Source organism: Marinovum sp. PR37, from assembly GCF_028807375.1.
GTDB lineage: Bacteria > Pseudomonadota > Alphaproteobacteria > Rhodobacterales > Rhodobacteraceae > Marinovum > Marinovum algicola.
Window position 1 is genome coordinate 54934 of the sequence record NZ_JARAML010000001.1, and the last position, 55630, is coordinate 110563.

The 55630-nt window shown below is 65.2% G+C and carries 52 protein-coding genes (2 of these 52 running past the window's edge); 21 read left to right on the top strand and 31 right to left on the bottom strand.

The genetic code is table 11. From position 1 onward, the window contains the following. The 6 genes from PVW49_RS00305 to PVW49_RS00330 form a co-directional block, all read right to left on the bottom strand. Window positions 1-284 carry the 5' portion of a D-2-hydroxyacid dehydrogenase family protein gene (locus PVW49_RS00305; RefSeq protein ID WP_274589625.1) on the bottom strand. The gene continues 688 nt to the left of window position 1, outside the view, so only the first 284 of its 972 coding nucleotides appear in the window; its start codon is at window positions 282-284; its stop codon lies beyond the left edge, outside the window. Next, on the bottom strand, window positions 281-505 hold the full coding sequence (locus tag PVW49_RS00310) for a hypothetical protein (protein WP_074836664.1): 225 nt from the start codon (window positions 503-505) through the stop codon (window positions 281-283). Before PVW49_RS00310 ends, PVW49_RS00305 begins: the two co-directional genes overlap by 4 nt. 64 nt (window positions 506-569) lie before the next feature. Further along, complete coding sequence (locus PVW49_RS00315; RefSeq protein ID WP_158499032.1) at window positions 570-731, bottom strand: hypothetical protein; 162 nt, start codon at window positions 729-731, stop codon at window positions 570-572. 58 nt (window positions 732-789) lie between these two features. Further along, the gene (locus tag PVW49_RS00320; protein ID WP_274589626.1) at window positions 790-1878 is read right to left on the bottom strand and encodes a 4-oxalomesaconate tautomerase; all 1089 of its coding nucleotides are present in this window, start codon (window positions 1876-1878) and stop codon (window positions 790-792) included. Between the two features lie 11 nt (window positions 1879-1889). Next, a complete protein-coding gene (locus PVW49_RS00325; RefSeq protein WP_274589627.1) occupies window positions 1890-3920 on the bottom strand; it encodes a tripartite tricarboxylate transporter permease in 2031 nt (676 codons plus the stop codon). Window positions 3921-4004: 84 nt separating this feature from the next. Continuing rightward, window positions 4005-5084 carry a tricarboxylate transporter gene (locus PVW49_RS00330; protein WP_274589628.1) on the bottom strand — a complete coding sequence of 360 codons (1080 nt, stop codon included), beginning with the start codon at window positions 5082-5084 and terminating at the stop codon, window positions 4005-4007. A 150-nt stretch (window positions 5085-5234) separates the two neighbouring features. Here PVW49_RS00330 and PVW49_RS00335 point away from each other — a divergent pair, with 150 nt between their 5' ends. Then, complete coding sequence (locus PVW49_RS00335) at window positions 5235-5906, top strand: response regulator transcription factor (protein WP_048532064.1); 672 nt, start codon at window positions 5235-5237, stop codon at window positions 5904-5906. Then, complete coding sequence (locus PVW49_RS00340) at window positions 5903-7294, top strand: sensor histidine kinase (protein ID WP_274589629.1); 1392 nt, start codon at window positions 5903-5905, stop codon at window positions 7292-7294. Before PVW49_RS00335 ends, PVW49_RS00340 begins: the two co-directional genes overlap by 4 nt. Window positions 7295-7346: 52 nt before the next feature. Here the strand turns inward: PVW49_RS00340 and PVW49_RS00345 are convergent, their stop codons facing one another. The 3 genes from PVW49_RS00345 to PVW49_RS00355 all read right to left on the bottom strand — a co-directional run bounded on the left by PVW49_RS00345 (window position 7347) and on the right by PVW49_RS00355 (window position 11799). Continuing rightward, window positions 7347-8240, bottom strand: a complete 894-nt coding sequence (locus PVW49_RS00345; protein WP_074836668.1) for a fructose bisphosphate aldolase — start codon at window positions 8238-8240, stop codon at window positions 7347-7349. Between the two features lie 491 nt (window positions 8241-8731). Continuing rightward, the gene (locus PVW49_RS00350; RefSeq protein ID WP_274589630.1) at window positions 8732-10333 is read right to left on the bottom strand and encodes a hypothetical protein; all 1602 of its coding nucleotides are present in this window, start codon (window positions 10331-10333) and stop codon (window positions 8732-8734) included. Between the two features lie 290 nt (window positions 10334-10623). Further along, on the bottom strand, window positions 10624-11799 hold the full coding sequence (locus PVW49_RS00355) for a phosphoglycerate kinase (RefSeq protein ID WP_274589631.1): 1176 nt from the start codon (window positions 11797-11799) through the stop codon (window positions 10624-10626). A 131-nt stretch (window positions 11800-11930) separates the two neighbouring features. Between PVW49_RS00355 and PVW49_RS00360 the strand changes: the two genes are divergently transcribed. The 3 genes from PVW49_RS00360 (at window position 11931) to PVW49_RS00370 (ending at window position 14218) form a co-directional block, all read left to right on the top strand. Then, window positions 11931-12437 carry a peptidylprolyl isomerase gene (locus PVW49_RS00360; protein ID WP_274589632.1) on the top strand — a complete coding sequence of 169 codons (507 nt, stop codon included), beginning with the start codon at window positions 11931-11933 and terminating at the stop codon, window positions 12435-12437. Next, entirely contained in the window at window positions 12430-13011 is a 582-nt protein-coding gene (locus PVW49_RS00365; protein ID WP_048532058.1) for a peptidylprolyl isomerase, read from the top strand. Before PVW49_RS00360 ends, PVW49_RS00365 begins: the two co-directional genes overlap by 8 nt. A gap of 235 nt (window positions 13012-13246) precedes the next feature. Continuing rightward, window positions 13247-14218 (top strand): DUF3179 domain-containing protein, encoded by a 972-nt coding sequence (locus PVW49_RS00370; protein ID WP_048532057.1) that lies wholly within the window; start codon window positions 13247-13249, stop codon window positions 14216-14218. 58 nt (window positions 14219-14276) lie between these two features. On the opposite strand, the gene PVW49_RS00375 is transcribed toward PVW49_RS00370, so the two are convergent. Further along, window positions 14277-15230 (bottom strand): radical SAM protein, encoded by a 954-nt coding sequence (locus tag PVW49_RS00375; protein WP_074836672.1) that lies wholly within the window; start codon window positions 15228-15230, stop codon window positions 14277-14279. 223 nt (window positions 15231-15453) lie between these two features. Between PVW49_RS00375 and zwf the strand changes: the two genes are divergently transcribed. From zwf to pgi, 3 genes are read left to right on the top strand one after another with little or no spacing between them, the layout of a single operon-like run. Then, window positions 15454-16908, top strand: a complete 1455-nt coding sequence (gene zwf, locus PVW49_RS00380; RefSeq protein WP_048532055.1) for a glucose-6-phosphate dehydrogenase — start codon at window positions 15454-15456, stop codon at window positions 16906-16908. Between the two features lie 38 nt (window positions 16909-16946). Continuing rightward, window positions 16947-17618 (top strand): 6-phosphogluconolactonase, encoded by a 672-nt coding sequence (pgl, locus tag PVW49_RS00385; protein ID WP_048532054.1) that lies wholly within the window; start codon window positions 16947-16949, stop codon window positions 17616-17618. A gap of 35 nt (window positions 17619-17653) precedes the next feature. Next, window positions 17654-19255: a glucose-6-phosphate isomerase gene (gene pgi, locus PVW49_RS00390; protein WP_074836805.1), complete on the top strand. Its 1602-nt coding sequence runs from the start codon at window positions 17654-17656 to the stop codon at window positions 19253-19255. A 320-nt stretch (window positions 19256-19575) separates the two neighbouring features. Here the strand turns inward: pgi and PVW49_RS00395 are convergent, their stop codons facing one another. Then, window positions 19576-19989 carry a hypothetical protein gene (locus PVW49_RS00395; RefSeq protein WP_074836673.1) on the bottom strand — a complete coding sequence of 138 codons (414 nt, stop codon included), beginning with the start codon at window positions 19987-19989 and terminating at the stop codon, window positions 19576-19578. A 490-nt stretch (window positions 19990-20479) separates the two neighbouring features. Here PVW49_RS00395 and PVW49_RS00400 point away from each other — a divergent pair, with 490 nt between their 5' ends. Next, window positions 20480-20752, top strand: coding sequence for a glycine zipper 2TM domain-containing protein (locus PVW49_RS00400; RefSeq protein ID WP_048532051.1), 273 nt, complete (start codon window positions 20480-20482; stop codon window positions 20750-20752). Here PVW49_RS00400 and PVW49_RS00405 read toward each other — a convergent pair. From PVW49_RS00405 to PVW49_RS00420, 4 genes are all read right to left on the bottom strand, one after another. Beyond that, the gene (locus tag PVW49_RS00405) at window positions 20749-21174 is read right to left on the bottom strand and encodes a GNAT family N-acetyltransferase (RefSeq protein ID WP_083416035.1); all 426 of its coding nucleotides are present in this window, start codon (window positions 21172-21174) and stop codon (window positions 20749-20751) included. The two genes, PVW49_RS00400 and PVW49_RS00405, sit on opposite strands and share 4 nt — an antisense overlap. 151 nt (window positions 21175-21325) lie before the next feature. Then, complete coding sequence (gene eno / locus PVW49_RS00410) at window positions 21326-22603, bottom strand: phosphopyruvate hydratase (protein WP_074836675.1); 1278 nt, start codon at window positions 22601-22603, stop codon at window positions 21326-21328. A gap of 172 nt (window positions 22604-22775) precedes the next feature. Next, window positions 22776-23657 (bottom strand): DMT family transporter, encoded by an 882-nt coding sequence (locus PVW49_RS00415; RefSeq protein ID WP_274565029.1) that lies wholly within the window; start codon window positions 23655-23657, stop codon window positions 22776-22778. A gap of 65 nt (window positions 23658-23722) precedes the next feature. Next, window positions 23723-24133 carry a Fur family transcriptional regulator gene (locus PVW49_RS00420; protein ID WP_048532048.1) on the bottom strand — a complete coding sequence of 137 codons (411 nt, stop codon included), beginning with the start codon at window positions 24131-24133 and terminating at the stop codon, window positions 23723-23725. Between the two features lie 187 nt (window positions 24134-24320). Here PVW49_RS00420 and PVW49_RS00425 point away from each other — a divergent pair, with 187 nt between their 5' ends. The 4 genes from PVW49_RS00425 to PVW49_RS00440 all read left to right on the top strand — a co-directional run bounded on the left by PVW49_RS00425 (window position 24321) and on the right by PVW49_RS00440 (window position 29876). After that, complete coding sequence (locus PVW49_RS00425) at window positions 24321-26723, top strand: GcvT family protein (protein ID WP_274589633.1); 2403 nt, start codon at window positions 24321-24323, stop codon at window positions 26721-26723. Further along, a complete protein-coding gene (locus PVW49_RS00430) occupies window positions 26723-28261 on the top strand; it encodes a trimethylamine methyltransferase family protein (RefSeq protein WP_274589634.1) in 1539 nt (512 codons plus the stop codon). The genes PVW49_RS00425 and PVW49_RS00430 overlap by 1 nt, the downstream gene beginning before the upstream one ends. A 9-nt stretch (window positions 28262-28270) precedes the next feature. After that, entirely contained in the window at window positions 28271-28930 is a 660-nt protein-coding gene (locus PVW49_RS00435) for a TetR/AcrR family transcriptional regulator (protein WP_274589635.1), read from the top strand. Window positions 28931-29000: 70 nt separating this feature from the next. Beyond that, window positions 29001-29876: a DMT family transporter gene (locus tag PVW49_RS00440; RefSeq protein WP_274589636.1), complete on the top strand. Its 876-nt coding sequence runs from the start codon at window positions 29001-29003 to the stop codon at window positions 29874-29876. A 3-nt stretch (window positions 29877-29879) separates the two neighbouring features. Here PVW49_RS00440 and PVW49_RS00445 read toward each other — a convergent pair whose 3' ends face one another. The 3 genes from PVW49_RS00445 to PVW49_RS00455 all read right to left on the bottom strand — a co-directional run bounded on the left by PVW49_RS00445 (window position 29880) and on the right by PVW49_RS00455 (window position 33945). Further along, the gene (locus tag PVW49_RS00445) at window positions 29880-32120 is read right to left on the bottom strand and encodes a xanthine dehydrogenase family protein molybdopterin-binding subunit (protein WP_274589637.1); all 2241 of its coding nucleotides are present in this window, start codon (window positions 32118-32120) and stop codon (window positions 29880-29882) included. Window position 32121: 1 nt separating this feature from the next. Continuing rightward, window positions 32122-32583 (bottom strand): (2Fe-2S)-binding protein, encoded by a 462-nt coding sequence (locus PVW49_RS00450; protein ID WP_074836681.1) that lies wholly within the window; start codon window positions 32581-32583, stop codon window positions 32122-32124. A gap of 171 nt (window positions 32584-32754) precedes the next feature. Further along, the gene (locus PVW49_RS00455; RefSeq protein ID WP_074836682.1) at window positions 32755-33945 is read right to left on the bottom strand and encodes a lytic murein transglycosylase; all 1191 of its coding nucleotides are present in this window, start codon (window positions 33943-33945) and stop codon (window positions 32755-32757) included. Between the two features lie 228 nt (window positions 33946-34173). On the opposite strand from PVW49_RS00455, the gene PVW49_RS00460 reads away from it, so the two are divergent. Continuing rightward, window positions 34174-34554 carry a response regulator transcription factor gene (locus PVW49_RS00460; protein ID WP_048532040.1) on the top strand — a complete coding sequence of 127 codons (381 nt, stop codon included), beginning with the start codon at window positions 34174-34176 and terminating at the stop codon, window positions 34552-34554. On the opposite strand, the gene PVW49_RS00465 is transcribed toward PVW49_RS00460, so the two are convergent. Both PVW49_RS00465 and PVW49_RS00470 read right to left on the bottom strand, forming a co-directional pair. Further along, on the bottom strand, window positions 34518-35513 hold the full coding sequence (locus PVW49_RS00465; protein ID WP_274589638.1) for a glutathione S-transferase family protein: 996 nt from the start codon (window positions 35511-35513) through the stop codon (window positions 34518-34520). The genes PVW49_RS00460 and PVW49_RS00465 overlap by 37 nt on opposite strands. 138 nt (window positions 35514-35651) lie before the next feature. Further along, window positions 35652-36830 carry a MalY/PatB family protein gene (locus PVW49_RS00470; RefSeq protein WP_274589639.1) on the bottom strand — a complete coding sequence of 393 codons (1179 nt, stop codon included), beginning with the start codon at window positions 36828-36830 and terminating at the stop codon, window positions 35652-35654. A 98-nt stretch (window positions 36831-36928) separates the two neighbouring features. Here PVW49_RS00470 and queA point away from each other — a divergent pair, with 98 nt between their 5' ends. The 4 genes from queA to lpdA all read left to right on the top strand — a co-directional run bounded on the left by queA (window position 36929) and on the right by lpdA (window position 41465). Beyond that, the gene (queA, locus tag PVW49_RS00475; protein WP_274565010.1) at window positions 36929-37984 is read left to right on the top strand and encodes a tRNA preQ1(34) S-adenosylmethionine ribosyltransferase-isomerase QueA; all 1056 of its coding nucleotides are present in this window, start codon (window positions 36929-36931) and stop codon (window positions 37982-37984) included. 97 nt (window positions 37985-38081) lie between these two features. Next, window positions 38082-39338 carry an MFS transporter gene (locus PVW49_RS00480; protein ID WP_074836686.1) on the top strand — a complete coding sequence of 419 codons (1257 nt, stop codon included), beginning with the start codon at window positions 38082-38084 and terminating at the stop codon, window positions 39336-39338. A gap of 90 nt (window positions 39339-39428) precedes the next feature. Beyond that, complete coding sequence (locus tag PVW49_RS00485) at window positions 39429-40004, top strand: DUF924 family protein (protein WP_274589640.1); 576 nt, start codon at window positions 39429-39431, stop codon at window positions 40002-40004. A gap of 66 nt (window positions 40005-40070) precedes the next feature. Beyond that, window positions 40071-41465: a dihydrolipoyl dehydrogenase gene (lpdA, locus tag PVW49_RS00490; protein ID WP_274589641.1), complete on the top strand. Its 1395-nt coding sequence runs from the start codon at window positions 40071-40073 to the stop codon at window positions 41463-41465. Between the two features lie 168 nt (window positions 41466-41633). Here the strand turns inward: lpdA and gltA are convergent, their stop codons facing one another. Beyond that, entirely contained in the window at window positions 41634-42929 is a 1296-nt protein-coding gene (gene gltA / locus PVW49_RS00495) for a citrate synthase (protein ID WP_048533809.1), read from the bottom strand. 81 nt (window positions 42930-43010) lie between these two features. Continuing rightward, window positions 43011-44426, bottom strand: a complete 1416-nt coding sequence (gene gltX / locus PVW49_RS00500) for a glutamate--tRNA ligase (protein WP_074836688.1) — start codon at window positions 44424-44426, stop codon at window positions 43011-43013. 131 nt (window positions 44427-44557) lie between these two features. On the opposite strand from gltX, the gene PVW49_RS00505 reads away from it, so the two are divergent. Continuing rightward, window positions 44558-46519 (top strand): ComEC/Rec2 family competence protein, encoded by a 1962-nt coding sequence (locus PVW49_RS00505; protein WP_274589642.1) that lies wholly within the window; start codon window positions 44558-44560, stop codon window positions 46517-46519. Between the two features lie 3 nt (window positions 46520-46522). Here the strand turns inward: PVW49_RS00505 and lexA are convergent, their stop codons facing one another. From lexA to PVW49_RS00540, 7 genes are all read right to left on the bottom strand, one after another. Beyond that, complete coding sequence (gene lexA / locus PVW49_RS00510) at window positions 46523-47224, bottom strand: transcriptional repressor LexA (protein WP_048532031.1); 702 nt, start codon at window positions 47222-47224, stop codon at window positions 46523-46525. A gap of 128 nt (window positions 47225-47352) precedes the next feature. Beyond that, window positions 47353-48531: a molybdopterin molybdotransferase MoeA gene (locus PVW49_RS00515; protein WP_274589643.1), complete on the bottom strand. Its 1179-nt coding sequence runs from the start codon at window positions 48529-48531 to the stop codon at window positions 47353-47355. After that, a complete protein-coding gene (gene moaC, locus PVW49_RS00520) occupies window positions 48528-49004 on the bottom strand; it encodes a cyclic pyranopterin monophosphate synthase MoaC (RefSeq protein WP_074836691.1) in 477 nt (158 codons plus the stop codon). The genes PVW49_RS00515 and moaC overlap by 4 nt, the downstream gene beginning before the upstream one ends. Continuing rightward, window positions 48997-49806: an indole-3-glycerol phosphate synthase TrpC gene (gene trpC / locus PVW49_RS00525; RefSeq protein ID WP_274589644.1), complete on the bottom strand. Its 810-nt coding sequence runs from the start codon at window positions 49804-49806 to the stop codon at window positions 48997-48999. The genes moaC and trpC overlap by 8 nt, the downstream gene beginning before the upstream one ends. After that, complete coding sequence (locus PVW49_RS00530) at window positions 49803-50456, bottom strand: uracil-DNA glycosylase (protein ID WP_274589645.1); 654 nt, start codon at window positions 50454-50456, stop codon at window positions 49803-49805. The genes trpC and PVW49_RS00530 overlap by 4 nt, the downstream gene beginning before the upstream one ends. Then, entirely contained in the window at window positions 50453-51469 is a 1017-nt protein-coding gene (trpD, locus tag PVW49_RS00535) for an anthranilate phosphoribosyltransferase (protein ID WP_074836695.1), read from the bottom strand. The genes PVW49_RS00530 and trpD overlap by 4 nt, the downstream gene beginning before the upstream one ends. Then, a complete protein-coding gene (locus PVW49_RS00540) occupies window positions 51466-52047 on the bottom strand; it encodes an anthranilate synthase component II (RefSeq protein WP_048532025.1) in 582 nt (193 codons plus the stop codon). The genes trpD and PVW49_RS00540 overlap by 4 nt, the downstream gene beginning before the upstream one ends. A gap of 167 nt (window positions 52048-52214) precedes the next feature. Between PVW49_RS00540 and PVW49_RS00545 the strand changes: the two genes are divergently transcribed. Further along, the gene (locus tag PVW49_RS00545) at window positions 52215-53951 is read left to right on the top strand and encodes a divergent polysaccharide deacteylase family protein (protein ID WP_274589646.1); all 1737 of its coding nucleotides are present in this window, start codon (window positions 52215-52217) and stop codon (window positions 53949-53951) included. A 3-nt stretch (window positions 53952-53954) separates the two neighbouring features. On the opposite strand, the gene PVW49_RS00550 is transcribed toward PVW49_RS00545, so the two are convergent. Further along, entirely contained in the window at window positions 53955-54716 is a 762-nt protein-coding gene (locus PVW49_RS00550; RefSeq protein ID WP_048532024.1) for a helix-turn-helix domain-containing protein, read from the bottom strand. Between the two features lie 297 nt (window positions 54717-55013). Here PVW49_RS00550 and PVW49_RS00555 point away from each other — a divergent pair, with 297 nt between their 5' ends. Continuing rightward, window positions 55014-55385 (top strand): hypothetical protein, encoded by a 372-nt coding sequence (locus PVW49_RS00555; protein WP_274589647.1) that lies wholly within the window; start codon window positions 55014-55016, stop codon window positions 55383-55385. Between the two features lie 114 nt (window positions 55386-55499). Here the strand turns inward: PVW49_RS00555 and ilvN are convergent, their stop codons facing one another. After that, window positions 55500-55630: the 3' portion of an acetolactate synthase small subunit gene (gene ilvN, locus PVW49_RS00560; RefSeq protein ID WP_048532023.1), read on the bottom strand. It continues 433 nt past the right edge of the window; the window shows 131 of its 564 coding nt (coding positions 434-564); its start codon lies beyond the right edge, outside the window; it ends in the stop codon at window positions 55500-55502.

A 55630-nucleotide genomic window follows, 5' to 3' on the forward strand; every position in this document is an offset into this window, starting at 1 on the left:
CACAGCAGCACGCCGGTGTCGGTGCAGGCCGGAACATCCACATGCGGATAGACGCTGCGCTGCGAGATCAGCCGCAGGTTCGGCAGGCGTTGCAACAGCCCGCGGGTCACCTTGGTGCGTTCGCGAAAGAGCACCAGCGCCTCGGCGTCGTGCAGGCGGTCTGGCAGGGCGGCTTCGCCGGGCGCGTGATCGGTCCAGACCGTCACCTCGTGCCCGTCGAGCAGGCGAAAGCAGGGCAGGCCGCGCAGCGTGTCGAACCAATCGTCGAGGATGTGGACCTTCATCGGCTTTCCACCCCCGCGCCGGGGTGCAGGCTGCGCGGCGTGGCGACGAACACCTCGCCGTCGAGGGCTGTCAGGGCGTTGCGGATGCGGGTCCGCGTGGCCAGAAGGTGGGTGTATTGCGCGTCGCAGCCGGCAATCGGGCCGGGGTACTCCGCAAGGTCGCGGGTCACCTCTTGCAGCGCCGCATGCAGATGCGCCCGAGCCTTGGCAATCTCCGACATGGTGCCTCCGTCATTTATGTATACCAAGGTATACCAAATTTCCCCGCCGGATCAATCCCGCCAGTCAGCCTTGCCCCGAGAGCGCCGTGAGAGCCTTGCTCACCCGCTGGTGCAACTCGGTCATGGTGCGGGTATCGCCTTCGCGCGCCTCGATCTTCTTGACCAGGTCGAAGCGAAGCCTTTCCAGATTGGCGACAGCGGAGCGGAGTTGATCGTATTCTGACATGGGTCCTTTTCCCTCGATGCGACAGAAGAACGGAAATGCGGATGGGCAGACGGCCGGCTCAAGGGCCTTGCCAGATGTGCGCCGGCACGTAGACACGGCCATCCGCCAGCTTGCGTGCGGTGCGCAAAAGCCCGGCCGAATTCAGTGCGAAGCCCTCGCTTGCGTCAAAGTCCACCAGCACCTCGATGGTGCCGGATGGATGCTCCAGCACCACATTGGCCGGGCTTTCCGTCGGCCGGTCGAGCAGGCCGTCGGCGATGGTGCCCGGGGTCAGAGCGCAGGAGGCCATGCATTGTCCGCCGGTGACCGCCATGCTGGGGTGGGTGTCCCAGGGCATGAAATAGCGCGCCGCAATGGTGCCGCCGTCGCGGGCCGGGGCGAAGAGCCCGAACTTGGGGGTGACCGATTGCGCCACGTCGCCCATGCCCATCCGGGCCCCGGCCTTGATGCGCACCGCCTCCATGCGGGCAAAGAACGCCTTGTTTTCGTTCAGCTCCGCCAGGGTTTCATGGCCGCTCAGGCCAAAATCGGCGGCGCGGGCAAGAACCATCGGCATCGCGACATCCATGCAGGTGATCTCGATCCCGTCGATCTCGTCGCGCAGCTGCCCGGTGGGCAGGAACTTTCCGGTCGACGAGCCGACAACCCCCATGAAGTTGAGCGCGATCGGCGCGGCGCTGCCCGGAACGCCGGCAATCTCGGCCGCGCCGTCATAGGTCAGCACGCCGCCCGGGGTCTGGAGTTTCGCCACAACCTTGGCGCCGGTGTTGACCGCGCGGATCCGGATCTCGGTCTTGTCGGTCGTCGGTGTCACCAGCCCCAGTTCGATGGCGGCCGGCCCGACCCCCGAGAGGATATTGCCGCAGGTCGGTTTGAAATCGACCAGCCGGTCGCTGACGGACACCTGGGCAAAGAAGTAATCGACATCGGCCCAGGGATCCTCGGAGGGCGAGAGCATGGCGACCTTGGTGGTCACCGCAACGCCGCCGCCGATGCCGTCGATATTGATCGGATGGCCAGAGCCCAGCGCGGCGATCAGCACCTCGGCCAGCCTGTCGAGTTCTTCGGGCAGGTCGGCGCGGTTGAAGTAGGGGCCGCGTGACGTGCCGCCGCGCATGAAGACGAAAGGAATGCCGGTCTGTGTCATCTCGATCCCTCTCAGTTCAGCGGCCAGGGCAGGTCGACGGCGTCCTGCAACAGGCCCGGCGGAAAATCGCGATTGAGCGCCCCGGCCATGACGCACATCAGCGCGACGCCGGCGGCGGTGAGGATCGCGGTCTTCTGCCAGGAGGCGCCGGCGCGGACCCGCAGGAAAGCGGTCATGAAGCCGACGAGCGCAAGGATGAAGCCGACGACAAAGGTCAGCCCGATCAGCGCAGCAAACCAGGCCAGCGTCGACCAGAGACCATAAGGCGCATCGGCGTCCTCGCCCGAGACTTCCTTGTCGGCAAAGATCACGTCGGTCTCTGGCCGCAGCATCATCTGCACCAGCATGATCAAGCAGCAGGTCAGGGCGATGCCTCCGACCACCAGCGGCACGATCTTGTCGGTCAGGTTGAAGTTCGGGATCAGCGAGGCATTGATCAGCGCGGTCACGAGATAGGCCGAGATCACCAGCAGGAAGACCAGCGGCGCGCGTTTCGAGCCGGACTGGACGTCGCCTTCGGCCATGATCGACTTGGCCTGCCGCAGACCGAGCACGACCGACACCACGGTGACGATGATCAGCACGATCACGATCGGCGAAAACACGTAATCCATGCCCTCCTCGAAGGATTTGCGGAAGCGGAACGAGGCGATCTGGAACGCCTGGTTCGAGAATTTCTCGACCGGGTTGGACAGCACGAAACCGATCAGGAAGGCCGGGCGCGACCAGTCGAAGCGGCGCAGGAAGATGCCGATCAGCCCGATCACGAAGAGCGCCAGAAGGTCTTCGAAGTTCTGCCCCGACTGGAAGGCCGCAAAGGAGATCAGCATGAAGAGGAACGGCGCGAGATAGGTGAAACGGATCGTGGTCAGCCGGGCGATGCCGCCGGACGCCGCGATGCAGAGCAGCGTGCCCACCACATTGGCCAGCGCCAGCAGCCAGACGATGGAATAGGTGATGTCGAGGTTGTCGCGCAGCATCGAGGGGCCGACCTCGATATCGCCCGAGCCCAGCAGCGCGATGGCACCGATGAAGATCGCCATCGAGCCCGAGCCGGGAATGCCGAACAGCAGGGTGGGGACCAGGCCGCCGCCTTCCTTGGCGTTGTTCGAGCTTTCCGGGCCGATGACGCCGCGGATCTCGCCCTTGCCGAAGTTCGACTTGTCCTTGGTGGTCTGCACCGAATGGCCATAGGCGATCCAGTCGACGACCGAGCCGCCAAGGCCCGGAATGATGCCCACCAGCACGCCGATCAGCGAGCAGCTGACCGAGAGCCACTTGTTGGCGAACCAATCACGTACGCCCGCGCCCCAGCCGGCGCCCAGCTTGGCGTCCTTGGCGATCGAGCGGTCCTGGCGCAGCAGCGAGACGATTTCCGGCACCGCGAAGATGCCGAGACCGACGATCACCAGCTTCAGCCCGTCGGTGAGATAGGGAATGTCATAGGTCGCCATGCGCAGCGAGCCGCCGGCGTCGGCCTCGCCGATGGTGCCGATCATCAGGCCCAGTCCGGCGGCGGCCAGCCCCTTGAGCGCGACGCGGCCGGCCAGAACCGCCACCATCGACAGGCCGAGGATGGTGATCATCAGCATTTCCGGCAGGCCAAAGGCCAGCACGATGGGCCGGGCCACCAGAATGAAGATCGTCAGGAACAGCGCGCCCACCAGCCCGCCGAAGAGCGACGAGGAAAAGGCAGCGGCCAGCGCCCGCGCGGCCTGGCCTCGTTTGGCCAGCGGAAAGCCGTCCAGCACCGTCGCCTGTGACGCCGAGGAGCCGGGGATGCCCATGAGCACGCTGGCAAAGGTGTCCGAGGTCGGCACCACGGCGACCATGCCGATCATCAGCGCAAGGCCCAGCACCGGTTCCATGCCGAACATGAAAGGCAGCAGCAGCGACAGCCCGGCGATGCCGCCCAGGCCGGGAAAGACCCCCACGGCGAGGCCCATGACCACACCCAGAACAAGATAACCGAGAACAACAGGTTGCAGAATCAGGGCCCATGCATCGCCGAGGGCGGGCAGGGCTGTTGCGAGAATATCCATCGCACCGGCCTTTTGAATTGTGAGGGGGGAGTCGGAGGTGCGGCCCGGGGCAATCGTGCCCCGGACCGCGCTTCTGCTCGATTATCAGTTCAGCGAGACGCCGTAGGCCTCTTGCAGCCAGTTGGTGACAAAGGCCTTGGCATCGGCGGACACGGTGGTGCCTTCCTTGGTGGCCCGGGCCGCGCCTTCGCCCACGAAGACCGGATATTTGCCAACCCGCTTGGCGGCGATTTCGACAAAGTCGTCGCGGTTGCGCACTGCGTCGAAAGCCGCTTCATAGGTCTCGCGCACGTCATCCGGCGTGCCGGCCGGCAGGAAGGCGATTTTCTGCACCGGGAAGCCGGCGATGAAGAAGGCTTTCCAGGCGTCCCAGGCCTCGCCGGAGGTTTCGCAGCCCTCGGTGGCTTCGCAGACTTCCTTGAAGGTCGGGATGTCCGGGAAGGTCGGGTCGCGGACGATGTTGCCATCGTCATCCAGCGCGCCCCAGGTCATCATCGGCACGGCGGTGCCGGCATCGACGAGATCCTTGGCGGCGCCGAGGTAGGCCGAGGAGGTCTGATAGTCGATGGTGGCTTCGCCGCGCTCGAACATCAGCCGGCCATCGCCGCGGCCCTTGATGCCGAACACCGGCTCGACGTTCATGCCCAGCATCTGCCAGGCGAGCAGCGGCACCAGATCGAGGCGGGTGGCGCCTTGCGAGCCGTAGATGAAATCGATGTCTTTCAGGTTGTTGGCCGAGCCGTCGAATTTCTTGCCGTCTTCGGCGTTGAGATAGGCCACGCCGCCGGTGCCCGAGGCCATGACCGGCACCCAGTCGCTGTATTCATAGCGCACGCGGGGATCGCCGAGCAGATAGGGGAATTGGGTCGAGCCGGAGGTGCCGAACATCAGCGTGCCGTCTTCGTGTTCCTGTTCCTGGAACCAGTTGGCGCCCTTGGTCGAGCCTGCGCCCGGCATGAACTTGACGACGACGGTGGGGTTGCCGGGCAGCTCTTCCGAGAGCAGCGGGGCAAAGAAATTGGCCCATTTGGCCGAACCGCCGGTTTCCGAGAACGGGATAACCCATTCGATGGTCTCTCCGGAAAAATCGACCTCGGCCGAGGCGGCGGTGGCGGCGACAAGCGCGGCCGCAGCCACGGTGGATGCGAGTGTACGTATGGTCATTGGTGTCCTCCCTGGACGGTTTCGATTGCCTCACGGTCTCCCGTCCGGCGCAATCGGTCTTCCATTAAGGGAACGAATCCCCTCTCCAATGGAGACACAATGACGTTCCAACCTTGCGCGAAACTTGCGCAACATGACAAAGTTCACGCCATGCGAATTGCCATCATCGAAGACAACGTGGAGCTGGCCCACGGCATTGCCTATCGGCTGCGCGACCGTGGTCATGCCGTGGACGCGCTGCATGACGGCGAAGAGGCCGACCGGTTTCTCGCCCAGGAAGGCGCCGATCTGGTGGTGCTCGACATCAACCTGCCGGGCATGTCCGGGCTGGATATCCTGCGTGCGCTGCGGCGGCGCGGGGACGGCACGCCGGTGATCCTCCTGACCGCGCGCAGCGAAACCGAAGAGCGGGTGGCCGGGCTGGATGCCGGGGCCGACGATTACCTGACCAAACCCTTCGAGATGGACGAGCTCGAGGCGCGGCTCCGGGCGCTGGCACGGCGCAAGGATCTTGTGTTCTCGGCCCGTGACAGGCTTGGCGGGCTGGTCTTCGACCGCAGCGCGCGGCAGCTCCTCGATGGCGACCGGCCGCTCGAGATCCCGCGCAAGGAGATCGCGACGCTGGAATGCCTGTTCGAACGGCGCGGGCGGATCGTGTCGAAGCCGCAGCTCATGGCGCATGTCTACGGCACCGGCGCCGATGTCGAGGACAGCGCCATCGAGCCGCATGTCTCGCGGCTGCGTAAGCGCCTGGAATCCTACGGCGTGCGGATCAAGACGGCGCGCGGGCTGGGCTACATGCTGGATGTCGACGGCGCATGACCCGCACCGCCCTGTCGCTGCGTGCGCGGCTCTTTCTGATGATCCTGGCGCCGTTGATCCTGGTGGCGATCCTGCTGGGATTCTGGCGGATCGAGACGGCGCGGGCCACCGCCGAAGACCTGTTCGACCGCGGCCTGCTGGCCGCCGCGCTGGCCATTTCCCGCGATGTGGCGATTTCCGAGGGTGACGCGCTGTCGCCGCGCACCCGCGGGCTGATCTCGGACGCGGGCGGCGGCGAATTATTCTATCACGTGACCGGTCCCGGCGGCATCTATGTCACCGGCTACGCCTATCCGCCGCGCCAGAGCGAGCCGCGCGCGGGCGACGGCCCGCATTATTTTCGCGCCCTCTATCGCGGCGAGGCGGTGCGCGTGCTGCGGATGTCGGAAACCACCACCATCGGCAATCTGACCGGCGAGACCGTGGTGACCGCCTGGCAGCGGATCAGCGACCGCAACGCCTTTGCCGCCGCGCTGGCCCGCCGCGCGGTGGCCCTGATGGCCGCGCTGATCGCGACGCTGGCCATCGTCGTCTGGTTCGGCGTGCAATTCGGCCTGCGCCCGCTGCGCGATCTTCAGGACGCCATCGAACAGCGGTCGCCGGACGACCTGAGCCGCATCCGGCGGCCGGTGCCGGCCGAAGTCACAGGGATCGTCGCGACGCTGAATCGTCTGCTCGGCCAGGTCGATCATTCGATCCAGACCCACCAGGCCTTTATCTCCGACGCCGCGCATCAGCTGCGCAATCCGGCGGCGGCGATCCTGTCGCTGGCAGAGACCCTGCCGGATGTGACCGACCCCGAGGCCCGGCGCCAGCGCGAGCAGGAGCTGATTTCCGCCTCGCGCAAATCGGCGCGGCTGGCCGGGCAGCTGCTGCATCTGGAACGGCTGCACTATGGCAACACCGCCACGCCGGAACCCTTTGACCTGAATGCCGTGGTCGAGGAAGTCTCTGCCGATCTGGCGCCGGCGGTGCTCGGTCAGGATATCGGCTTTTCCTTCGACCGCAGCCCCGAGCCCTTGCCGGTCTGCGGCGATGCCACGCTGATCGGCGAGGCCGTCCGCAATCTGATCGACAATGCGCTGCGCCATGGCGGGCCGGGGCTGGGCCGGATCGCGATCCGCACCCTGCGGCAGGAGGATCGGGCATTGGTCGAGGTCACTGACGACGGGCGCGGGCTGTCCCCCGACAACTCCGAGATCGCCTTTCGGCGCTTCGGTCAGGTCGAGCCCGGCGAAGGCAGCGGCCTCGGCCTCTCCATCGTGCAATCGGTGGCCACGCTTCACGATGGCGAGATCGAAGTCGGCGATGTGCCGAATGGCGCGCTCTTGCGGTTGCGGTTGCCGCTCACTGTCGGGGCGCCGGCGACAGGAGGCGGCGGCGCGTGAAAAGGGCGGCCCCGCAGGGCCGCCCCGTGTCGTTCTGGAATTGCGCCGGGGCTCAGCCCGCTTTCGACGCCTGATAGATCGAGTCGATCGCGTCGCCCAGCTTGGCGTTGAAATCCTCGTCGCTCTGCTGTGCCGAGAGGCCTTCGGTCAGCCCGCGCGAGAAGCTGGCGATCAGCCCTTCGTTTCTGGCCAGAAGCGTGTTGGCCTCGTCGCGCGAATAGCCGCCCGAGAGCGCCACGACGCGCATCACCTTGGGGTGGTCGATCAGCGGCTTGTAGAAATTGTCCTCGCTGGGCAGCGACAGCTTGAGCATGATCTGCTCGCCTTCGGGCAGTTTGTCGAGGTGCTTGAGGATCTCGTCGCGCAGGATCGCCTCGGCTTCGGCCTTGTCGTCGATGGTGATCGTCACCTCCGGTTCGAGGATCGGCATCAGCCCGTTGGCCTTGATCTCGCGGCCGAACTCGAACTGTTGCGAGACGATGGCGGTGATGCCGGCCGGGTTGGCCGCATCGATCACCGAACGCATCTTGGTGCCGTAGATGCCCTTGCCCACGGCGCGGGCGCAGAGCGCGTCGAGACCGGGAATGGCCTTCATCAGCTTGACGCCATCGGTCGGTTCGCAAAGCCCCTTGTCGACCTTGAGAAAGGGCACGACGCCGCATGTGTCCCAGAGGTATTCGGCGGTGGGCGTGCCGTCGATGTCGCCGTCCATGGTGCGTTCGAACAGGATCGCGCCGATCACCTTGTCGCCGGAAAAGGCCGGGGATTTGATGATCCGGGCCCGCATCTCGTGGATCAGGCCGTACATCTCTTCGTCACCGGAATAGGCGTCTTCCTCGATGCCGTAAAGACGCAGCGCCTTGGGGGTCGAGCCGCCCGACTGGTCGAGTGCCGCGATAAAGCCGTCCTTGTTGGCCATCTGCTTGGCCATTGCGTCGTTGCTCATGGAAATGTCCGTCCCGAAAGTTGATCACCGGGGCGTGACCGCCCCCTGTCTGGCAGTGGTAAGCGAGGGGGCCGGCGCTTGCAATGTGCAGCGCGGCGTGATGGCGCTAACTTGGCCGCTCTGTTGCCCACGGGGCGACAGGGCAGGCGCGGCGCACCGGGCGCGGCCTCGGACAAGGACCGGCGGGCCCGGGCGCCTTGCGCGAGGGGAGCTTGGGCGGGCGACGGCGCGCGCGATCCATCCAGAGGGAAGGGGGGCTTGGAGGCCAGACTATTTGAAGCCGCGCTACGCGCGAAGGGCTGCTATGCGCAGAAAGCGGATTTTGCAAGATTTAGCCAGCGGACCAAACTCGCCATCGGCTCCATCCGCAAGGTGTTTCGATGCACCCGGTTAACTGGTCACTCGTAGCAGCCGCTAAAGCCAGAAAAATAGAGGTGAACCGCATTGCCAACATCAGGTGCAAATTTGTGGGTGCGTGCAAATCGGAGGGGTCATACGCTTGCAGAACGTTGTAGCCGCGCATCGATAATTTCAATATCTGGCGCAAAAAGACCATCTGCCCTTCGCTTGTTCTTTAAAGCCAGAAGATCGTTAATCTTTTCATCGTGACCGCCTAAGTCGAAGACCAAGAAAATTGCAGCCGCTGTTTCTTCCGCCTCGGCATAAAGGCGCAACTGCTTCTCATAGCCTTTCTTGAGGTCGTTGTTCGACAGTTTGATCTCAACCAGAAGCCTTTCATCAAATCCAGTAGAAAACTTAAAGTCAACGGGGCCGTAGTCTGTCTCGGCCTCTGGGATAATGTCGATCTTTTGCGCCTTACAGAATGCATAGGCCACGCAGAAGAATAGCTTCTGTGCGGCTTTTTCACCCCTAAGCTTCCCTTTTGCGTACAGTTCTGAGGCGTAGCGCCTCTTCTCAAACAAGAAACGAACGTTTTCGATGCAAGTGTCAGCACATTCGCGCAGTTTGTCCGGACCGGTCTTCTTCGGCGCCCATTCCTCGAACGGTTCTAACTCAATTAATTGGTGTGCCAGTTGACGCCAGAACAACTCTCCTTTGGGATCGGTTCCAAAGTCATACGGCGCATCTGCTGCAAGGCGAAGAAGCCTTAGAAATTCTTGGAAGTGTTCTTTGTCTTGAGTATAGTACTCTTTGGTTTCGGATTTCTGCTGTTTTGACTTTTGTTGCCAAAGGTTTGCGATGTGGTAACTTAGTACTTCTCGGTGATCGTCGTTGTCCTTGATGGCCTTGCTTACGTCCGCCCAGTCTGCCGCAAGAGGAAGGTCCCTTAGAATGTCCTTTGGAACTAGCAAGATAGGGCCGTCTTCTGTGAGGTAAGGATTTGGTATTAATGTGCCAGAAATGTTTCCGCCGTTCTTTAGTCTGATGTCATATCTCTTGGTTGCGACATCCAAATCATTGGCCAACACCTCGTTGAATTTAACAATCTGCCCAGAAATGATGTGGCATGTCATATCGCTAATTCGGTCTGGACCTATGCCCTCTTCAAAAACTGAAAGTGCGGTAAAGAGGTCCGGGTCTTGCACCCCAATGCCAATGACTTCTATTGCGGAGGCGAGAAGTGCTTTAGTAGTTTTCTCGCCAGAACCTGCGCCCCGGTCCCCACCATATCCGAGCTTGGTCCATCCATATTCAGGGAAGGACAACTTCTTGAACGCCGCCTTCCAAGGTTTGTCCCCTTCGTTTTTTATTACGGAAACCAGCTTGATAACTTGCTCGAAATATGTGTCAAAGGCGTCCGCAGCATCCTTCGAAAAGATCACGTTCTTCGACTTTCGAAGCAGCAATGGATCAACGAAAACAAGAATGTCCGCTGCCAAAGTTGGGTTTAGAACCCCTAAATTTTCAAGTTTCTTTGGGTCAATTCCATACTCATCTGATAAGCGTATTAGATTGTTAATTTTTGCCAATTTATAAATACTTTCATCGAAATGGGGCACCCAAGGATGACCACCTTGCTTTGATTCGTCTTCTCGAAGCGACTTTTCAGCCATAGCAAGTATGAGGTTGGGTCTTTGAAAAGCGTATGTCAACGCAGCATAAGCCGACACCGGCGCCCGACGGTAGTACATTGTCTCGACCGCACTATCCCCAGTTCCCATCGATTACGCTTTGTATGCCGACTGCGAAGGTGATCATACCTGCGGTGAACGAGCAGTTGCCGCCATTTCTCTCGGGGCGTCGTATTTGGGCTAACTCGACCCCTGATGTACGCTTCGGCCTGGGTGCGGTCACCGGCCGCTTCGGCGTGAACAACAGCTTCGTCCGCCAGCAGGCACCCAAGGTCAAATGCCCTCGCAGCAATCTGCGAGGGCGCCTGTGTTCAACGCGCGCTCCGGGCCTCCGGCCCTGGTCGGAGGTGTCAGCCGAGGGCGGCGACGCCGGGCAGGGTCTTGCCTTCCATCCATTCGAGAAAGGCGCCGCCGGCGGTGGAGATATAGGTGAAATCCTCGGCCGCCCCGGCCTTGTTGAGCGCCGCCACGGTGTCGCCGCCGCCGGCGACCGAGATCAGCCTGCCGGCCTTGGACAGTTCGGCGGCCTGTTTCGCGGCGGCATTGGTGGCGCGGTCGAAAGGCTCGATCTCGAAGGCGCCCATCGGGCCGTTCCAGATCAGCGTCTTGGCATCTTCCAGCACCTCGGCCACCTTCTTCACCGTCTCCGGCCCGGCGTCGAGGATCATCGCGTCGGCGGGGCAGGCATCGGCGGCGACGGTCTCGTTTTCGGCCCCGGCCTTGAATTCGCGGGCGACCACCACGTCGAAGGGCAGCAGGATGTTGCAGCCGGCGGCCTGGGCCTTGGCCATGATCTCGCGGGCGGTGTCGGTCATGTCATGTTCGGCCAGCGATTTGCCGACGTCGATTCCCTGCGCGGCGAGGAAGGTATTGGCCATGCCGCCACCGATCACCAGATGATCGACCTTGCTGACCAGATTGCCCAGCAGGTCGAGCTTGGTCGAGACCTTGGCGCCGCCAACCACGGCCACCACCGGGCGCTCCGGTTGGCCGAGCGCCTTTTCCAGCGCCGAAAGTTCGGCCTGCATCAGCCGGCCGGCGCAGGCCGGCAGCAGCCGCGCCACGCCCTCGGTCGAGGCATGGGCGCGGTGCGCGGCGGAAAACGCGTCGTTGCAGTAGACGTCGCCCAGCGAGGCAAGGAATTGCGCCATCCTGGGATCGTTCTTCTCTTCCATCTCGGAGAACCGGGTGTTTTCCACCAGCACGATGGTCCCCGGGGCCAGATCGTCCAGCGCCTCGCGTGAGGGGCGTTCGACAAAGGTGACCGCCTGGCCGAGCGCGGCTTCGAGCGCGGGCACCACCTGTCGCAGGCTCATCTCGGGCACCGGCTTGCCCTTGGGGCGGCCGAAGTGGGCCAGCATCACCGGGGTGCCGCCCTTGGCGAGGATATCCCGGATCGTCGGAACGATGCGCTGAATGCGGGTGTCATCGGTCACTTTGCCGTTATCCATCGGCACGTTGATGTCGACACGCGTCAGCACGATCTTGCCGTCGAGGTCCATGTCGTCGAGAGTTTTCCAGCCCATCTCGGTGTTCCTTCCCTAGGGTTCAGGTTGCGCCTTGTTTGGCCGCTAACGGCCGGAGGGTCAATCGCGTGCTTGCCGCGGGCGCGCTGGCAAATTAGGTATCAGGCCAATTGCATGCAGAGGAGGGCCCTATGGCCGAGATCAAGGATCCCGAAAACACCATCCTGATGGAACTCAAGGGCGGCACTGTCACCATCGAGCTGTTGCCCGACGTGGCCCCCAAACATGCCGAGCGCATGAAAGAGCTGGCGCGCTCCGGCGAATATGACAACGTCGCCTTTCACCGGGTGATCGACGGTTTCATGGCGCAGACCGGCGACGTGCAGCACGGCGACATGGAAGACGGGTTCAACATCCGCATGGCCGGCACCGGCGGCTCCGACAAGCCCGATCTGCCGGCCGAATTCTCCAAGCTGCCGCATGACCGCGGCACCCTGGGCGCGGCCCGCTCGCAGAACCCGAATTCCGCCAATTCGCAGTTCTTCATCAACTTCAAGGACAACCATTTCCTCAACGGTCAATACACCGTCTATGGCCGCGTGGTCGCGGGCATGGAACATGTCGATGCCATCACCCGCGGCGAGCCGCCTGCGGAGCCGGACCGGATTATCTCGGTCAAGGTCGCCGCCGATGCGTAAACTGACCCTTGCCCTCGGCGTGATGGCCGGCCCGGTGCTGGCAGGTCTGGCGGGTGCGCCGGCAGGCGCCACCGGTCTCGAAATCGAGATCGAAGGCGCGGCCAATGGCACCGTCAGCATCGATCTCTTCGAGGATGTCGCCCCGAAACACGTGGCGCAGATCACCGAGCTGGCGGCGGCCGGCGCCTATGACGGCGTGGTGTTTCACCGAGTAATAGACGGCTTCATGGCACAGACCGGCGACGTGCAGTTCGGCAATTCCCAGGCTGACGGGTTCTCGATGCAGATGGCGGGCCGCGGCGGTTCGGACAAGCCCGACCTGCCGGCGGAGTTCTCCGATCTCGCTTTCGAGCGCGGCGTGGTCGGTATGGCCCGCTCGCAATCGCCCAACAGCGCCAATTCGCAGTTCTTCATCATGTTCGAGCCGGGGTATTTCCTGAACGGGCAATACACCGTCGTCGGCGAAGTGACCGAAGGTATGGAGGTGGTCGACGCCATCCATCGCGGCACCGGGCCGAATGGTGCGGTCGTGGGCGCGCCGGACCTGATGAAAACGGTGACTGTCACCGAGTGACCTCCTTCGCGGGCGCCTGAAGGGGCCCGCCTCGGACCTGGTCCGGGAGCCTGCCCCGGACGTGATCCGGGAGCCTGCCCCGGACGTGATCCGGGGTTTCCCGGTCATCGACCGCGAGGTCCCGGATCGGGGTCCGGGACGCGGGGGGCGGGTGTGCACGGATGATCAAACCCGCGTGCGGGGGGCTAGGCAAGGGCCCCCCGCGCGGCGCATCCTGAAGAAAAGGGGATGCGCCATGATTTTCAGAACCACCATTCTTGCCGCGGTCTGTGCGGCGCTGGCCACGCTGGCCACGGCCGAACCGAGGGCCTGGCAGGGCGAATGGCCCGATACCAATTTCAACAAGACCACCGTCGACGCCTGGTCCGAAATCCTCTCAGGCGGCCCGCCCAAGGACGGCATACCGGCGCTCGACAATCCCGGTTTCATTCCGGCGGCGCGCGAAACCCGGATCGGGGCGCGCGAACCGGTCATCACCGTCGAGGTCAGGGGCGCCGAGCCGCGTGCCTATCCGATCCGATATCTGACCTGGCACGAAATCGTCAATGACACCGTGGCCGGGGTGCCGATCGCCGTCACCTTCTGCCCGCTGTGCAACTCCGGCATCACCTTCGACCGGCGCACGCGCCACGGTGTGCTGAGCTTCGGGGTTTCGGGCAAGCTGCGCAATTCCGACATGGTGATGTATGACCGCCAGACCGAGAGCTGGTGGCAGCAGGCCCTGGGCGAGGCGATTGTCGGCGATCTGACCGGCACCGTGCTCGACACCCTGCCGACCTGGATGGAAAGCTGGGCGCAGTTCAAGGAGCGCAACCCCCAGGGGCTGGTGATGAAAGAGCCGTCATGGTCTCGCGATTACGGCCGCAACCCCTATCGCAACTACGACAGCTCGAAGCAGCCCTTCCTCTATAACGGCGAGATGCCACCGCATGGCATTCCGCCGCTGATGCGGGTGGTGCGGGTCGGCGACCGGGCCTGGCCGATGTCGCGTTTCGACACCCAGCAGAAGATTAGCGAAGCCGGCGTCACGCTGACCTGGAGCAAAGGTCAGGCCTCGGCGCTGGACGCCAGCCGGATCGATCAGGGCAGGGAAGTCGGCACCATCCGGGTGCGCGACGCGTCGGGCCGCGACCTGCCACATGACATGTTGTTCGCCTTTGCCTTCCATGCCTTCTGGCCCGATGGCCGCTGGATGCTGGGACAGTAAGGCCGCACGCGAGACCGGGCTTTGGCCCTGCGGCCCTGCTCAGGCGGGGCCGCGCGGCTCAGCCCGAGCAGCTCGCCCCGCCCAGCACGCAGAACTTGGCACAATGGGGATGGTTGAGCGCGACCGGGCGCTCGGCCTCTTCCAGCGTCTGGCCGAGGTCGAACTCGGGCTCATACGGCAGGAGCGTGCAGGCCAGCACCGAAAGATGCCCGGCGCCCTTGCGCTTGACCACCATCCGGGAGGAGGAGCACATCACATCCTTGGGCGATTTGCCCAGGATGCCCCAGCAGGCGGTGGTGATCTCGGGCACTTCGACCCGGGTGTCCATTTCGGGAAACAGCACCGTCTCTGCCGGGCTGTCGGCGTCGATGGCAAAGCCTTCGTCGGCAAAGAGCCGGCCAAAGCCCTGTCGCGCCGCCGCTTCGCTCTCGGCCCAGATGATCCGCCCGGCAACCGCCATGCGCACGCCCTGATCGCGCAGCCAGCGCATGCCGACAAGCGTGGACTCGTAGCTGCCCTCGCCGCGCTCGGCGTCGTGATGCACCCGGCTCCAGTGATCGAGTGAGACGCGCAGCGTGAGCTTGTCGCCGTATTCCGCCTGAAGCTCGGCAATCCCCGCCTGCACGCGTTTGCGCATCATCGGTCGCATGGCATTGGTCAGGATCAGAACCTCGTAGCCGCGCGCCAGCGCAGCGCGCGCCATGGCGACCATCTCGGGATTCATGAAGGGCTCGCCGCCGGTAAAGCCGATCTCGCGCACGCCCCAGCGCCGCGCCTCGAGTTCATCGAGATAGCGCGCCACTTCGGCCTCGGTGATATAGACCAGCGCATCGTTGCTGGGCGAGCTTTCGATATAACAATTCGCGCATTCGATGTTGCACAGGGTGCCGGTGTTGAACCACAGGGTCTGCGGATCGCTGAGCGCGACCTTGGCGCGCGGCTCGCCCTTGGCGGTCAGGTCGGGGTCGATGAATTTGCCGACATTGGCGTCGGAAAGCGTTTGATCTTTCATGAACTTGTCGCATATCTCCCGTTTCTTCCGGGGTAACTTGCGGGCGAAACGTTGCCAATGCTCAACACTGAGCCTGACGCCATTGTGATGCGCAAAATGCGTGTTAGACTTTTCGCGACCAACCGGGTAGTGAGGCACCGAAGCCGGAAGTTAGCGCTAACAGCGTTGCGGCGGAAACTGATGCCGGTCTTAAAAAAGACCAATGACAGCAAAAGGATAGCTCATGGTTTCACGTGTCATCCCTGTGAACCCGTTTGATCTGGTTGTGTTTGGCGGCACGGGCGATCTGGCCCGCCGCAAGATTCTTCCCGGCCTGTTTCGCCGGTTCTGCGCCGGTCAGATGCCGCAGGACGCCCAGGTGATCGGCGCCGCGCGTTCCGAGATGGATGCCGAGGGCTATCGCCAGATGGTGCGCGACGCGATCCATGAATTCGACGGTCGGCGGCCCGAGGAATGCCCCGAGCTTGAGGGGTTTCTCAGCCGTCTCAGCTATGTGCAGGTCGACGCCCAGGGCGAAGGCGGCTGGCAGGAGCTCAAGGAACTGCTGCGCAAGGACACCGTCAAGGCCTTCTACTTTTCGGTGGCGCCCTCTCTCTTCGGCGATATCGCGGAGCGGCTCAAGAACAACGGGCTGGCCAAGCGCGACGCGCGCATCGTGGTGGAAAAACCCTTTGGCCGCGATCTGGCGTCGGCGCAGGCGCTGAACAAATCGCTGGCGGCCTATTTCCACGAGGATCAGATCTACCGGATCGACCATTACCTCGGCAAGGAAACCGTGCAGAACCTGATGGCGGTCCGTTTCGGCAACATGCTGTTCGAGCCGCTGTGGAACAGCCAGTACATCGACCACATCCAGATCACCGTGGCCGAGACCGTCAGCGTCGGCGGCCGTGGCGGCTATTACGACAAATCCGGCGCGATGCGCGATATGGTGCAGAACCACCTGATGCAGCTGCTCTGCCTGATTGCCATGGAGCCGCCCTCGAAATTCGAACCGGGCGCGGTGCGCGACGAAAAGCTCAAGGTGATCCGCGCGCTCGAACCGGTCGAGCCGCATCACATCGTGCGCGGCCAGTATGACGCCCAGGGCGACGAAGGCAGCTATCGCGACCATGCCGAGAATCCGCGCTCGCGCACCGAAAGCTTCGTGGCGCTGAAGTGCCATATCTCGAACTGGCGCTGGGCCGGCACGCCGATCTATCTGCGCACCGGCAAGCGGCTTCGGGCGCGCACCAGCGAGATTGCCGTGGTCTTCAAGGAAACCCCGCATTCGATCTTTGACGATGACGCCGGGCGCCACCGCAATATCCTGACCATCCGGCTTCAGCCGAACGAGGGCATGGAGCTCGGGGTGACGATCAAGGAACCGGGGCCGGGGGGCATGCGTCTTGTTGATGTGCCGCTCGACATGTCGTTCTCTGACGCGCTGGGGCCCGATGCCGAAGAGGTGCCGGATGCCTACGAGCGCCTGATCATGGATGTGATCCGCGGCAACCAGACGCTCTTCATGCGTGGCGACGAGGTCGAGGCCGCCTGGGCCTGGACCGATCCGATCATCGAGGGCTGGGAAGCGCGCAACGACGTGCCCAAACTCTATGACCCGATGTCGTCGGGGCCAGAGGATTCGCTGATGCTGATGCACCGCGACGGCCGCAAATGGCGGGAAATCAGGCCCTGATCTCCCGGCACCGCAACTGAGACAAGAAAGGACATGTCATGGACTTCGTCGACTATCCTGACCGTGAAATGCTGGCGATCGACGTCGCCAACAAACTGGCCGGCGAGCTGCGTGCGGCACTGGAACACGAGGACCGGGTGCTGATGGCGGTGCCGGGCGGCACCACGCCGGGGCCGATCTTCGACGATCTCTGCGCCGCCGATCTCGATTGGAGCCGGGTCGACGTCATGCTCTCTGACGAGCGCTGGGTGCCCGAGGACAGCGAGCGTTCCAACACCCGCCTGCTGCGGCAGCGGCTTCTGGTCGAACGGGCGGCGGCGGCGCGGTATCTGCCGCTCTATCTGCCGGGCGATGCGCCCGAAGAACGGTTGGAAGAGCTCGAGGCCAATATCACCCCGCGGCTGCCCATTCAGGTGCTGGTGCTGGGCATGGGGGCCGACATGCACACCGCCTCGCTCTTTCCCGGCGCCGACAAGCTGGCCGAGGCGCTCGATCCCAAGGCGCCGGCGCTGATGGCAATGCGTGCCCCCGGCGCGCCCGAGCCGCGGATTACCCTGACCGCGCCGGTGCTCGATGGGGCCATGTCCAAGCACATCATCATCTTTGGCGCGGAAAAGCGCGAGGCGCTGGAACGTGCCCGCCACCTCAAGCCCAGCGAAGCGCCGGTGGCGGCCGTGCTGTCGCAGGCCCAGGTGCATTGGGCGCCCTGAACAGATCAACCGGCCTTACGAAGGACATGGAATTCATGTGGACCAAGCTGAAGTCTCTGGCGCAGGACGCCGAGACCCGTAAAATCACCGAGCTGTTCGAAGACCCCGGGCGCGCGGAGGCCTTCTCTACCAGTTTCGACCAGACCCTGTTTGATTTTTCCAAGACCAACATTGACGCCGCCACGCTTGCGGCGCTGCTCGAACTGGCCGAAAACGCCGGCGTCGCAACCAAGCGCGATGCGATGTTCTCGGGCGCGAAGATCAATGAAACCGAAGGCCGCGCCGTGCTTCATACCGCGCTGCGCAACCTCGACGGCGCGCCGGTGGCGGTCGACGGCGAGGATGTCATGCCCGGCGTCCTGAAGACGCTGGACCGGATGAGCGACTTTGCCGGCCAGGTGCGCGACGGCAGCTTCCGGGGGCAGGGCGGCGCGATCACCGATGTGGTCAACATCGGCATCGGCGGATCGGATCTGGGGCCGGTGATGGCCTACAAGGCGCTTGCGCCATATGCGGACGGCCCGCGGGTGCACTATGTGTCGAACGTCGACGGCGCCGACATTGCCGATACGCTGCGCGGGCTGAACCCGGAAACCACGCTGGTGATCGTGGCGTCCAAGACCTTTACCACCATCGAGACGATGACCAATGCCCGCACCGCGCGAGCCTGGATGTCGGAAAAGGTCTCGGATCCGGCGGCGCAATTCGCGGCGCTGAGCACGGATCAGGAAAAGACCGGCGCTTTCGGCATCGACCCGGCCCGCGTCTTCGGCTTCGAGGATTGGGTTGGCGGGCGTTATTCCGTCTGGGGTCCGATTGGCCTGTCGCTGATGATCGGCATCGGCTCCGATGCCTTCCGCGCCTTCCTGCGTGGCGGCCAGGCGATGGATCGGCACTTCAAGGAGGCGGAGTTTGCCGAGAACATGCCGGTGCTGCTGGCGCTGGTGGGGATCTGGCACAACCAGGTGCTGGGCCACGCCACCCGCGCGGTCCTGCCTTATGACAACCGGCTTGTGCGCCTGCCGGCCTACCTGCAACAGCTCGAGATGGAGAGCAACGGCAAGAGCGTCGCCATCGACGGATCGGACCTTGGCCACAATTCCGGGCCGGTGGTCTGGGGCGAGCCGGGGACCAACGGTCAGCACGCTTTCTATCAGCTCATTCACCAGGGCACGCGGGTCATTCCCTGCGAGTTTCTGGTCGCCGCCGAAGGCCATGAGCCCGAACTGGCGCATCACCATCAGCTTCTGGTCGCCAATTGCCTGGCGCAATCCGAGGCGCTGATGCGCGGCCGCACGCTCGACGAGGCGCGCGAGAAGGTGGCCGGCAAGTTCGAGGGCGACGAGATGGAACGGCAGGCACGGCACCGGGTCTTTCCCGGCAACCGGCCCTCGACCACGCTGATCTATCCGCAGCTGACGCCCGAGATACTCGGCCAAATCGTGGCGCTTTACGAGCATCGGGTCTTTGTCGAAGGCGTCATTCTCGACATCAACTCCTACGACCAATGGGGCGTCGAACTGGGCAAGGAGCTGGCCACCGCGCTGGGCCCGATCGTCGCCGGCGAGGAAAGCGCCGAGAGCAAGGACGGCTCGACCCGCCAGTTGGTGGAATACGTCCTGAAACACCGCGGCTGAGCGCCGCCAGACCCGGCCGGTCCCGCACCGGCCGGGCCACGCCTCGGCAGGACCGGGGTGGCCCCGATCTGGCCCATGCGGCGCGGCCGCACATGATCATTTCCAAAATTTCAGGTCCCCAGTCGCCCGGCGCCGCGGTCTTGGCGTCGTTGTGGCGGGGCGCGGTCCTTGGGCGCCGGCAGGGCACCGGCGCCTGTGGCCGTCTCCGGCCTGGCCCGAAGGGGCCGGAGCAAGCGCAGGCCCAAACGAAAAATGGACGGGAATATATCCCGTCCAAGTTAGTAGAGCTGGTGGTAAAAACAGGTTCCGGCCGGGGAAGGCTAGAACAGGCCTTGCCAACCACCACGGACAAGGGCCGTCTCGCCACCGCCCTGGATTGTCAGGATCAGCAGCGCGAAGAGGAAGCCTGTGGCATGCAGGAATTCCCAGACGGCCGCCGGACCGTAGACAGCATAGGGGGCGGTAAAATCAAACAGGATCAACACCGTGATCAGGACCATCGACGAAAAGGCGATGATGCGGGTGCGGATGCCCAGCATCAGCCACAGTGCGAAGATCAGGATCAGCAGGACGAGGGGGACGGTCATGAAGCGAAACTGCGACACGTAGTCGAAGTTCATCCATGAATGGGAAAACGGCCCCCGGTAAACGCCGATTGTCGTGAGGGCACACAGCAGGAGCGTGTACCCACAGAACAGACGCAACAGAAGTGTCATGTAGCGTTCGTATTTCATCACTGCCTCGGTAGGATCTTGTTATCTTTTAGTTGAGTTCATCATATTTAACAAAATTAGCAATTCAACCAAAAAGGTGCATGTCAGATGCTGTTTAATATGTGAAGTAACGGCGGACTTGAGTTAATACGTTGATTTTAAACAGTTGTTGGTATTGATGTTACATTGATTACCGTGGCGTTCGCGTCACGCAATATGTAAATCAGGCTGATTTAGCGACCGCACAGGTTGTATCGATTGTGTCGAGGCGCTTTGGCTAATTTGTAAGTTGCACTGAATTACCAATGATAGTCTCTGCCTATAGATGTTGACGTGGGTATTCGGCACGTCAGCCGATTGACTATTTCGCTTTGGCCAAAGCGGTTTCGGCGGGGTTTCGCCGACCATAAAAGTTTTTACGCAAAAACGCGCTTGGCGGCATAATCCGGCTGGCCCCGACGCGCAGCGGCACTAGGTTCGGGGTCATCAACACTGGAACCAGGAGACACAGATGAAACTCCCAAGTATTGCGGCTGCGGCCTTTGCGCTCACTGGCCTCGCGGCCTGCGAGTCCCTGACACCTGAGCAACGTTCTGTCGTTGGTGTGACCGGCGGCGCGGCAGCGGGCCTTATCGCGGCCTCCGCTCTCGAGGCTGATGACAACTGGCGCCTGATCTCGGCTCTGGCCGGCGCGGCGGCAGGGACGGTCGTGGCGCAGAACACCGCCACCGGCAGCTGCGCCTACGCGCGTGGCGACGGGACCTACTACAAGGCGCCCTGCTAAAGCGTCATTTCAAAGTACAGCAGGTGCCCCTCGGCTTCGGGGGGCACCGGTTGATAGGGGCCGCGCAGGCGAAAGCCGAGCGACAGATAGAGCCTCTGCGCCGCAACAAGCGGTTTGGACGTATCCATCAGGATACGTTCAAAGTGCAATCTCCGACATTCTGCGATCAAGGACTGCATGAGTGCATAGCCTGCGCCTATGCCTCTGGTGGTGTCTGTGACATAGACTCGCTTGATTTCGGCCGACCTTGGGGAGAGCGAATGCACCATTCCGCACCCTACGGATGATTCGCCCAGCATCGCCAATCTGATGAAGCCGTGCGGCGGCGCATGGCTCTCGGCGATCTGCTCCATCAGCGCGGCATATTTGGCCTCGGGGTAGAACAAGGTGACCAGTTCGGCGTCAAAGGCCGAGAGCGACATCAGATAGGCCCGGTACTCCCAGCACAGCTGTCGGACCGCCTCGAGCTCGGCGGGGGTGCGGGGCGATATGATCCGTAGGTCCGGCAACAAAAAGGGCCTCTCCAAGCGAATGGAGAGACCCTAGACCCATGCCACCCGAGGCGGCAAAAGGTTATTTCTTCAGAATCGACCGCCCGGCATATTCCGCCGTCTCGCCCAGCATCTCTTCGATGCGGATCAGCTGGTTGTATTTGGCCAGCCGGTCCGAGCGCGCCAGCGAGCCGGTCTTGATCTGGCCGCAGTTGGTGGCCACGGCGAGATCGGCAATGGTGGCGTCCTCGGTTTCGCCCGAACGGTGCGACATCACGTTGGTATAGCGCGCGCGGTGGGCCATATCGACCGCCTTCAGCGTCTCGGTGAGCGAGCCGATCTGGTTCACCTTGACCAGCATCGAGTTTGCCACGCCGCGTTCGATGCCGTCGGCCAGGCGGGTCGGGTTGGTGACGAACAGGTCATCGCCCACAAGCTGGATCTTGTCGCCCAGCTTGTCGGTGAGGATTTTCCAGCCGTCCCAGTCGTCCTCGGACATGCCGTCCTCGATCGAGATGATCGGGTAGTCGTTGCAGAGCGCGGCAAGATAGTCGGCATTTTCCTCGGACGTCAGCGATTTGCCTTCGCCCTTCATCTGGTATTTGCCGTCCTTGAAGTATTCGGTCGCGGCGCAATCCATGGCGAGATAGATGTCTTCGCCGGGCTTGTAGCCGGCCTTCTCGATCGACTTGAGGATGAAGTCGAGCGCCTCGCGGGTCGAGCCCAGCTCGGGCGCGAAACCGCCTTCGTCGCCGAGGCCGGTCGACATGCCGGCGGCCGAGAGCTCTTTCTTCAGGGTGTGGAACACTTCGGACCCCATGCGCACCGCGTCGCGGATGTTCTCCGCGGCGACCGGCATGATCATGAATTCCTGGATGTCGATCGGATTGTCGGCATGTTCGCCGCCGTTGATGATGTTCATCATCGGCACCGGCAGGACACGAGCCGAGGTGCCGCCGACATAGCGGAAGAGCGGCTGCGCGGTGTAATCTGCGGCCGCCTTGGCCACTGCCAGCGACACGCCAAGGATGGCATTGGCGCCGAGCCGGCCCTTGTTGTCGGTGCCGTCGAGCTCGCACATCGCCAGGTCGATCGAGACCTGTTCGGTCGCATCCATGCCGACGATCTCGTCGGCGATCTCGCCATTGACCGCGGCCACGGCTTCGAGAACGCCCTTGCCCATGTAGCGGGCCTTGTCGCCGTCACGTTTTTCGACGGCCTCATAGGCGCCGGTCGAGGCGCCCGAGGGCACGGCGGCGCGGCCGATGGTGCCGTCTTCCAGGGTGACGTCGACTTCGACGGTCGGGTTGCCGCGGCTGTCGAGAATTTCGCGTGCATGGATATCAATGATAGTGCTCATGGGCATGTCCCTCATGACGATAAAGTTGGTGCCTCCTTAACAGAGGCCTCGGGCTTTGGGAACCAGTTTGGTTAGCGCTAACAAGTGCGCCGTTGCAGCGCACCGCCGCGCTGCTGCCCTTGCGGCAGGCCCTGCGTATCGTGCGGGCAGGGCGGCCTGTCGCGAATCTCGCTCAGGCCGGGGCCTGGACCTGCGCCCTGGCCAGCTGTCGTTCGCGGAAAAAGGTGTAGAGGCCGGAGATCAGGATGATCGTCGCGCCCAGCAGCGTCAGCGTATCGGGCCGGTCGCCCAGGACGATCACGCCAAGCCCCATGGTAAAGACCAGCCGGCTGTAGCGGAACGGCGAGACGATGGCCGCCGGCGCAAGCCGCATCGCGGCGGTGACGAGGTAATAGCCCGAGGTGGTGACCACCACGGCCACGCCGATATAGGCAAATCCGCCGCCGCCGGTGCTCCAGTCCGGCCCCATGATCAGCATCAGCACCAGCCCTGCCGGCACCGTCGCGCCAAATCCCCAGGTCGAGAGGGTCAGCGAATTGATCGCCGCCGGCACCCGTCGCGTCAGAAGATCGCGTGCCGCCAGCCCACAGGCGCCAAGCGCCACCAGAAGCGCCGCCGGCTCGAACCCCGCCATGCCCGGCCGGATCACCAGCAGCATGCCGACCAGCCCGGCCAGGATCGCGGCCCAGCGGCGCCAGCCCACGGCCTCGCCCAGAAACAGCGCCGCGCCCAAGGTGACAAGCAGGGGCGTAGTCTGCATGATCGCCGCCACCATCGGCAGCGGTGTCCAGGCGATGCCGGTCACCATCCCCAAGGCCGCGAGCACCTCGGCCAGGTTGCGGGACATCACGGTCGGATGCCAGAACGCCGGGCTGACAAGCGGGATGCCGCGCAGTGCCGCGATCAGCATGAACAGAAGCGTGCCGCCAAGGCTGAGAAAGAACATCACCTGCCCGGGCGGCAGGCTTTGCGCCGAAAGCTTGATGAACAGATCGCTCAGCGCGAGGCAGGCCATCGACGCCGTCATGAAAAGGATCGCGCGCAGCACCTGCATCAGCTTACTTTCAATGTTAAGTATCCCGCCCTGACTATCCTCTGCACAGCGGGAAGCCAAGGCGCTTACTTCTTGAGCGGCACCCCATAGAGCTCGAGCCGGTGCCCCTTGAGCCGATAACCCAGCTTTTCGGCGATCTTTTCCTGCAAGGCCTCGATCTCGGGATCGACGAATTCGATCACCGCGCCCGAGTTCATGTCGATCAGATGGTCGTGGTGGTCGCGCTCGGCATCTTCATAGCGCGCCCGGCCGTCGCCGAATTCGTGCTTTTCCAGAATGCCAGCCTCTTCGAACAGTTTCACCGTGCGATAGACCGTGGCGATGGAAATCGCCGCGTCGCGGGCCGAGGCGCGGGCATAAAGCTCTTCGACGTCCGGGTGATCGTCGCTGTCTTCCAGCACTGCCGCAATGACCCGTCGCTGGCCGGTCATGCGCAGGCCCTTGGCCTCGCAGCGTTCCAGAATGGTGTAGCTCATGATCTCGCCCGGTTGTCGTCCCGCGCGGCGACGTCTAGGCGATTTGCCCCGACGGGAAAAGCCCCGGCTGGCGATTTGTTCGCGTCGCCGCAGCGTCGCCGAGGGCATCGCGAGAGCATTGGACAAAAATGTCTAGACGGAATCAGAGACCCGTCCTACCGTCGCCCTGACAGCCAGGGAGAGCGCCATGAAATCGCAATACCGCGTGGTCGTGATCGGGGGAGGCGTCGTGGGCGCCTCGGTGCTCTATCATCTGGCCCGGTATGGCTGGACCGATGTCTGCCTGATCGAGCGCGACGTGCTGACCGCAGGGTCGAGCTGGCATGCGGCCGGGGGCTTTCATGCCTTGAACGCCGATCCAAATATCGCGGCGCTGCAAGGCTATACCATCGACCTGCTGTCAGAGGTCGAGGCGGAAAGCGGCCAGTCCATCGGCATGCATATGACCGGCGGCATGCATCTGGCCGGCACCCCCGACCGTTGGGAATGGTTGCAGGCCAATTACCGCACCTTTCAATCCATCGGCATCGACGACGTGCACCTTATTACCCCCGACGAGGCGGCGCAGCTCTCGCCGGTGCTCAACACCGAGGGCATCCTCGGCGGTATGTGGGCCGACCGCGAAGGGTATGTCGACACCACCGGCACGGTGCATGCCTATGCCATCGCCGCGAAAAAGCGCGGCGCCGAGGTGATCGAGAAGAACCGCGTGCTCGAACTGCATCAGGTGCCCGGCGGCTGGCAGGTGGTGACCGAGCAGGGCACCGTGAGCTGCGAACATGTGGTCAACGCCGGCGGGCTCTGGGCCAAGCAGGTCGGGCGGATGGCCGGCGTCGAGCTGCCGGTCTCGCCGCTGGCGCATCATTACCTGATCACCGACACCATCCCGCAATTGCAGGGGCTGGAGCGGGAATTGCCGATGTGCGTCGATCTCGAAGGCTTTACCTATTCGCGGCAGGATCAGCAGGGGATGCTGGTGGGGATCTATGAGCTGACCCCCAAGCACTGGATGATGGACGGCGCACCCTGGAATTACGGGATCGAGCTGTTGCAGGAGGAACCCGACCGGATCGAAAGCGAGCTGTGCCACGTCTTCAAACGTTTCCCGGTGCTGGAAAGCGTCGGCGTCAAGACCTGGGTGCATGGCGCCTTTACCTTTTCGCCGGACGGCAACCCCTTGGTCGGGCCGGTGCGCGGCAAGCCCGGCTATTGGTGCGCCTGCGCGGTCATGGCCGGGTTCCTGCAAGGCGGCGGTGTCGGCAAATCGCTGGCGGAATGGATGATCCACGGCGAGACCGAGGCCGATGTCTTTGGCATGGATGTCGCGCGCTACGGCGACTACGCGGCGAACAAGACCTATATCCGCGAAACCACCGGCCAGTTCTATTCCCGCCGCTTCGTGATGACCTATCCTAACGAGCAACTGCCGGCCGGCCGGCCGCTCAAGATGGCCCCGGCGCATGACGCCATGTGCGCCGCCGGCGCCCGCTGGGGCGAGAGCTGGGGGCTGGAGGTGCCGCTCTACTTCGCGCCCGAGGGGTTCGAGGAACATCCGAGCCTGCGCCGTTCCAATGCCTTCGATCTGGTGGCGCAAGAGGTGCGCGCCACGCGCGAGGCCGTGGGGCTGCTGGATATTTCGGGCTTTTCGCGTTTCGAGGTGACGGGGCCGGAGGCCGCCGCCTGGCTCGATCACCTGCTGGCCGGTCGGCTGCCGGGGCCGGGCCGCGCCCGGCTGGCGCCGATGCTCTCGCCCAGCGGACGGCTCAAGGGCGATCTGACGGTGTTCAACTGGGGCGATGGCATCTGGTGGATCATGGGCAGCTACTACCTGCGTGAATGGCACATGCGCTGGTTTGCCGATCATGCGCGCCCCGGAGTGGCGCTGCGCGACATTTCGGATGCGGTGGTGGGGTTTTCGCTTTCCGGCCCGAACAGCCGCCGGGTGCTGGAACAGCTCACCGAAGGTCCGATTTCCGAGCTGCCCTTCATGGGCTGCGGGCGCTTCGACATCGGGCTGATCCGCGCCCATGTCGGCCGGCTCTCGGTCAGTGGCGCGCTGGGCTACGAGATCAATTGCACCGCCGCCGAACATGTCGCGCTGCGCCGCATGCTGCTGGCGGCGGGAGCGGACCTCGGGATACGCGAAATCGGCTATGAGGCGCTCGGCAGCCTGAGGCTGGAAAAGAGCTTCGGCATCTGGTCGCGCGAATTTACCCAGATCTACTCCCCGGCACAGACCGGCATGGACCGCTGGATCGACTGGTCGAAAGAGTTCATCGGAAGTGATGCGGCGCGCGCCGAACGCGATGGCAACGGCCCGGCCCGGGTGATCGCCACATTGGCGATCGATGCCGAAGACGCCGATGCCAGCGGCTACGAGCCGGTCTGGCAGGGCGATCGGCTGGCGGGCTACGTCACCTCGGGCGGCTATGGCCATTCGGTCGGCAGGTCGCTGGCGATGGCGATGCTGGACCGCGAGGCGGCAAATGTGGGCACCGACCTGACGGTGCATGTGGTGGGCAAGGCGCGGGCGGCGCGGGTGATCGCGCCTTCGCCCTATGACCCGCAAGGCAAGGCAATGAGGGCATGATGAGCGATCAGACCAAATCTCGCCGCCGCAAGCGCGCGCCCCGCGGCGCAGAAGCGCATCACCGCCAGATCGATTACACCGAGCTGCGCAGCCCGTTCCCGATCATGAAGGCCTTTTCCGACGACCGGATCGCGGCGATCCACACGGCGGCGCTGAACCTTCTGGAAACCGCCGGCATCAAGGTGCTGCTGCCTGAGGCGCGACAGATTTTGAAGTCCGCCGGTGCAAGCGTCGATGACGAAAGCCAGATGGTGCGCATCGGCCGCGAGATCGTGCGCGCCGCGCTGGCCACGGCGCCGCGCCGTGTGGTGATGAAGGGCGGCCGACCCGAGCGCGATGTGACGCTGGAGCTTGGCCGGCTGGTGTTTCAGCCCGGCGGCGGCACGCCGCATGCCTCCGACCGGTTGCGCGGCCGCCGCCCCGGCACCGGCCGCGATTTCCGCGAGCTGGTGCAGCTCACCCATCATTTCGACGCGCTGCAAATGGTCTCGGCGCTGCTCGAGCCGCAGGACATTGCCCCCAGTTTGCGCCATTACTTCATGATCGAGGCGCAACTCACATTGATGGACAAATCGCCTTTCGTCTATGGCCGCGGCAGCCCGCAGGTCCGCGAGAGCTTCGAGATGATCCGCGATTTCAGGGGGCTGTCGGACGCGGCTTTTGCCGCCGAGCCCTGGAGCTACACCGTCATCAATACCAATTCGCCGCGCCAGATCGATATTCCCATGGCCCAGGGACTGATCGATTTTGCCCGCCATGGCCAGATGGTGATTGTCACGCCGTTTACCCTGATGGGGGCGATGGCGCCGATCACCGTGGCCGGTGCCATGACGCTGAGCCATGCCGAGGCGCTGGCCGCGATTACCCTCAACCAGCTGGCGCTGCCCGGCGCGCCGGTGCTCTATGGCACCTTCACCTCGAACGTCGACATGAAATCCGGCGCGCCGGCCTTTGGCACGCCCGAGCATTTCACCGCCTCGCTGGTCGCCGGCCAGTTGGCGCGACACATCGGCCTGCCATGGCGCTGCGCCAGCGGCGCGGCCGGGGCGGCGGCGGATGCGCAGGCGGCGAATGAAACGCAATTCGGCCTCTGGGGCTGCCTGCTGTCCGGCGCGACGGTGGTGATCCATGCGGCGGGCTGGCTGGAAGGCGGGCTGACGCTGGGCTATGAAAAGCTGATCACCGATATGGAGGTTCTGCAAATGGTGGCCGAACTCTGCACGCCCACATCCGCCGCCGATGCGGAGCTGGCGCTCGATGCCCTGGCCGAGGTGCAGCCGGGCGGCCATTTCTTTGGCTGCGCCCATACCATGGAACGCTATCAGACCCAGTTCTATCAGCCGCTGGTCGCCGATTGGTCGAATTACGGCCGCTGGCAGGAAACCGGCAGCCAGACCGCCACCGAACGCGCCACCGGCATCTGGCAGGGCATTCTCGCGGCCGGCAAACGCCCCGGGTCCGACCCCGCCCGCGTCGCCGCCTTGCACGCCTATATCACCAGACGCAGCGCCGAAGGCGGCGCGCCGCCGGAAAGCTGAGGCAAGCGCATGGCAAACGGCCCGGTGCTGCACCGCGACGATCCCGACAAGGAGCCGCTGGTCGGCCATATAAAGGTCACCCGCGAGGATTGGCTCAACGTGGCGCGCGATATTCTGGTGACCGATGGTGTGGCCGAGGTCAAGGTGCTGGCCATCGGCACCCGGCTCGAGGTCTCGCGCTCGAGCTTTTACTGGTATTTCAAGAGCCGCAAGGATCTGCTGTCGCAATTGCTCGACGATTGGGAGGCGCGCAACACCGCCCGGATCGAGGCCCATTGTGCCGCGCCGGCGGCGACGATCACCGGTGCGGTCTGCAATTTCTTCCGCTGTTTCATGGATCCGGCGCATTTCGATCAGGGGCTGGATTTCGCCATCCGCGAATGGTCGCGCCGCGACGGCCAGGTGCGCCGCCGCATCGATCTGGCCGACAAGGCCCGGATCAAGGCGGTCACCGCGATGTTCGCACGGTACGGATATGACAGCTACGAGGCCGATGTCCGCGCCCGCATCCTCTATTTCATGCAGCTCGGCTATCACGCGCTCGACCAGACCGAGCCGATGGCCGACCGGGTGGCGCGCACCCGGGGCTATCTGCTGGGCTTCACCGGGCAAGAGGCCGATCCGGCGGCGCTGGCAGACTTCACCGAATTTGCCGAAAGCCTCGGCTGAGATCTTGCGCATTGCCGCGCCGCCGCAGGCCCGATAGGCAGCGGTAAAGGCATTCTGGCGGGGCAGCGGCATGACACGGGACGGACGGATGATGGGCATCGCGGCGGTGATCGCCGCGGCGGCGCTCTGGGGCACCACCGGCACGGTTCAGGCGCTGTTGCCGGAGGGCAAGCAGCCGCTGGTGGTCGCGGCGCTGCGGCTCTCCTTCGGCGCCGCCGCGCTGATCTTTCTGGCGGCGCTGCGCCCCGAGAGCCGGCGGGCCTTTCGCGCTTTGCCGCCGGCGGTGGTGATCTTTGCCGGGCTGGCGATCGGGCTTTATAACCTGTTGTTTTTCTGGGCGGTTCTCGAAACCGGCGTGGGGGTCGGCACGGCCATCGCCATCGGCTCTGCGCCGCTCTGGGTCACTGCCTATGAAATCGGCATCAAACGCCAGTTGCCAGACCGGCTGCGTGTTTTCGGCCAGGCGATCTCGATCTGCGGCGCGGCGTTGCTGGTGCTGTCGGGCGCGGACGCCGGCGCCTCGGGGTTCGGCATCGCCCTCGCGGCGCTGAGCGGCGCGGCTTATGCCGCCTATTCGCTGGCCACCAGCCGCATCAGCCAGCGCGCGCCCTCGGCCACCGTGGCCGCCGCCACCTTCACCGTTGCCGCCGTCGCGGTGCTGCCGGTCTTCCTGATCGTGCCGCTGGGGTGGCTGGCGGCGCCGGGCATCTGGCCTGCGATGCTGTTTCTCGGCATCTGTGCCACCGGCGTCTCTTATGCGCTCTACACCTGGGGGCTGGGACGGGTCGCGGCCTCGACCGCCGTCACCCTCGCGCTGATCGAGCCGCTGACCGCCTGGGCGCTGGCGACCGTGGTGGTGGGCGAGGTGCTGACGCCCGCCAAGCTGGCGGGCGCGGTGCTGCTGATCGCCGGCCTGGCGATTGTCACGGTGTTTCCGAAGCGCTGAGCCTCAGACGAAATCGACGAATTTCGCAAACGGCATTTCGCGCAGCCGTGTGCCGGTGGCGGCAAAGATCGCGCCGGCCAGGGCAGGGGCGGCGGGCGGCACCGGCGGCTCGCCAATGCCACGGACCCTGTCGCCGTTCTCCAGCCCGCGCACCGCGATCTCGGGGGTCTGATATAGCCGCATGGCCGGATAGCCGTCATAGTTCGACTGCTCCGCTCGGCCGTCCCGATAGGTGATCTCGCTGTGGATCGCATGGCCCAGCGCAAAGATCACGCCGCCCTGCACCAGGTTTTCGAAATTCACCGGGTCGAGCACCCGGCCCACCTCGGCCGCGACCCAGACCTTTTCGAGCCTGATGCCGTCATCGGTGGCCCGCACCTCGACCACTTCGGCGCAGCGTACGCCGAAGCTGGTGGTCAGCGCCACGCCGCGCCCCCGGCCATCGCCCAGCACGCCCTCCCACGACGACATCTCGCCCACCGCCTCGAGCACGTGCCGCGCCAGCGGGTCGTTACAGAGCCGCAGGCGTTCCGCCAGCGGATCGGCCCCGGCGGCATGGATCAGCTCGTCCAGCGCGGCATTGTGGAAAAAGCCGGCGTGCGAGGCGCCCACCGAGCGCCAGGACGAGATCGGCGCCAGCGGCGCGGCGCGGTAGCCGGTGACCCGATGATGCGGAATGGCAAAGGGTGCGTTCCAGGCGCCGGCGACGATCTGGCTGTCGGGGCCGGGGACGGAAATGCCCTGGCGACCCATCTGCGAGACCATGACCGACGGGCTGGCGATCGACAGATCCATCGCCGCGACCTGGCCGGCGTCGACCGTGCCGCGCAGCCGCGCCATGGCGATCTGGCGGGGAAAGTCGTGGGTCATGTCCTCTTCGCGCGAATAGGTGAGCTTGATCGGCACGCCGGGCATCTGCACCGCGATTTCGGCAGCGCGTTTGACCACCTCGTCCTCGAGCCGGTGCCCGAAGGAACCGCCCATCATCTGCACATGCAGCGTGACATCCTCGGTCGCGATCCCGGCAATGGCGGCGACATTTTTCTGAACGAAGCGAGGAACTTGCGTGCCGGTCCAGACCTCGGCCTTGCCGTCCCTCACGCGCACGACGGCGCTGATCGGTTCCAGTGGCGCATGGGCGAGATAGGGCGCGCGGTACTCGGCCTCGATCACCTCGGCGGCCTCGAGCGCCGTGTCGACATCGCCGTCGTCGCGCTGGCGGCTGTCGCGGGCGTCCTCGGTGAAGGCGTCCGCCAAGGCCTGCCAATGATCCGCCATCGTGGCGGGCATCTCGGCCGGTCCCCATTGCACCTCGATCGCCTGTGCCGCCTGAAAGGCGCGCCAGGTGTTGTCAGCCACCACGGCGACGCCGCCGGTAACCGGCAGCACCGCCTGAACGCCGCGCATCTTTTCGGCCACGCTGGCGTCAAACCCCCGCATTTCGCCGCCCTGCGCCGGGTTCAGCTTGACGGCGGCATGCGCCATGCCGTCGATCTCGACATCGATGCCATAGACCTGGGTGCCGGTGCTCTTGGCCAGAATGTCGATCCTCTGCATCGGCTGACCGAGCTGGCGCCATTGCGAGGGATCGCGTGGCGGCACGTCCTGCACCACCTCGACCTGGGCCAGCGCGGGGGTCAGCGCGGCATAGGGCAGGGCGCTGCCGTCGGGCAGGAGAACCTGGCCGTTTTCGGTGCGCAGCTTGTCTGCCGCCACGCCGGTCTGGTGAGCCGCGGCCGCCTTCAACGTTTCGCGGGCCGAAGCGGCGGCGGCGCGCAGCTTGTCGAACTGGTCGGGCACCGTGGTCGAGCCGCCGGTGATCTGCATGCCCATCATCTTCATCACCGCGCCGACGGCGGTTTCGGCGACAGTGCGCATCAGCCCTTCGGAGGGTACCGAGAACTCCGCCGCCTCTTCGGCCAGCGCGGTATTCCAATAGGCCGCCCCCGGCGGGCCGGGATCGGTGCGGACCTCTGCCAGATCGAGGTCGAGCTCTTCCGCCAGAAGCGCCGCCTGCACGTGATAGGCGCCCTGGCCCATGTCGGCGCGCGGGGTGATCAGCGTCACCCCCCGGGCGTCGAGCCGCAGATAGGGCGTGAGCGCGGCCTCGCCCGGGGCCAGGCTGTCGGCCAGCGGGTTTTCATGTGGCTTGCGCACCGTATAGATGCCAAAGGCGACGCCGCCGGCGACAGCGGCAGAGCCGACAAGGAAGGCGCGGCGGGTGAAGGTCTTCAACCGGCCCATGTCACGCCTCCCGCAGCCTGGCGGCGGCGCTGTGGATCGCCGCGCGAATCCGCGGATAGGTGCCGCAGCGGCAGAGATTGCCCGACATCACCTCATCGATCACCGCGTCGCTGGGGGCCGGGTCTTCGGCCAGAAGCGCGGCGGCCTGCATGATCTGGCCGGACTGGCAGTAGCCGCATTGCGCCACCTGATGTTCGATCCAGGCGGCCTGCACCGCGTGCAAGGCCTCGGGTTGGCCAAGTCCTTGAATGGTGGTGATTTCCGCGCCCTCGGCATCCTCGGCCCAGACCTGACAAGAGCGGACGGCGGCGCCATCGAGATGCACGGTACAGGCGCCGCATTGGGCAATGCCGCAGCCGTATTTCACACCCTTGATCTTCAGCTCGTCGCGCAAAACCCACAACAGCGGCATGTCGGCCTCGACATCCACCTCATGCGCCACGCCGTCCACGGTCAGTCTCATCGCCCCTCCGGTGGGATTGCCCTGTTGGTCAGAGGATAGGGACGGCGGGGCGAGAGCGCTAATCTTACGTGGCGTTAGGCCGGCCGGGCCGGGCGCGCATGATCGTCGGCACTTCGTCCTGACGCGGGACGTCAGCCGGCGCGGCGCACCGGGGGCGCGCCGCATCCGGGATTACAGCCGGTTCAACAGATCGCGGGTCGGCCAGGCGTCGGCGGGCAAGCCCAGCTCCTGCTGCACCTGTTGCACCGCGTTGCGGGTGCCGGCACCAAGGATGCCGTCGATCTCGCCGACATCATGGCCGCGCGCCCGGAGCTTGCGCTGAAGCTGCTTCATCTCTTCGTCGCCCAGGCCCGGTTCCGGGGTGCCGGCGTCGAACACCGCGGCGCCTTCCAGCCGGTTGGCGAAATAGGCGGCGGTCAGCACATAGACAAAACTCTTGTTCCACTCGAAGTAGACGTTGAAATTGGGATAGGCGAAAAACGCCGGGCCCTTGCGGCCCTGCGGCAGGATCAGCGCCGCCGGCAGATCCGCCGCCTGACCATCGCGCACGCGCACGCCCATCGCCTGCCAGTCCGAGGGGGGGCGCGGCTGGTCGAGCCCGGTGAGCGACCAGTCGAGATCGGCGGGCACGGTCACCTCCTGCAACCACGGCTCGCCGGCCCGCCAGCCCAGATCGCGCAGCATGTTGGCGCCCGAGAGCAGCGCATCGGGGGGCGAGGTCTTGAGGCTGACCTGGCCGTCGCCATCACCGTCGACGCCATTGGTCAGGATGTCCTCGGGCAGCATCTGGACCATGCCGATCTCGCCGGCCCAGGCGCCGGTGGTGGTGCGGGGATCGAAATTGCCGCGCTCAAAGAGGTCCAGCGCCGCAAAGACCTGCGGCCGGAAGAGCTCGGGCCGGCGGCAATCATGGCTCAGCGTCACCAGCGCATTCAACGTGTTGAAATCGCCCTGCACCTGGCCATAGTCGGTCTCGAAGGCCCAGAACGCCAGCAGCACGCCGGGCGAGACGCCGTATTCCCGCTCCATCCGTGCGAAGACGTCGGCATGGCGCTGCCGGTTGGCCTTGCCGTTGTCGATCCGGTTCTGGCTGATCAGGCGGCGGGCGAAATCGACAAAGGGCATCTGAAACACCCCCTGACGCCGATCGGCGCGCAGCACCGCCGGATCCTGCTGGACGCCGGCAAAAAAGCGATCGACGGCGGCGGCGGAATGGCCCTTGGAGACAGCCTCGGATTTCAGCCCGGCCACGAATTGCGAAAACGAGCCGCCGCAGTCCTGCGCCAGGGCGGGTGACGTCAGGACGGGCGAAGACAGGGCAAGCACGCAAGCCAAAACGGACGCACGGCGGAAAAATCTCATGAAGGACCCTCTGGATATGCCAATTTCACGGCAACCTAGCAGCCATCGGCCCGGGGACAAGCGCCAAGCCCGAAGCCGGGCCGCCGCCCGCCGGGCTGGGGCCGCGGCGGGCGAATTATCGCCTGCGCTCCGGATTTTAATCACTTGTTAAGGAATTTGGCCGAGGCTGCACCTCAGGGCACGGTGACATTCACGAGTTCAGGTCATGAGGTCATTGAGGTCAGGGACATGCACGTATTGATCGTCGAATCCAATCCGTCGCTGGGTCTCATATGGGCGCGTCATCTCGAGCGTTTCGGCGCTCGGGTGGTGCTCGTAGATGCGCCTCCGCCGGCGATTCAGGCGCTGACCGACACCGAATTCGAAGTGATCGTTCTCAACCTCGTGCTGGGTGACGGGGCGGCGCTGACCGTGGCCGATTTTGCCTCCTATCGCCAGCCCGAAGCACGGATCATCTTTGTCACCAACGCCGGCTTTTTCTCCGACGGGTCGATCTTTCAGTTCTTCGGCAATGCCGCCGCCATCGTGCCGTGCACGACGCCGCCAGAGGATCTGGCGGCGCTGGTCGAGCATCACGCCGCTTTCGGAACCGACAATTCGCGGCCATGAGGCGCGTTGAAATCGATGTCGGGCCCGATCGGCACGATCCGGTGCGGATTGATGGTCTCGTGGCTATAGTGGTAATGGCGTCGGATGTGATCGAAATTCACCGTCTCGGCCACGCCCGGCACCTGATAGATTTCTCGGGTATAGGCCCAGAGATTGGGGTAATCGACGATCCGCGCGCGGTTGCATTTGAAATGGCCGTGATAGACGTGATCGAAACGCACCAGCGTGGTGAACAGCCGCCAGTCGGCCTCGGTCAACCGGTCACCCATCAGATAGCGTTTGCCGCTCAGCCGGTCTTCCAGCCAGTCGAGCGTGTCGAACAGCGGCCGGACAGCCGCGTCATAGGCCTTTTGCTTGGTGGCGAAACCGGCCTTGTAGACGCCGTTGTTGACCGTGTCATAGACCCGGGCGTTGACCTCTTCGATCTCGTCGCGCAGCGCTTCGGGCCAGTAGTCGTCATGGTTGCCGGTGATTTCGTCGAAGGCGCTGTTGAACATGCGGATGATCTCGGCGCTTTCGTTGCTGACGATCGTCTTGCGCACCTTGTCCCAGAGAACAGGCACCGTCACCCGGCCCGAGACCTTGGGATCGGCCTTGAGATAGATGTCGCGCAGGTAGGGCAGCCCATAGAGCCGGTCGCCGGTGGCACCGGGATAGCCGGCGTCGAGCTCCCAGCCGTCTGACAGCATGTCGGGATGCACCACCGAAACGCTGATGAAATCCTCGAGCCCCTTGAGCTTGCGAAAGATCAGCGTGCGATGCGCCCAAGGGCAGGCAAGACTGACATAGAGGTGATACCGTCCGCATTCGGCCGGAAAGCCGCCATCGCCACTGGGGCCGGGCGCGCCGTCTGCGGTGATCCAGTTGCGGAATTTCGCGGTCGAGCGTTCAAAGGCGCCGCCGGTTTTCTTGGTGTCATACCATTGGTCGTGCCATGTGCCGTCGATCAGAAGTCCCATGTCATCCTCCTTTGAGTTGACACAAGACATAGCTTGCATCGGCGCACAGAACACCGGAATTAACGCGCAAGACCTGCGCATTTCTGCACAGCTCTGGTGGGAACCCGGCGGTGGGCCGGGTAACCCCCGCGCCGCCACTTATTGAAGGTCGCCAAAGGCCTTTTGCAGCCGCTCCACCGCTTCGGCCACCCGGGCGCGGGGGGTGGCGAAATTGAACCGCAGGAAGGTCTCGCCGCCGGCGCCGAAGGTCGGCCCGTGGTTCACCGCGATGCGGGCGTGTTTCTCGACTCGGCGCAGCAGCTCTTCATGCTCCATGCCGGTGCCCTTGAAATCGGCCCAGGCCAGATAGGTCGCCTCGAGCGGCATGGAGGTGACGCCCGGCAACCCGTTCAGCCCCTCGTCCAGCAGCTTGCGGTTGCCGTCGAGATAGGCGACCAGCGCATCGACCCAGGCAGCGCCCTCGGGGCTGTAGGCCGCCTCGACCATGTGCATGCCAAAGGCATTGGTGGAAATCCCAAGGCCCCCCATGACGGCGGAATATCTCGCGCGCAGCCTGGCGTCGGGGATGATCGCATGGCCGGTGTGATGGCCGGCAAGGTTGAAGGTCTTGCTGGTGGCGCCCAGCACGATCAGCCTGTCGCGGGCCTCGGGCACCGCCACATCGGTGGGCAGGAAGTTGGCCCCGGGAAAGACGATGTCCTGGTGGATTTCGTCCGACACCAGGATCAGGTCATGGCGGCGGCAGAAATCGGCCACGCCGCGCAGCTCCTCCGCGCTCCAGACCCGACCGCCGGGATTGTGCGGCGAACACAGCAGCAGCACCTTTTCGCGCCCGGTCATCTGCGCATCCCAGGCGTCGAAATCCATTTCGTAGCGGCCATCGCGGTTGGCCAGCTCACATTGCACCGCCGTGCGGCCGGCGGCGCGGATGATCCGGCCAAAGGCGTGGTAGACCGGCGACATGACGACAATGCCGTCGCCCGGCTCGGAAAAGGCATGGATGCAGAGCGCCGCCCCGGTCACCACCCCCGGCGTATAGCGGATCCAGCTGTCCTCGATCTCCCAGTCGTGGCGGTTCTTCATCCACCAGACGACGGCGGCATTGGTGGCCGAGGCATCGCCGAAATAGCCATAGACACCATGGGCGGCGATTTCTTCCAGCTTGGCCTGCACCGCATGCGGCGGGCGGAAATCCATGTCAGCCACCCACATCGGAATGCCGTCGTCGGGCGAGACGCCGTAGTGGCCCTCCATCGCATCCCATTTCGAGGAATGGGTTCCGCGGCGGTCGATGATCTCGTCGAAGTCGGGGGACATGGGCAAACTCCTGATATTTGCCGGGACGCTAGCAATTTGCTGCGGGGATGCAAGACCCGCCGATTGCCCCCGCAGGGAGGCTCGGCTAGAGGAAGCGCATGCAACTCTCCGATTTCGATTTCGACCTGCCGCAAGACCGCATCGCAACGCGCCCCGCGCGGCCCCGTTCCTCGGCCCGCCTGCTGGTGGCCGAGGGCGACGCCGTGACCGATGCCCATGTCTTCGACCTGCCGGATTGGTTGCGCCCCGGCGACCGGCTGGTGCTCAACGACACGCGGGTGATTCCGGCGCGGCTCTCGGGCAGCCGGCGGCGCGAGGGCGCCCAGGGGCCGACCGAGGCGCGCATCGGCGTGACCCTGCTCGAGCCGCAGGCAGACGGCACCTGGTCGGCGTTGATCAAGCCGCTCAAGAAGGTGGCCGATGGCGAGGTGATCCGCTTTTCCGACGCCCTGTCTGCGGTGATGGAGGCCCGGGCCGAAGGCCAGGGCCTGTTGCGCTTCAACCTCGAAGGCGAGGATTTCGATGCCGCGCTGGCCGAGGCCGGCGCCATGCCGCTGCCGCCTTACATCGAGGCGCTGCGCCCGGCCGACGCGCAGGACCGCGAGGATTACCAGACCGTCTGGGCGGCGCGCAAAGGGGCGGTGGCCGCGCCCACCGCCTCATTGCATTTCGACGCCGCGCTTCTGGCAGCGCTCGAGGCCCGAGGCATCGGCTTTACCAAGGTCACGCTGCATGTCGGTGCCGGCACCTTTCTGCCGGTCAAGGTCGAGGACGTGACCACCCACAAGATGCATGCCGAATGGGGCGAGGTCAGCAAAGAGGCCGCGGCCGAGATCGCGGGCACCAAGGCGGCGGGCGGCCGGGTGATCCCGGTCGGCACCACCGCCCTGCGGCTGATCGAGACGGCGGCCCGCGACACCGGCGCCATCCGGCCCTGGCAGGGAGAAACCGACATCTTCATCTATCCCGGTTTCGCCTTTCGTGTCACCGATGCGCTGATGACCAACTTCCACCTGCCGCGCTCGACCCTGATGATGCTGGTCGCCGCCCTGATGGGCCGCGACCGCATATTGCGCGTCTACGATCACGCCATCGCCAGCGGCTACCGATTTTTCTCCTATGGCGACGCCTCGCTCTTGATCCCGCAGAGGTAATCTGAGAGGCGTCAGGCCAAGCCCGCATCGAGTCGCTTTTGGGCCAGCGTTGACACCGAACTGGCGCTAGAGTGCCGGAAGTGAAAGGGATAAGCCCATGATGGCCGTGGTTTCAAACGCCTGGGCGTTGCTCCTTGGTATTATGCTCCTGATGGTTGGCAACGGCCTGCAAGGTACGCTGCTCGGTGTCCGGGGCGAGATCGAGGGCTTTACGACGCTCGAGATGTCGATCGTGATGTCGGCCTATTTCGTCGGCTTCCTAGGCGGGTCGCGCATGGCGCCCGAAATGATCCGCCGCGTCGGGCATGTGCGGGTCTTTGCCGCGCTGGGCTCGTTCATCTCGGCGGTGCTGATCCTCTATCCGGCACTGACCCATCCCATCGCCTGGACGCTGGGGCGGGTGATCATCGGCTTTTGCTTTTCCGGTGTCTATGTCACCGCCGAAAGCTGGCTCAACAATGCCGCCACCAATGAAACCCGGGGCCAGACGCTTTCGGCCTACATGATTGTCCAGATGGTGGGCATCGTCGCGGCGCAGGGGCTTCTGCTGGTGGCCGATCCTTCGGGCTATGCGCTCTTTGTCATCATCTCGGTGCTGGTTTCGGTGTCCTTTGCGCCGATCCTGTTGTCGATTTCGCCAACGCCGGCCTTCGACACCACCAAGCCGCTGAGCCTGCGCGAGCTTTACAGCATCTCGCCGCTGGGCTGTGTCGGCATGTTCCTGCTGGGGGGCGTGTTCTCGGCCCAGTTCGGCATGGCGGCGGTCTATGGCGCCGAGGCGGGGCTGACGCTGAGCCAGATTTCGATGTTCGTCGCGGCCTTCTACATCGGCGCGCTGGTGGTGCAATATCCGCTGGGCTGGCTGTCGGACCGGATGGACCGGCGGATGCTGATCCTTGCTGCGGCGCTGGTTTGCGGCCTGGGGGCCTTTCTCGGCGCGCTGACCGGCGGCTATTTCCCGGTGCTGCTGGTGGCCGCCTTCATGATCGGCGGCATGTCGAACCCGCTGTATTCGCTGCTCATGGCCTATACCAACGATTACCTTCAGGTCGAGGACATGGCCGCAGCCTCGGGCGGGATGATCTTCATCAATGGCGTCGGCGCCATTTCCGGCCCGCTGATCACCGGCTGGGCGATGGGGTTCTTTGGCCCGACCGGATATTTCCTCTATATCGGCTCGCTGATGATCCTGATGTCGGCCTATGCCGCCTATCGTGCCATGGTGCGGCCCTCGGTCCAGGTGGAAGAGACCACCTCTTACGCGCCGGTCGGCCCGTCGGCCACGATGGTTGCCGTCGAATTCGCGCAGGAATATGCCGTTGCCGAGGCCGAAGAGGATGAAAAGTCGGGATAAAGTGTTAACTCTGTCGCAAATTGTGATCACCATTTTAGCGAAACATTATGTAACGTGAATATAAGGGGGGTGAACGTGAGGAGACCAGAGATGGTAGCACCCGAGGATATTCTGACCTTTTGGCTGGACGATATTGGACCCGAAGGCTGGTACGTGGCCGATGCCGCGCTTGACGCCAAGATCCGCGACAGATTTCTCGACGCCTGGACCGGCGCGATGGAGGGGCGATACGCGCTTTGGCTGACCTATCCCAGCGGCACCCTGGCCTATCTGATCCTGCTGGATCAATTCTCGCGCAACATGTTCCGGGGCGAGGCCAGGGCCTTCAGCTCGGACCGGGTGGCAATCGCCGCTGCCAAGAGCGCGATCGCAAAGGGCTATGACCTCAAGATCGACCCGCCGGCGCGGCAGTTCTTTTACCTGCCGCTGATGCATTCGGAAAACCTCTGCGATCAGGAGCGTTGCGTGCGGCTGATGGCCGAGCGGATGCCCGAGGCCGAGGGCAACCTGCTGCATGCCCGCGCCCACCGCGAGATCATCCGCAAGTTCGGCCGTTTTCCCTATCGCAACGAGGCGCTGTCGCGGCAGGCCACCGCGCCCGAGCAGGCCTATCTTGCCGAAGGCGGCTATGGCGAGACCTTGCAGGAGCTGCAACAGGCGGTCTGAGCCATAGCGATTGAAGCTCCCCCGGCCATCGGCTAGCGTTTGCCGACATGAACGGGAGGGCGCAGAATGGCAGGCCAGAGCTTTGACATGATCGTAATCGGGGCAGGGCCGGGCGGCTATGTGGCCGCCATCCGGGGCGCCCAGCTTGGCCTCAGCGTGGCGATTGTCGAACGCGAGCACATGGGCGGCATCTGCCTGAACTGGGGCTGCATCCCGACCAAGGCGCTGCTGCGCTCTTCGGAGGTCTTCCATCTGATGCAGAACGCCGGCGACTATGGGCTCAGGGCCGATGCGGTGGATTACGACCTCGACGCCGTTATCAAACGCTCGCGCGGGGTGGCGAAACAGCTCAACGCCGGCGTCAGCCACCTGATGAAGAAGAACAAGGTCACCACCTTCATGGGGGCGGCGACGCTGCCCGGCGCCGGCAAGGTCCGGGTCAAGTCCGACAGCGGCACCGAAGAGCTGTCATCGAAGAACATCGTGCTCGCCACCGGTGCCCGCGCCCGCGAATTGCCCGGGCTCGAGGCCGACGGCGATCTGGTCTGGACCTACAAGCACGCGCTGGTGCCACCGCGCATGCCGAAAAAGCTTCTAGTCATCGGATCGGGCGCCATCGGCATAGAATTCGCCAGTTTCTACAATACCCTGGGCGCCGAGACGACGGTGGTCGAAGTACTCGACCGCATCCTGCCGGTAGAAGATGCCGAGATCTCGGCCTTCGCGAAGAAGGCCTTTGAGAAACAGGGCATGGTGATCCGCGAGGCATGCATGGTCAAACAGCTGGACCGCGGCAAGGGCAAGGTCACGGCGCATCTGGAGCAGGGCGGCAAGGTCACCAGGGAAGACTTCGACACGGTGATCTCGGCGGTGGGCATTGTCGGCAATACCGAAGGCCTGGGGCTCGAGGCGCTTGGCGTGAAGGTCGAGCGGGCCCATGTGGTGACCGACCGGCACTGCCGCACCGGTGTCGAGGGGCTTTATGCCATCGGCGATGTCGCCGGCGCGCCCTGGCTGGCGCACAAGGCCTCGCACGAGGGGGTCATGGTGGCCGAGCTGATCGCCGGCGGCGCCCCGCATGCGGTCGATCCCGATGCGATTGCCGGCTGCACCTATTGCCAGCCGCAGATCGCCTCGGTCGGGCTCACCGAGGCGCAGGCGAAAGAGGCCGGCCACGAGGTCCGGATCGGCCGCTTTCCGTTTATCGGCAATGGCAAGGCCATCGCCCTGGGCGAGCCGGAGGGGATGATCAAGACGGTGTTCGACGCCAAAACCGGCGCGCTGCTCGGCGCGCATATGGTGGGGGCCGAAGTGACCGAGCTGATCCAGGGCTATATCGTCGCCCGCCAGCTCGAGACCACGGAGGAAGATTTGATGCACACCGTCTTCCCGCATCCGACGCTGAGCGAGATGATGCACGAAAGCGTGCTGGATGCCTTCGACCGGGCGATCCACATGTAAGCGCCGCGCCCGCCGCCGCCGTGGAGCCGCGTATTTTGGAAAGAGAAGAAGCGGCAGGGTCTTCTTCTCTTTGGCAAATACGCAAGCCCGACCGCCAAGAGGTGCGCCGGTCACGAAAAAGGCGCCCCCGGTGACGGAGGCGCCCTTGAGCTGTCAGGACACTGCGGCTCAGCGCTTTTCGATATCCACGTAGTCGCGCGCGGTCTCGCCGAGGTAGAGCTGGCGCGGGCGGCCGATCTTGTTCTGCGGATCGGTCAGCATTTCCTTCCACTGGCTCACCCAGCCGACGGTGCGCGACAGCGCGAAGATCGGGGTGAACATCGAGGTCGGAAAGCCCATCGCCTCGAGGATGATGCCGGAGTAGAAATCGACATTCGGGAAGAGCTTTTTCTCGGCGAAGTAAGGATCGCTCAGCGCCGCTTCCTCGAGCGCCTTGGCGGTGGCCAGCACCGGGTTGTTCTCGACCCCCAGCAGATCGAGCACCTCGTCGGCGCTCTGCTTCATCACCGTCGCGCGCGGGTCGAAGTTTTTGTAGACCCGGTGGCCGAAGCCCATCAGGCGGAACGGATCGTTCTTGTCCTTGGCGCGGGCGATATACTCGGGGATGTTCTCGGGCGAACCGATTTCCTTGAGCATTTCCAGACAGGCCTGGTTGGCGCCGCCATGCGCGGGCCCCCAGAGGCAGGCGATGCCGGCCGCGATACAGGCAAAGGGGTTGGCGCCGGAGGAGGAGGCCAGCCGCACCGTCGAGGTCGAGGCATTCTGCTCGTGATCGGCGTGCAGGGTGAAGATCCGGTCCATCGCGCGGCTCAGGATCGGGTTGACCTCGTAATCCTCGGCCGGAACGCTGAAACACATGCGCAGGAAGTTCGACGCATAGTCCAGATCGTTGCGCGGATACACGAAGGGCTGGCCGGTGTGGTATTTGTAGGCCCAGGCCGCAATGGTCGGCATCTTGGCGATCAGCCGGATCGAGGCGACCTCGCGCTGCCAGGGATCGGAGATGTCGGTGCTGTCATGGTAGAAGGCCGACATTGCGCCGACCACACCCACCATGATCGCCATCGGATGGGCGTCACGGCGGAAACCGCGGAAGAAATACTGCATCTGTTCGTGCAGCATGGTGTGGTTGGTCACCCGGCTTTCGAAATCCTCGAGCTCGGTGGCGGTGGGCAGGTTGCCGTAGAGCAGCAGGAAGCAGACCTCGAGGTAATGCGATTTGCTGGCCAGCTGGTCGATCGGGTAGCCGCGGTGCAGCAGCACGCCCTCTTCGCCGTCGATATAGGTGATGGTCGAGTCGCAGGCCGCCGTCGAGGTGAAGCCCGGATCATAGGTGAAAACACCCGCCTGGCCGTAAAGCTTGCGGATGTCGAGCACGTCCGGCCCCACGGTCGGGCTGTGGATCGGGAGCTCATAGCTCTGATCGCCAATCGTGAGGTTCGCGGTCTTGTTGCTGTCTGCCATGGTCATCCCTTCGTCCTTGAGCCGCGCAATCCTGCCTCGGCAATCCATAAATCACGTGACGGTCAATCGGTTTGCAAAACCTCAACCGGCCTCAGTCGCGGCGTGGGTCAGTCGCAGAATAGTCTCGTCCTTGCCCAGTACCAGCATCATGTCAAAGACGCTGGGGGTCACCGCGCGCCCGGCCAGAGCGGCCCTGAGCGGGCCTGCCATCTTTCCGAATTTGATCCCGAGGGTCTCGCCAACCCGGGCTGTGACCGCCTCCAGCTCTTCCCGGGTCCAGCTAGCATTTTGCAACTGCGGCGTCAATCTGTCCAGTATACCACGGGATACATCGTCCAGGTTCTTGGCCGCCTTGGCATCCGGTTCGATCGGGGTGCTTGTCAGGGCAAAGTGTGCCTTTTCAAGCAGTTCCGGGAATGTCTTCGCGCGCTCCTTGAGGCAGTACATGGCGCTCAGCATTTTTGCCCGCTGCGCTTCGGTCAGGGGCGGCTGGCCGCTCACGGCGAGATAGGCCTGCACTTCTTGCAGCAGCGCAGCATCATCGGCGACGGCGATATGCTGGCCGCAGAGATTTTCCAGCTTCTTGAAATCGAACCGGGCGGGGGATTTGCCGATCCCGTCGAGGCCGAACCACTCGATGGCCTGGCCGTCGGTAAAGAACTCGTCGTCGCCATGGCTCCAGCCCAGCCGCGCCAGATAGTTGCGCATGCCGGCCGCCGGGTAGCCCATCGCCTGATACTCCTCGACCCCGAGCGCGCCGTGGCGTTTCGAGAGCTTCTTGCCGTCGGGCCCGTGGATCAGCGGAATATGCGCCCAGACCGGCACATCCCAGCCCATCGCCTGATAGATCATCATCTGCCGGGCGGCATTGTTGAGGTGGTCGTCGCCGCGGATCGCATGGGTCACCCCCATGTCGTGATCGTCGACCACCACCGCCAGCATGTAGACCGGCGTGCCGTCAGAGCGCAGCAGCACCATGTCGTCGAGCTGGTCGTTGCGGATCGTCACATCGCCCTGCACCGCGTCGCGGATCACCGTCGCGCCGTCGAGCGGCGCCTTGATGCGCACCACGAAAGGCGCCTCGGGATGGGATGCCGGGTCGGCGTCGCGCCAGGGCGAGCGGAACAGGGTGGAGGTGCCCCGGGCCTTGGCAGCCTCGCGGAAGGCGGCGATCTCTTCCTGGCTCGAGAAGCACTTGTAGGCCTTGCCGTCGGCGAGCAACTGATGCGCCACCTCGGCATGGCGGTCGGCGCGGGCGTGCTGGCTGATCACCTCGCCATCGTGATCGAGGCCCAGCCAGTCGAGACCGCGCAGGATCGCATCGGTGGCTTCCGGGGTCGAACGCGCGCGGTCGGTGTCTTCGATGCGCAGCAGAAACTTGCCGCCACGGCCGCGGGCGAACAGCCAGTTGAACAGCGCGGTGCGCGCGCCGCCGATGTGAAGGAAACCTGTGGGCGAGGGGGCGAAACGGGTCACCACCTGAGAGACGTCGGACATGGGGGCCGTTAACCTTTCGATAACCATGGCGGGATAGCTTGAGGCCTGATTACCCTCCGCAGCGGGCGGGAACAAGCATGTGGATGTGGCAGGCAATCGGTCAGGGGATCCTCGGTCAGCGGGGCGCGCTGATGCCATGGTCGCCAGTGATGCTTGCTCTGGGCGTCGGGGGGTACTTTGCGCTTCGCCAGGAGCCGCCGGTCTGGGCGCTGATCGCGCTTGCCGGCTGCGCCGTGGCGGCGTTCCTGGCTGCCTGGAAGGCCGGGCCACTGCTCGGGCCCGGCCTTCTTGCTGCCGGTCTGGTTGCGGCCGGGGTGGCGCTTGCCGGCGCCCGGGCACAGGCGGTGGCCGCGCCGGTTCTGGATTTTCGCTACTATGGCCCGATCGAGGGCCGTGTTGTCGGCATGGACCGGTCGGCCTCGGGCGCTTTGCGGCTGACGCTGGACCGGGTGCGGCTGCATCGGGTGCGCGAGGTGCCGGCCCGGGTGCGTATCTCCTTGCACGGGCCGCCGGGGGCGGTGCCGCGCCCCGGCCTGCGGGTGATGACCACCGGCCATCTGTCGCCGCCCCAGGGCCCGGTCGAACCCGGCGGTTTCGACTTTCGCCGCCACGCCTGGTTTCTCGGGATCGGTGCGGTGGGCTATGCCCGGGTGCCGCTGGTGGTGAGCGCACAGCCCGATGGCGGGCAACCGGTCTTTGCCCTGCGCATGCGCCTGTCGCGGGCGGTTCAGGCGGCGTTGCCCGGAGAGGTCGGGGCCTTTGCCGCCGCCATCACCACCGGCGACCGGTCCGGCATGGGCGAAGCGACCAAGCAGGCGCTGCGTGACACCAACCTTGCGCATCTGCTGGCGATCTCGGGGCTGCACATGGGGTTGTTGGCCAGTTTCGTCTTTGGCGCCGTGCGGCTGGCGCTGGCGGCGGTGCCGGTGGTGGCGTTGCGGGTGCCGGGGCGCAAGATCGCGGCCCTTGCCGCGCTTGTTGCGGCGGCGGGCTATCTGGCGCTGTCGGGTGGCAACGTGGCGACGGAACGCGCCTTTGTCATGGTTGCCGTGGCCCTGACGGCCGTGCTGTTCGACCGGCGTGCGATCAGCCTGCGCGCGGTGGCGGTTGCGGCGATGATCGTGCTGATCCTGCGGCCCGAGGCCCTGCTGGGCCCGGGATTCCAGATGTCCTTTGCCGCGACAGCGGCGCTGGTGGCGGTGTTTTCGCGGCTGCGCGGCGCGCCGCAGATGATGCCGCGCTGGCTCTGGCCGGTGGTGGCGGTCATGCTGTCCTCGGCGGTGGCGGGGCTGGCCACCGCGCCGGTCGCGGCGGCGCATTTCAACCGGATCGCGCAATGGGGGCTGTTGGCCAATCTCACGACCGTGCCGCTGATGGGCCTCGTCGTGATGCCGGCCGCGGTGGTGGCGGCCTGCCTGGCGCCGTTCGGTCTCGAGGCGCCGGCGCTCTGGGTTCTGGGGCGCGGCCTGGCCTGGGTTCTGACCGTGGCGCACGAGGTCGCCGGATGGGATGGCGCGCTGCGGCATGTGGTGGCGCCGGGCGCTCTGGTTTTGCCGCTGATGGCCTTGGGCGGGCTGTTTGCCATGCTCTGGCGCGGCCGGGTCGCCATGCTGGGCGCGGGGCCGGTTCTCGCGGCTCTGGCGCTCTGGTCCACCGCGGAAAGGCCGGCGATCTTGATCGCCGAATCCGGCGGTCTGGTCGGCCTCACCGGCGAGAGCGGCCGGGCGTTGAGCCGCGCGCGCGGCTCCGGCTTCGTCGCCCGGGTCTGGCTCGAGAACGATGGCGACGGTGCCGATCAGGCCGGCGCTGCCCTGCGCTGGCCAGAGGTCGACGGCGGCCTGGCCTCTGCGCCGATGCCGGGCGGCGGCACGCTCTGGCATGTCGCGGGCCAGCGAGGGCGGGCATCCTTTCCCGGCTGTCGCTCCTCCGACCTGGCGGTCTTCAACACCCCCGGGCTGCATCCGGGCGCTTGCCTTGCCTTCACTCCCGAAACCCTCCGCCAAAGCGGCGCACTGGCTGTCACCTTCTCGGAGGGCGCGCCGCAGGTTCGCACCGTCGCGGATCAGAGCGGGCGACGGCTCTGGACGCCGTAAGGCTCAGTAAGTGCGGATCAGCCCGACCAGCCGGCCCTGCACCTGAACCATGTCCTCGCGCACGATGCGGGTCTCGTAAGCGGGATTCGCGGCCTCCAGTGCAATGGCCCCGCCACCGGCGCGGCGAAACCGTTTCAATGTGGCCTCCTGACCTTCGATCAGGGCCACCACGATATCGCCATTGTCGGCCACGTCGGTTTCGCGGATCACCACGACATCGCCATCGTTGATCCCGGCGTCGATCATCGAATCGCCTTTGACTTCAAGCGCATAATGATCCGAACCATGGCGCAGCATCTGCCCGGGAACGGCCACGGCATGCGAGGCATGGCTGATCGCCTCGATCGGGACACCGGCGGCGATCTGCCCCATGACCGGCAATTCCGCCACATGCATCGGCGCGCCCTGCGGATCGCGTGGGCCGGTGCCGCCGCCATCGATGACCCGCGGCTGAAAGGCCTGCGTCGCCGCAGTCGGCGCGCCGCCGAGGGATTCCGGCAGTTTCACGATCTCGAGCGCGCGCGCCTTGTGGGCGAGGCGACGGATGAATCCGCGTTCTTCCAGCGCTGTGATCAGCCGATGGATGCCCGATTTCGATCGCAGGTCGAGCGCCTCTTTCATCTCGTCAAACGAGGGCGGAACACCGTCAGTCTGGATGCGCTTGTTAATGAAATCGAGCAAATCGAGTTGCTTTTTCGTTAACATGGTATTCGCCCTTCGGAATTTATTGATTTGGGTTTTGTTCTACGCATGTTCCCGTTTTGTGTCAATGGGCCCTGTGGATAACATGTTTAGAATGCGCCCGAGAATGCCGGTGGGCGATTAAGAATTCTTTAACTTTGCAGTGAAATATACTCGGCCATCTCGCCGGCCTTGCGAGCGCCGTCGCGGGGCGGGCGGACAAGCAGGGCATCGGCCCGCGACAGCACGTGCAGCAGGGCGGAATCCTGTGCGGCGAAGGGCAGAATGCCCTGCGGGGTCAGGGTTGCGCGCATGTAATGCTCGCGGGGGCCGTTGGTGGCGATACCGGCGGCCAGCGGCGCCGTGATGCGCGGTGCGGGCGCCGCCGCGAGGCCGATCATTGCGCGGATGACCGGCGCCAGAAAGACATGGCCACAGACCATGGCAGACACCGGATTTCCGGGCAGGCCCAGCATCATGGCGTCGCCCAGGCGACCGGCCATCAGCGGCTTGCCCGGGCGCATGGCGACCTTGTAGAACGCGCGCTCCATGCCGCGTTCGGAGGTGACATCCGCGACCAGATCATGATCGCCGACGCTGGCGCCGCCGATGGTGACGACAAGATCGGCCCCGGCCGCCAGATCGAAGGCGGTGGCCAGAGAGGCTCTGGTGTCGCGGGCGATTGGCAACAGGCGCGGCGCGGCACCGAGATTGCGCAGCAGCGCATGCAGACCGAAGGTGTTCGAGGCGATTATCTGGTCCGGGCCGGGGTTTTCGCCCGGCATGACAAGCTCGTCGCCGGTCGAGATGAGGGCGACGGACGGCCGTCGGGCCACAGTGACGCTTGCGACGTGCATCGACGCCAGGAGCGCGATGTCTTCCGGGCTCAGGCGCCGGGGCGCCGAGAGCCGGTTACCGGCACGAAAATCTCCGGCGGCGGGGCGGATGTTGGTTGCCTCGCCGAGCCCTTGCCCGAGCGTGATGACATCGCCGTCGCGGTGCACATCCTCCTGGATCACCACGCGATCGGCCCCGGATGGCACCGGAGCGCCGGTGAAGATGCGCACGGCCTGACCGGCGCGGACCTCACCGTCGTAGCGGTGGCCCGCGGCGGCTTCGCCGACCACCTCGAACCGGGCCCCGGGCGTCGCTTCGGCTCCGATCACCGCGTAGCCGTCCATGGCAGACGCCGCGAAAGGCGGCTGATCTCGGGTCGAGATGGCATCGCGGGCAAGTACCCGGCCGGCGGCCTCGCGCAGCGGCACCTCTTCGCCGGGCAGGCGCCGGGTCAGCGCGAAGAGGTGATCAAGCGCCTGCGAAACCGATATCATGTCGCCTCGTAACGCCCTGATTTACCGCCGTCTTTCAATTTCACGCGAATGCCGCCGATCTCCATGGCTCGGTCCACGGCCTTGGCCATGTCATACACCGTCAGCGCGGTGACCGAGACGGCGGTCAGCGCCTCCATCTCGACGCCGGTCTGCCCGGTTGTCTTGACCGTGGCGCTGAGCCGCAATCCGGGCAAATCGGGATCGGGCGTCAGATCGACAGAGACTTTGGTAATCGGCAGCGGGTGGCACAGCGGAACGAGGCTCGATGTCTGCTTGGCCCCCATGATCCCCGCGAGCCGCGCGACGGAGATGACATCCCCCTTCTTGGCACGACCTTCCGTAATGATATCAAAAGTTTCCCGCGTCATCTTGATGTAGCCCTCGGCGGTGGCAATGCGCGCGGTCACCGCCTTGTCCGAGACATCCACCATATGGGCGTCGCCCTTGGCATCGAAATGCGTGAGATCAGCCATTGGCGGGCACCGGGTCGGCCAGAAGGCTGCGGGTGGCGGCGGCGACATCGGCCTGACGCATCAGGCTCTCGCCGATGAGGAAAGTGCGCGCGCCGTGGCGGGCCATGTCGGCCAGATCGGCGGGGCCGGTCAATCCGCTTTCCGAAATCAGCAGCTTGCCCTCGGGCACCCGTCTGGAAAGTTCACGCGTCGTCTCAAGAGTGGTTTCGAAGGTTTTGAGATTGCGATTGTTTACGCCCAGAAGGGGCGACTTCAAGGCCAGCGCGCGGTCAAGTTCTTCGCCATCATGCACCTCGACCAGAACATCCATGTGCCAGGAAAAGGCCGCGTCCTCGAGCTCTTGCGCCTGGGCGTCGGAGACGCTGGCCATGATGATCAGGATGCAATCGGCCCCCAGGGCGCGCGCCTCGGCAACCTGATAGGTGTCGTACATGAAATCTTTACGAAGTGCCGGCAGGCTGGTGGCATTGCGGGCTTCGGTGAGGAAGCTTTTGGCGCCTTGAAAGGAGGGGGTATCGGTTAATACGGAAAGACAGGTGGCGCCGCCGGTCTCATAGGCCTGAGCCAGCTGCGCGGGGTCGAAATCGGCGCGGATGAGACCTTTGGAGGGCGAGGCCTTCTTGACCTCGGCAATCAGCCCATAGCCGTCACGTGAGGCGTGCCTCAGCGCTTCGGCAAAGCCGCGGGTGGGGCCCGCGGCGCGGGCGGCCTCTTCGACGGCAGAGCGCGGGGTCGCGGCCTTGTCGGCGGCAATCTCTTCGAGCTTGTAGGCCTTGATCTTGTCGAGAACGGTCTGGGTCATCTGCCTGTCCAGTCTATCGCGGGGTCACCTTGCTTCTTAAGCCAGTCGTTGACGCGACTAAAGGGTCGCGAACCGAAAAATCCGCGCCGCGCCGAAAGCGGTGAAGGATGGGCGGTTTCGATCCGCAGGTGATCGGGATGGGTGAGTCGCGTCCCCAGCTTCTGCGCCGGTTTGCCCCAGAGCAGCAGCGCGCGGGGCGCGAGGTCGAGCTCGGCGAGGATATCGGCGGTCAGACCGGACCAGCCGAGCTTGAGATGGCCGCCGGCCTCGCCGGAGGGCACGGTGAGCGCGGTGTTGAGCAGCAGGACACCCTGGTCGGCCCAGAACCGCAGGTCGCCGGTGGTGGGGCTTTGGCCGAGGTCTTCGGTCATCTCGGCGTAGATGTTGCGCAGCGAGCGGGGCAGCGGCGCCACCTCGGGCGCGACCGAAAAGGCGAGGCCATGGGCGTGGCCGGGGGTCGGATAGGGATCCTGCCCGAGGATCAGCACGCGGACATCCGCGGGCGCGCAGGCCTCGAGCGCGGCAAAGGTCTGCGGTGCCGGCGGCAGGATCTCGCGCGTTTCGGCCGTCAGGGCGGCGTCGAGCGCCGGCCAGGTCTCGGCAAAGAACGGCAGATGCGCCCAGGCGGCCGGGACGGTGCGGGCGCTCATGCGGCGCGGGTGGCCTGGGCCAGGGCGATGATGCGCGCCTTGGCCGCGCCGCTGTCGATCGATTGTGCCGCCAGTTCGACGCCGGCCTTCAGATCGGCGGCCTTGTCGGCCACCACAAGCGCTGCGGCGGCATTGAGCAGAACCGCGTCGCGATAGGCCGAGGTCTCGCCGTCGAGCAGGGCGGCGAAGGCGCGGCCGTTCTCCGCCGGCGTGCCGCCGAGGATCGCCTCGAAGGGATGTTCCGGCAGGCCGGCCTCCTCGGGGTGGATTTCGCGGTCGGTCACGCGGCCGTTCTCCAGCGCGGCAACCCAGCTGACGCCGGCGATCGACAGCTCGTCAGTGCCGTCGGAGCCATGCACCAGCCAGGCGCGCTCGGACCCCAGTGTCAGCAGGGTTTCCGCCATCGGCCGGATCAGATCGCGGGAAAAGGCGCCGGTGAGCTGGCGTTTGACGCCGGCCGGGTTGGTCAGCGGGCCGAGGATGTTGAAGATCGTGCGGGTGCCCAGCTCTTGCCGCGTCGGCATGACATGGGCGATCGCCGGGTGGTGCAGCGGCGCCATCATGAAGCAGATGCCGGTTTCGGCCAGCGCCCGTTCGGCCACCTCGGGCCCGACCATGACGTTCACGCCCATCTGGGTCAGCGCATCGGCGGCGCCGGATTTGGACGAGAGGTTGCGGTTGCCATGCTTGGCCACCGGCACCCCGGCGCCGGCCACCACAAAGGCGGTGGCGGTGGAGATATTGAGCGTGCCCTTGCCATCGCCGCCGGTTCCGACGATGTCCATCGCGCCCTCGGGCGCCTTCACCGGGTTGCATTTGCCGCGCATCACCGCCGCGGCGGCGGCATATTCCTCGACCGTTTCGCCGCGCGTGCGCAGCGCCATCAGCAGCCCGCCGATCTGGCTCGGCGTGGCCTCGCCTTCGAACAGGATGTCAAAGGCGGTCTCGGCCTCCTGGCGGCTCAGCGGCCGGTCGGCGGCGGCACCGATCAGCGGCTTCAGTTTCTCGCTCATGCCGGCACCTTCAGCAGATCGGTGAAATTCCTGAGCAGCGCATGGCCATGCTCCGAGCGGATCGATTCCGGGTGGAACTGGACGCCGTGGATCGGCAGATCGCGGTGTTGCAGCCCCATGATGGTGCCATCCTCGAGCTCGGCGGTGATCTCGAGACAGTCGGGCAGGCTTTCGCGCGCGACTACCAGAGAATGATAGCGGGTGGCGTCGAACGGCGAAGGCAGGCCAGCAAAGACCCCCTTGGCGGTGTGATGCATCCGCCCCATCTTGCCATGCACGATCTCGTGGCAGCGCACCACCTTGCCGCCAAAGGCTTGGCCGATCGCCTGGTGGCCGAGGCAGACGCCCATCAGCGGAATGCCGGTCTCGGCCGCGGCCTCGACCAGCGCCAGGCAGATGCCGGCCTGATCGGGATCGCAGGGCCCCGGCGACAGCAGGATGCCGGCGGGGTTGAGTGCCATCGCCTCCTGCACATCGAGCGCGTCGTTGCGATGCACCTGAACGTCGGTGCCCAGCTCGCCGAGGTAATGGACCAGGTTATAGGTGAAACTGTCGTAGTTATCGATGAGCAGCAGCATGGGATGAACTTTGCCGTTAGGGGCTGGGAAGGGGGGCCTTCACCGCAGTATAAGGATCGGGGTATACATGTTCAGGCTTGGCCGCCAGCGTCAAGGGCGGTCGGGGCTTGCAGAGGGCGGCACCCGGTGAAAAAGAGGCGCGGTCCGGGATCGAGGAGTAGGCAGTCATGGCACAGAATTTCGTGGCAGGGGCGCTCGCGGGCCTTGTGGTGGCGGGCATCGGCGCGGGGACCGTTTCGGTCCTGATGGGGCCGGTGCTGTCGCCAAGTCCGGATGTGGCCATGGTGCCCGCCGCCGGCACGCCGCCGCCCGCCGCCGCGCCAGATGCCCTGCCGCGGGCGGGCACCGGCGATGGCAGCTCGCCGCAGGCCGCCTCGCCGGGCATTCCAGAGCCCGACTCCGGAGCCGAAGAGGCGCGCGGGCTGGCCGACACCGCCTCGACTGGCCGGCCGGAAACCGGCGATGTGGCCGATCTCGGTCCCGGACCCGACGGCGAGGGCGCCGGCGAGGTGGTCGCGCGCGGCGTCTCGCCGGTGCAGCCCGGCACGCCGGGCGCCCCGCCGGCGCGCCCCGAGGCGGATGAGCTGTCGATTTCCAACAACCCGGCACAGCCGGCGGCGCCGGCGGTGACCGAAGCCGCGCCCCGGTTAGGCTCGGCCGAGCCCGAGGCGGGGGCGGGGCCGGTGGCCCCCGAGGCCGAAGCGCCGGTCGGCGCCAGCGAGGCCGATCCGGCCCGCGCCCGGGCCGAGGCCGAGGCCGACGGCAGCATCGCCCCCGGTGCCCCGGCCGCCGCGCCCGAGGCCGCCGATGACACGCCGATGACCGCCGCCGCCCCGGACAGCACCGATCTGCCAGCGACACCGGCAGCCGAACCGGAGGCGCCGCAGACCGCCGCCGCGCCGCAGGCGCCCGGCGGCGAACAGGCGCGGCCCAGCCCCGTGGTGGTGCCCGAAGAGCCGCCGGCGGTCATCGCCCTGGCGCCCGAACCCGCGGTGACCGAGGATTTGGCCCCCGAAGCACCAGCCGCCGAAGAGGCGGTGCGAGACAGCCGGCCCGCCCGGCCGCAAGTCTCGTCGCTGATCGAGCGCGACGCGGGCGAGGATGGCCGCCCCGACATCGGCACCCCGGCCACCACGCTGACCGACCGCGCGACCGGGGTGATCGTCGGCCGCCTGCCGACACTCGACACTCCGCCCGAGACCGGGGCAGCGGCCGCGCCGCGCCGCCCGGTCGAGGCCTTCGCGGTGCCGGCGGAGGTCGACAGCGACAAGCCGCTGATGTCGATCGTGCTGATCGACGACGGCAGCACGCCGATGGGTCTCGAGGCGCTCGAGGCCTTTCCCTATCCGATCACTTTTGCCGTCGACACCGCGTGGCAGGGCGCGGCCGAAGCGATGCGCCGCTATCGCGATGCCGGGTTCGAGGTGATGGCGCTGGCCAATCTGCCCGCCGGAGCGCGGCCGCAGGATGCCGAGATCTCGCTCGGATCGGCGCTGTCGGCCGTGCCCGAGGCGGTGGCGGTGCTCGAAGGTGATGCCGGCGGATTGCAGGAAAGTCGCGAGGTCTCGGATCAGGTGGCGCGCATCCTGGCCGACAGCGGCCATGGTCTGGTGCTCTATCCGCAGGGGCTCAACACCGGCCAGGCGATCGCGGCGCGCGCCGGGGTGCCGGCGGCGACGCTGTTCCGCGACTTCGACAGCAAGGGCCAGACCGCCACGGTGATCCGCCGCTTTCTCGATCAGGCCGCCTTCAAGGCGGGGCAGGAGGGGTCGGTGATCATGCTGGGCCGGCTGCGCCCCGAGACGATCTCGGCATTGCTGATCTGGGGCTTGCAGGACCGGGCCAGCCGCGTCGCCTTTGTGCCGGTGACGCGGGTGCTGCTGCCCGAGGGGGCCGACAGCTAGGTCTCAGGCAAAGGGCTTGTCGGGGCGCAGCAGCGCCTGATCGCTTTCGCTGAGCTGGCTGAAGGTGCGGAAACCGGCGCTGCGCCCGACCTTGAGCGCCCCCGACATGCCGCGCCCGAGATGTTCCCAGACGATGCGCGCCATGCGGTGGCTGTTCTCGCTCTCATGGGTGATGCGCGCGGTAAAGCCGGTCCAAGTCCGGTTCTCGAGCGAGGGCACCCGGTGCAGGAAGGTGAAGGAGCCGCTGGTCGCCCCGCGCCGCGCCACGATCGCCGCCACACCGCGATCCTGGCGAAAGAAGAAGCCGCCGAATTCGCGCCCTCGCGGGCTTTCCGGCAGGCCGACACGCGACATCGCCTCGCGGGCCTCATGGCCGCGCACGAAACAGAAATCGCCCAGCCGATAGACATAGACCAGCGCCTCGACGAATTTCTGCTGATCCATGAAGGACCGGCGGATGAACCGATAGAAGCCGTCCGGCAGAAGTTCCTGGCCGATCTGGGTGACTTCCGGCCCGAGAAACCCGGCCAGTTCCGGGTGCTGCATCACAAAGCCCGAAGTTGTCGCTATTTGTTCCACCGGCTCGAGCAGTATGCGCGCATCAACGTCAAAGAAGGTGCAGATACGATGCAACACGTCGGGGCGAGGGAAACTCTCGCCGCTCAGGTAACGGTTGAACTGCGTGCGATTGATGCCAAGATCGCGGCACAGGGCTGAAATCGAAGGCGCGTCGCGGCAGAGATGTTTGAGATTTGCGCCGAACATGGCGCGCAATTCGGCCGGGGAGGCAGAAGATCGGGACAGGGTTGTAGCAGTATTCGACAAGTTTTGCGTCTCGCAGCGTATGGTCAGGTCTATTCAGTTACAAATCGCCGGGACAACTCACGAAACCGGACGATCTGAACTCCAAATGATGCTATGCCGCGTCAGCCGACGCGAATTAGCTTCAAACCTGTACCAAGCTGGCACAAATTACAAGAGCAGGTGACCCTCTACGTACCTTCGCAAGAACGAAAATTGTGCCACATTTGTCCCCAACGAGACGCAATAAAGGTGAAGGCAATGTCACTTGGACGCATGTGCGGATTGTTGCTCTGGGCCAACTCAGACGACCAGAAAGCGGTAGTCTGGTGTGAAGATCAGGGCGATCTGGCCTTTTACGTCGAGCCGAAAGACACGGCGATGTCGGGCGTGGCGCTGGATGCCGGCGATCTGATCGAATTCGAACTGAGAGAAGACCGCCAGTTCCGCCGGGTGACCAACCCGACGCTTCTGGTGCAGGACCACGCGCCGGAGCTGGTGGCCAAGCTGGGCCGCTGCGCCAATTCCGGCGGTGTCGCGCCCTCCGGGGCGGATACAAACAGCAATGTCGTGCCCTTCCGCCGGGCGCGTGACTGGGCCAATTCGATAGCTACCACTCACGTCACGGCCTGAGAGAGGTCTCGCCGCTCTGTGGGGGCGCGGCAGACCTGAAAACGCCGCCGACGGCTCTGGGCCGCGGCGGCGTTTTTTATTGCGAGCGGCGCAACGCCAGGCGCCGGGCGGGGATCAGTGCGATCCCCGGCTGATCGCCGCGACGCCGGTGCGCGCCACTTCGACAAGGCCCAGCGGCCGCATCAGATCGGCAAACGCGTCGATCTTGTCGGGCGCGCCGGTGATCTGAAAGACAAAGCTTTCCA

What these genes read in the sequence shown, in the direction of transcription:
- PVW49_RS00350 (WP_274589630.1), bottom strand. Translation starts at nt 10,333, where the DNA reads ATGTACTACCGTCGGGCGCCGGTGTCGGCTTATGCTGCGTTGACATAC.
- PVW49_RS00515 (WP_274589643.1), bottom strand. Translation starts at nt 48,531, where the DNA reads ATGATATCGGTTTCGCAGGCGCTTGATCACCTCTTCGCGCTGACCCGG.
- gltX (WP_074836688.1), bottom strand. Translation starts at nt 44,426, where the DNA reads ATGTCCGACGTCTCTCAGGTGGTGACCCGTTTCGCCCCCTCGCCCACA.
- PVW49_RS00480 (WP_074836686.1), top strand. Translation starts at nt 38,082, where the DNA reads ATGATGGCCGTGGTTTCAAACGCCTGGGCGTTGCTCCTTGGTATTATG.
- PVW49_RS00340 (WP_274589629.1), top strand. Translation starts at nt 5,903, where the DNA reads ATGACCCGCACCGCCCTGTCGCTGCGTGCGCGGCTCTTTCTGATGATC.
- PVW49_RS00415 (WP_274565029.1), bottom strand. Translation starts at nt 23,657, where the DNA reads ATGCAGGTGCTGCGCGCGATCCTTTTCATGACGGCGTCGATGGCCTGC.
- PVW49_RS00460 (WP_048532040.1), top strand. Translation starts at nt 34,174, where the DNA reads ATGCACGTATTGATCGTCGAATCCAATCCGTCGCTGGGTCTCATATGG.
- PVW49_RS00465 (WP_274589638.1), bottom strand. Translation starts at nt 35,513, where the DNA reads ATGGGACTTCTGATCGACGGCACATGGCACGACCAATGGTATGACACC.
- PVW49_RS00455 (WP_074836682.1), bottom strand. Translation starts at nt 33,945, where the DNA reads ATGAGATTTTTCCGCCGTGCGTCCGTTTTGGCTTGCGTGCTTGCCCTG.
- PVW49_RS00315 (WP_158499032.1), bottom strand. Translation starts at nt 731, where the DNA reads ATGTCAGAATACGATCAACTCCGCTCCGCTGTCGCCAATCTGGAAAGG.
- PVW49_RS00325 (WP_274589627.1), bottom strand. Translation starts at nt 3,920, where the DNA reads ATGGATATTCTCGCAACAGCCCTGCCCGCCCTCGGCGATGCATGGGCC.
- PVW49_RS00405 (WP_083416035.1), bottom strand. Translation starts at nt 21,174, where the DNA reads ATGTCGCTCTCGGCCTTTGACGCCGAACTGGTCACCTTGTTCTACCCC.
- PVW49_RS00435 (WP_274589635.1), top strand. Translation starts at nt 28,271, where the DNA reads ATGGCAAACGGCCCGGTGCTGCACCGCGACGATCCCGACAAGGAGCCG.
- PVW49_RS00330 (WP_274589628.1), bottom strand. Translation starts at nt 5,084, where the DNA reads ATGACCATACGTACACTCGCATCCACCGTGGCTGCGGCCGCGCTTGTC.
- PVW49_RS00420 (WP_048532048.1), bottom strand. Translation starts at nt 24,133, where the DNA reads ATGAGCTACACCATTCTGGAACGCTGCGAGGCCAAGGGCCTGCGCATG.
- PVW49_RS00370 (WP_048532057.1), top strand. Translation starts at nt 13,247, where the DNA reads ATGATTTTCAGAACCACCATTCTTGCCGCGGTCTGTGCGGCGCTGGCC.
- PVW49_RS00360 (WP_274589632.1), top strand. Translation starts at nt 11,931, where the DNA reads ATGGCCGAGATCAAGGATCCCGAAAACACCATCCTGATGGAACTCAAG.
- trpD (WP_074836695.1), bottom strand. Translation starts at nt 51,469, where the DNA reads ATGAGCGAGAAACTGAAGCCGCTGATCGGTGCCGCCGCCGACCGGCCG.
- pgi (WP_074836805.1), top strand. Translation starts at nt 17,654, where the DNA reads ATGTGGACCAAGCTGAAGTCTCTGGCGCAGGACGCCGAGACCCGTAAA.
- PVW49_RS00395 (WP_074836673.1), bottom strand. Translation starts at nt 19,989, where the DNA reads ATGAAATACGAACGCTACATGACACTTCTGTTGCGTCTGTTCTGTGGG.
- PVW49_RS00425 (WP_274589633.1), top strand. Translation starts at nt 24,321, where the DNA reads ATGAAATCGCAATACCGCGTGGTCGTGATCGGGGGAGGCGTCGTGGGC.
- pgl (WP_048532054.1), top strand. Translation starts at nt 16,947, where the DNA reads ATGGACTTCGTCGACTATCCTGACCGTGAAATGCTGGCGATCGACGTC.
- PVW49_RS00555 (WP_274589647.1), top strand. Translation starts at nt 55,014, where the DNA reads ATGTCACTTGGACGCATGTGCGGATTGTTGCTCTGGGCCAACTCAGAC.
- PVW49_RS00470 (WP_274589639.1), bottom strand. Translation starts at nt 36,830, where the DNA reads ATGTCCCCCGACTTCGACGAGATCATCGACCGCCGCGGAACCCATTCC.
- PVW49_RS00440 (WP_274589636.1), top strand. Translation starts at nt 29,001, where the DNA reads ATGACACGGGACGGACGGATGATGGGCATCGCGGCGGTGATCGCCGCG.
- PVW49_RS00445 (WP_274589637.1), bottom strand. Translation starts at nt 32,120, where the DNA reads ATGGGCCGGTTGAAGACCTTCACCCGCCGCGCCTTCCTTGTCGGCTCT.
- PVW49_RS00505 (WP_274589642.1), top strand. Translation starts at nt 44,558, where the DNA reads ATGCCATGGTCGCCAGTGATGCTTGCTCTGGGCGTCGGGGGGTACTTT.
- PVW49_RS00530 (WP_274589645.1), bottom strand. Translation starts at nt 50,456, where the DNA reads ATGAGCGCCCGCACCGTCCCGGCCGCCTGGGCGCATCTGCCGTTCTTT.
- PVW49_RS00540 (WP_048532025.1), bottom strand. Translation starts at nt 52,047, where the DNA reads ATGCTGCTGCTCATCGATAACTACGACAGTTTCACCTATAACCTGGTC.
- eno (WP_074836675.1), bottom strand. Translation starts at nt 22,603, where the DNA reads ATGAGCACTATCATTGATATCCATGCACGCGAAATTCTCGACAGCCGC.
- lpdA (WP_274589641.1), top strand. Translation starts at nt 40,071, where the DNA reads ATGGCAGGCCAGAGCTTTGACATGATCGTAATCGGGGCAGGGCCGGGC.
- PVW49_RS00375 (WP_074836672.1), bottom strand. Translation starts at nt 15,230, where the DNA reads ATGAAAGATCAAACGCTTTCCGACGCCAATGTCGGCAAATTCATCGAC.
- gltA (WP_048533809.1), bottom strand. Translation starts at nt 42,929, where the DNA reads ATGGCAGACAGCAACAAGACCGCGAACCTCACGATTGGCGATCAGAGC.
- zwf (WP_048532055.1), top strand. Translation starts at nt 15,454, where the DNA reads ATGGTTTCACGTGTCATCCCTGTGAACCCGTTTGATCTGGTTGTGTTT.
- trpC (WP_274589644.1), bottom strand. Translation starts at nt 49,806, where the DNA reads ATGACCCAGACCGTTCTCGACAAGATCAAGGCCTACAAGCTCGAAGAG.
- PVW49_RS00345 (WP_074836668.1), bottom strand. Translation starts at nt 8,240, where the DNA reads ATGAGCAACGACGCAATGGCCAAGCAGATGGCCAACAAGGACGGCTTT.
- PVW49_RS00365 (WP_048532058.1), top strand. Translation starts at nt 12,430, where the DNA reads ATGCGTAAACTGACCCTTGCCCTCGGCGTGATGGCCGGCCCGGTGCTG.
- PVW49_RS00430 (WP_274589634.1), top strand. Translation starts at nt 26,723, where the DNA reads ATGAGCGATCAGACCAAATCTCGCCGCCGCAAGCGCGCGCCCCGCGGC.
- PVW49_RS00320 (WP_274589626.1), bottom strand. Translation starts at nt 1,878, where the DNA reads ATGACACAGACCGGCATTCCTTTCGTCTTCATGCGCGGCGGCACGTCA.
- PVW49_RS00400 (WP_048532051.1), top strand. Translation starts at nt 20,480, where the DNA reads ATGAAACTCCCAAGTATTGCGGCTGCGGCCTTTGCGCTCACTGGCCTC.
- PVW49_RS00450 (WP_074836681.1), bottom strand. Translation starts at nt 32,583, where the DNA reads ATGAGACTGACCGTGGACGGCGTGGCGCATGAGGTGGATGTCGAGGCC.
- PVW49_RS00355 (WP_274589631.1), bottom strand. Translation starts at nt 11,799, where the DNA reads ATGGGCTGGAAAACTCTCGACGACATGGACCTCGACGGCAAGATCGTG.
- PVW49_RS00545 (WP_274589646.1), top strand. Translation starts at nt 52,215, where the DNA reads ATGGCACAGAATTTCGTGGCAGGGGCGCTCGCGGGCCTTGTGGTGGCG.
- PVW49_RS00550 (WP_048532024.1), bottom strand. Translation starts at nt 54,716, where the DNA reads ATGTTCGGCGCAAATCTCAAACATCTCTGCCGCGACGCGCCTTCGATT.
- PVW49_RS00310 (WP_074836664.1), bottom strand. Translation starts at nt 505, where the DNA reads ATGTCGGAGATTGCCAAGGCTCGGGCGCATCTGCATGCGGCGCTGCAA.
- queA (WP_274565010.1), top strand. Translation starts at nt 36,929, where the DNA reads ATGCAACTCTCCGATTTCGATTTCGACCTGCCGCAAGACCGCATCGCA.
- lexA (WP_048532031.1), bottom strand. Translation starts at nt 47,224, where the DNA reads ATGTTAACGAAAAAGCAACTCGATTTGCTCGATTTCATTAACAAGCGC.
- PVW49_RS00485 (WP_274589640.1), top strand. Translation starts at nt 39,429, where the DNA reads ATGGTAGCACCCGAGGATATTCTGACCTTTTGGCTGGACGATATTGGA.
- PVW49_RS00335 (WP_048532064.1), top strand. Translation starts at nt 5,235, where the DNA reads ATGCGAATTGCCATCATCGAAGACAACGTGGAGCTGGCCCACGGCATT.
- moaC (WP_074836691.1), bottom strand. Translation starts at nt 49,004, where the DNA reads ATGGCTGATCTCACGCATTTCGATGCCAAGGGCGACGCCCATATGGTG.